The following is a 51645-nucleotide window of genomic DNA, read 5'->3' as shown; positions in this document are numbered from 1 at the left end:
CATTCCAGCAGTACCTCGACACCCGCGGCCTGACCTGGGAATGCTGGTGGCGACAGGGGAAATGAGGTCACGCCCAAGATCCCCGACAGAGTCGCACACTTTGGAGAATACGAAGATTCGATACCTCAACGACAAACGCATCTCGGCTCTCGCGCAGGAGTGGGATTCGGTCAACAGCGACTGGGCGAACAAGCCGGAGCACGAAGGTGAGGGGTGGGACGGAGAATACGGGTGCAGGGAAAAGTTCTACTCCGCCGCCGACCATGGAAAGCTCGACCACAAGGCGCGGGTGGGCGACTGATGCGCCGATGCGCTCGGGCGGTCCCGCACGCTCTGGTCGTCGCTGCTCTCGGCACGGGGCTCGTGGCCTGCGGTGAGGGCGAGTCCTATGCCGTGCCCGAGAAGCTCTGCGGAACGCCCGTCAAGAGCAAGCCGCTGGAGAGGCTGCTGCCGGAGGGTAGGAGGCTGAAGGAGAAGAGCAGCCGCGGCACCAACGGGACGAGCTGCGATGTTCTCGTCGACGGAAAGCTCTCCATCGCTGTGGAGGAGAGTCATCCACCCAAGTACGTCAAAGCCATGAAGTTCGGCCTGCCGGAGAACCCCGTCCCCATCCGGAATCTTCCCTACAAGGGTGAGGGTAGGGTCGATGACGACAATTCCGTGGTCATCGTTCCCTGCCGGACGCCCCGCACCCGATATCTGGCGGTCCGAGTCACCTCCATACGCACTCCCGACGACATCGGGGCCAAGGATCTGCGCAAGAGTCTGCGGGAGCTGGTCGTTCCCGCGACAGCAGAGATCAAGAAAGAGAAGAAGTGCGGCAGCTGACCTTCCTGGCCGCGGCTCAGTGAACCTCATTCATGCTGACCTGCAGCTATTTAGGATAAGTTCAGTGAGGTCTTCTCAGCGACTCGTCCCCATGCGGTCGTGAGCGTGAGTGAGGCCTTGGTGATGTCGCCGAGCGGCTCGGACGCAGGGTGATGTGCTGGAGGGCGGCACAGCGTTGTTTGAGGGCAACTGCGGCGCGTTCGCGGAGGGCTCGGATGCCGCGCCGGAGGCGGTTGTGGGTGCGGTTGTCCAGACACAGCGGCGAGGGAATGCCGGGGTGCGGCCGCAGCGGGGTGTGGATGCCGATCCCTGCGCCGGTGTATCCGACGTCGGCGAGCGTGGGCAGTCCATCGCGGGCCGCCGGGGTAGAGGGCCGGCAGCACGTAGGTCGTGGATCGAGCCCGGTTCGACGTCGGAGACCCACAGAGGGTCGCCGTTGGGGGCGGCGAGGAACTGGACATTGTCGGCGAAGTGCCGCTTCTTGCCGGAGAACCAGACATCGTTGCCCTTCTCCGTCCTTTCCGCGACACGGTCGCCGGAGATCAGGGTGCCGTCCAGGATGACGTAGGGCATGGCGTCCTCATGGCACTGCCGCCGGACCTCATGGAGGTCAGGGCTGTCCTGCGCCGAGGCGTCGATGCCCTCGTGCAGGTAGCGGTAGCCGGTGGCCTGGGAGGCGCCGGCGTCACGGGCAAGGCAGGAGACGCGGCCGACCTCCCGGAACCAGCGGACCACGCCGCAGAGAGTGGGGACGAACGACGTTCCCGACCTCCCCGAGGAGGACGGCGAGCACGGCTTCAGTGCGTCGGCAGCCCGCGGTCGAGGCGCCGCCGGGTCCGCGGACGGTGGGGACGCTCCTGGTACGCGCCATCGGGTAGCCGCTCGGCCCATGGGGTAGCCGTGTGGGGCGGCCCCGGTCGCCGGTGCGTCCCCCGTCGCGGGCGGCTGGGGCCCCTCCCGCGCCTCCGGGGGCAGAGAGGCCGGTCCGGCGGTGCCGGGTGGCTGCGTTCTCTGTCAGGCGTGCGTTGTTGCAGGTCAGGCAGGCGTTGACGAAACATACGGCGGAGTGCATACTTATACCAGTCAGCGCATGCACGTAAGGAGAAGCCAGTGACCGAGCGCGTCGTACTCGCCTACTCAGGCGGCCTGGACACCTCAGTCTGCATCGGCTGGATCGCCGAGGAGACCGGTGCCGAGGTCGTCGCCGTCGCCGTCGATGTCGGTCAGGGCGGCGAGGACCTGGATGTCATCCGCAAGCGCGCGCTGGCCTGCGGTGCCGTCGAGGCCGAGGTCGCCGACGCCAAGGACGAGTTCGCCGAGGACTACTGCCTTCCGGCGATCAAGGCCAACGCGCTCTACATGGACCGCTACCCGCTGGTCTCCGCCCTCTCCCGGCCCACCATCGTCAAGCACCTGGTGAGCGCCGCCCGGAAGCACGGCGCCGGCACGGTCGCCCACGGCTGCACCGGCAAGGGCAACGACCAGGTGCGGTTCGAGGCCGGCATCTCCTCCCTCGCACCCGACCTCAAGTGCATCGCGCCGGTCCGCGACTACGCCATGACCCGGGACAAGGCCATCGCCTTCTGCGAGGAGAAGGGCCTGCCCATCGCGACGTCCAAGAAGTCGCCCTACTCCATCGACCAGAACGTCTTCGGCCGTGCGGTGGAGACCGGCTTCCTCGAGGACATCTGGAACGCTCCGATCGAGGACGTGTACGAGTACACCTCCAACCCCGCCACCCCGCGGGAGGCCGACGAGGTCGTCATCACGTTCGAGAAGGGTGTGCCCGTCGCCCTGGACGGCAAGCCCGTCACCGTCCTGCAGGCCGTCCAGCAGCTCAACGAGCGGGCCGGGGCCCAGGGCATCGGCCGGATCGACATGGTCGAGGACCGGCTGGTGGGCATCAAGTCCCGCGAGGTCTACGAGTCCCCGGGCGGCATCGCGCTGATCACCGCCCACCAGGAGCTGGAGAACGTCACCGTCGAGCGCGAGCTGGCCCGCTACAAGCGGCAGGTCGAGCAGCGGTGGACCGAGCTGGTCTACGACGGTATGTGGTTCTCCCCGCTCAAGCGGGCCCTGGACGGCTTCATCGACGAGGCCAACGAGCACGTCTCGGGCGACATCCGGATGACGCTGCACGGCGGGCGCGCGGTGGTGACCGGCCGCCGGTCCGACCAGTCGCTGTACGACTTCAATCTGGCCACCTACGACACCGGTGACACCTTCGACCAGTCGATGTCGAAGGGGTTCATCGAGATCTTCGGCCTCAGCAGCAAGATGGCCGCCAAGCGCGACCAGCAGGCGTAAGCTCGTCGGCCCTGCCCCGCCCTTCCGTTCGTCGGGAAGGGCGGGGCAGGGTCACTCTCCACCACCACACGGACAGGCACCCACCAGTGAGCAGCGAGAACAGCGACAGCGCCGACAACGGGGACGTCCGCCTCTGGGGCGGGCGCTTCGCGGACGGCCCGGCGGAGGCCCTCGAGAAGCTCTCCGCATCGGTCCACTTCGACTGGCGCCTGGCGCCGTACGACATCGCGGGCTCCCGCGCCCACGCCCGCGTCCTGCACACGGCCGGACTGCTCACCGGCGACGAGCTGAGCCGGATGCTCGACGGCCTGGACGCGCTGGAACGGGATGTCGCCTCCGGCGACTTCCAGGGCACGATCGCCGACGAGGACGTGCACACGGCGCTGGAGCGCGGCCTCCTGGAGCGGCTGGGCAAGGACCTCGGCGGCAAGCTGCGTGCCGGTCGGTCCCGCAACGACCAGGTCGCCACCCTCTTCCGGATGTACCTGCGGGACCACGCCCGGGTCCTCGGCGGCCTGCTGGCCGATCTGCAGGGCGCGCTCGTCGGCCTCGCCGAGGCGCATCCGGACGTGGCGATGCCGGGCCGCACCCACCTCCAGCACGCCCAGCCCGTTCTCTTCGCGCACCACGTCCTGGCGCACGCCCAGGCGCTCGCCCGGGACGCGGAGCGGCTGCGGCAGTGGGACACCCGCACCGCGGTCTCCCCCTACGGCTCGGGCGCGCTGGCGGGGTCGTCGCTCGGCCTCGACCCGGAGGCCGTCGCCGCGGATCTCGGCTTCGAGGGCGGCAGCGCGGCGAACTCGATCGACGGTACGGCCTCCCGCGACTTCGTCGCGGAGTTCGCGTTCGTCACCGCGATGATCGGCGTGGACGTCTCCAAGATCGCCGAGGAGGTCATCCTCTGGAACACGAAGGAGTTCTCCTTCGTGACGCTGCACGATGCCTTCTCGACCGGCTCCTCGATCATGCCGCAGAAGAAGAACCCGGACATCGCCGAGCTGGCGCGCGGCAAGTCCGGCCGGCTGATCGGGAATCTGACCGGGCTGATGGCGACGCTCAAGGCGCTGCCGCTGGCCTACAACCGGGACCTGCAGGAGGACAAGGAGCCGGTCTTCGACTCCATCGACCAACTGGAGCTGCTGCTGCCCGCGTTCACCGGCATGATGGGGACGCTGACGGTGCACGGCGACCGGATGGCCGAGCTGGCCCCCGCCGGGTTCTCGCTGGCCACGGACATCGCCGAGTGGCTGGTCAAACGGGGTGTCCCGTTCCGGGTCGCGCACGAGGTGGCGGGTGCCTGCGTGCAGGAGTGCGAGCGTACGGGCATCGAGCTGGACGAGCTGACCGACGCGCAGTTCGCCGCGCTCTCGCCGCATCTCACTCCCCAGGTGCGCGAGGTGCTGAACGTGCCGGGCGCGCTGGCGGCACGGGACGGCAAGGGCGGCACCGCGCCCTCCGCGGTGGCCGCGCAGCTCGCCGACTTCCGCGCCGACCTGGACGAGCAGCGCGCCTGGGCGGACGCCAAGCGCTGATCGGCCGTCCGCCGTCCGCCGTCCGCCGTCCGCCGTCCGCCGCTCCTCCGGGCCCCGGCCCGCGGGCGGCGCGCGGGTGGGCGCGTCCGGCCGGGTGCCGGAGCGCGCCCGGCGACACTTCCGGGCCCCGCACCGGGTGCGGGGCCCGGAGGCGTGTGCCGGGTACGGTGGAGCGACCGGAGCCGCCACCGTCGAAACCGCCCGGCCGGGAGCAGCCGATGTCCTTCGCCCGTCTCGCCTCTGCCACCACACCGACGGCCCACCTCGGCCTCGGGCTGGCCGCCGTCGGCCGTCCCGCCTACCTCACGCTCGGCCGGGAGGCGGACCTGCCCGCGGAGCGCACCCCCGAGGCGATGCGGGCCCGGACGTACGAACTCCTGGACGCCGCCTACGCGCAGGGCGTGCGCTACCTCGACGTGGCCCGTTCCTACGGGCGTGCCGAGGAGTTCCTGGCGGACTGGCTGCGCGAGCACCCGGAGGCCGACGTCGTCGTCGGCAGCAAGTGGGGCTACACCTATGTGGGCGAGTGGCGTACGGACGCCGAGGTGCACGAGGTCAAGGACCACTCCCTGGCGGCGTTCGAGCGGCAGCTCGCGGAGACCCGGGAGCTGCTGGGGGACCGGCTCGACCTCTACCAGATCCACTCGGTGACCCCGGACAGCCCCGCGCTGACGGACACCGCGCTGCATCAGCGGCTGGCCGAACTGGCGGCCGAGGGTGTCACGGTCGGCTTCAGCACCAGCGGCCCGGCGCAGGCCGACGCCATCCGCGCGGCACTGGCGGTCACCGTGGACGGCGAGCCGCTCTTCCGTACCGTCCAGAGCACCTACAATCTGCTGGAGACCTCCGCCGCCGACGCGCTGGCCGAGGCGCACGAAGCGGGGCTGACGGTACTGGTCAAGGAAGCCCTGGCCAACGGTCGGCTGGCAGGCGGTCAGGAGCCCCGGGACCTGCACCTGGCGGCCGAGGCGGCGGACACCACTCCGGATGCCGTCGCGCTGGCAGCCGTTCTGCGGCAGCCGTGGGCCGGGGTCGTCCTCTCCGGTGCCGCCACCGTGGGCGCGCTGCACTCCAATCTGCTGGCCACCGCGGTCGACCTGGACGAGACCCAACTGGCCCTGCCGGGCGACCTGGTGGAGGAGCCGGAGGTCTACTGGCGGCGCCGCGCCGAGCTGCCCTGGGAGTGACGCCGCAGGTCACCCCGGTGGCGGAGCGGCAGAGCTGCGGATTTCGTTGCATGTTCAACCGACTCCGGGGCAGGTGGTCTCCCGCACATTGAGACACTGGGAGACCGAGAAATGAAAAAGGCATCGAGAGCCGCGCTGGCGCTCACCCTCTCCGTGGCCGCGGTGGCCGGCGGGATCGGCTTCACCGCCGGAGCCTCGCAGGCCGAAGCCTCCAGGAAGCCCGAGCCCGCGGTCCAGGACCGGTTCGACCCGCTCGGCCCGCCGATGCACCAGCTGCGCCACGAGGGCCGCACCGTGCACTACGCGGACACCGGCGAGAGCGAGGGCACCCCCGTGCTCTTCGTGGGCGGTACCGGCACCACGGCCCGCGCCTCGGGCATGACGGAGTTCCTGCGCACCACCCGGCAGAAGCTGGGCCTGCGGATGATCTCCGTGGAGCGGAACGGCCTCGGCGACACGGAGTTCGACCCGGAGCTGGGCTTCGCGGACTACACCTCCGACGTGCGCGCCGTCCTCGACAAGCTCGGCATCCGCAAGGCGCCCGTGGTCGCGATCTCCGGGGGCGGCCCCTACGCGGCGCACTTCGCCGCGGCCGCGCCCGGGCGGGTCTCCTCCCTGCACCTGGCGGCTGCACTCCCGCCCTACGGCGAGAAGCCCGGATACTGCGGCAGGAGCGACGAAGAACTGGCGTCGGCCGTCCGCGAGCAGATCCGCGACCCGCGCGCGTGGTGGGCCTTCCCCGAGGACAGCCCCGTGCGGAAGATCCCCGGGTTCACCGACCGGGCCGAGGAGGACGGCGCCCGTTCCTACTACCTGCGCGGCCAGCTGGGCGACCCCGAGGCGCAGGTCCACGAGCAGCGGCTGTACTGCGAACGCCCCGGCCCCGACCTGTCCGGACTCAGGGCGCCGGCCTTCGTGTACACGGGCGCGAAGGACACCACCGTCCCGCCCGCGACGCAGGCACGCTGGGCCGACGCGCTGCCCCGCGAGCCGGTCACCCGCCGCTACGACGACAGCGGCCACGACGTGCAGTACCGGCACTGGGACCAGATCCTGCTGGACGTCGCCGGCTACGCGGACCGCACCGCCGTGTGCACCGGCAGGGGGAGCGGTGCCAAGACCCGGGTGCTGCCGGAGAAGGCCGCCGAGCGGGCCCTGAAGAAGGGCGCCACCCTGGGGAGCTGCGCCTGGCGCTGACCCGTGGCAGCCGGGCCCGTGCGGGCGGCCCCCGCGGGCGGCCCTCCGCGCAGACGGCGCGCCCGCCGCCGGGGACGGGTGCGCCGCCGCCGGCGGGCAGCCCGGTGAGCCGTGCGGGCCTCCACGCCCCGCCGCACTGCGGCGGGGCGCTTTCCGTGCCTCACATGCGACATTCATGTCTCACATGGAGTACTGTTGTCTCATGAGTCTGGATCGGGAAGAGCTGCTGAGCACCGCCGCCGACGTCCTGACCCGACGGCCGACCTCCTCCATGGACGACATCGCCAAGGCGGCCGGGATCAGCCGCGCGACGCTGCACCGGCACTTCGCCGGGCGGGAGGCGCTCATCCGCGCGCTCGAACAACTCGGCCTCCGCCGTCTCGACGCGGCACTGGACGCCGCCCGGACGGAAGAGGGGGACGCGGCCGACGCGGTGCGCCGGGTCATCGCCGAGACCGAGCCGCTGGCCGGCTTCCTCGGCTTCCTCGTCACCGAGAACCAGCTCTTCGAACCCGGCGAGCAGCACGCGGGCTGGACCAGGATCGACGAGCGCATCAGCGCCCTCTTCCAACGCGGACAGCGCCAAGGGGCCTTCCGGATCGATCTGTCCCCGGCCTGGCTGACCGAAGCGCTCTACGCGCTGATCACCGCCTCGGCCTGGGCGGTCCAGGACGGCAGGGTCGCGGCCCGCGACTCGGTACGGATGACCGCGGAGCTGCTGCTCGGCGGCGTACGGCGGAGCGTGGAGGAATGAGCGGCAGCACCACCGCCACCGGTCCCGGCAGCACCCCGGCGGACACCGGCCCCTCCCGGCTGCGGTGGGTGGCGCTGGCCGTGCTGGTCCTCGCCGTGCTGCTGGTCGGCATCGACGTCACCGTGCTCGGCCTGGCCGCGCCCTTCCTCAGCGAGGACCTGCGGCCCTCCAGCACCCAACTGCTGTGGATCGGCGACGTCTACTCGTTCGTCATCGCCGGAATGCTGGTCTCCATGGGCAGCCTCGGCGACCGGATCGGCCGCAAGAAGCTGCTGCTGACCGGGTCCGTGGCGTTCGGCGCGCTGTCGGTGCTCACCGCCTACGCGCACAGCCCCGAGGCGATGATCCTGTGGCGGGCGCTGATGGGCGTGGCGGGCGCCACCCTGATGCCCGCCACCCTCGCGCTGATCCGCAACATCTTCCCCGACCCGCGGGAGCGCAGCCTGGCCGTGGGCATCTGGGGCGCGATGACGGCCGCGGGCACCGCCGTCGGCCCGGTCGTCGGCGGGTTCCTGCTGGAGCACTACTGGTGGGGCTCGGTCTTCCTGATCAACCTGCCGGTGATGGTGGTGCTGGTACTGGTCGGCGCCAAGCTGCTGCCGGAGTCCAGGAACCCGGCCCCGGGCCCCTGGGACCTGCCCAGCGTCGGACTGTCGATGGTGGGCCTCATCGCGCTCGTCTACGCCGTCAAGGAGACCGCCACCCACGGCTTCAGCTGGGACGCCGTGGCCGCGGCTGTGGTCGGAGCGGGCGCGCTGTACGCGTTCGTGCGGCGCCAGTTGCGGCTGCCCGCGCCGCTGCTGGACATGCGGCTGTTCGCCCACCGCGGCTTCAGCGGCGCCGTCCTCGCCGATCTGCTGACCATCCTCGGGCTGTCGGGACTGGTCTTCTTCCTCTCCCAGTTCCTCCAGATGGTGCAGGGCCGCTCCCCGTTCCAGGCCGGTCTGGCCGAACTGCCCGCCGCCATCGGCTCCGTCGTCGCGGGCCTGTTCGCGGGCCGGGTCGCCCGCCGTACGTCCGTGCGTGGGGCCGTCTCCGGCGGGCTGGCCGCGGTGGGAGCCGCCCTCGGCGCCTGCCTGTGGCTCCAGCCGACGACGAGCTATCTGCTGCTGGGCGGTGTGCTGCTGGTGGTGGGGGTGGGCGCGGGCCTGGCGTTCACCGTGACCGCGGACGTCATCCTCTCGACCGTTCCCAAGGAGCAGGCCGGCGCGGCCTCGGCGGTCTCCGAGACCGCCTACGAGTTGGGCGCCGCGCTCGGCATCGCCCTGCTGGGTTCGGTGGTGACCGGCGTCTACCGCTCCTTCGGCACCCCGCAGGGCGTTCCCCCGGACGCGGCCGAGCACGCCCGGCAGTCGCTGGGGGAGGCGGTGCGGACCGCGGACGCGCTGCCGGCCGCCGCAGGGACCGGACTGCTGGACGCCGCCCGCGACAGCTTCACCGAAGGACTGCGGTACGGGGCCGGTGCCGGGGCCGTCGTCCTGCTCGCCGCCGCGTTCCTGGCCTGGCGGCTGCTGCGCGGGCAGCGGCTGGAGGAGGGCTGAGCGGCGGCGCACCGCACGCCTGCCGCGGAGTCCGGCTGCCGGAGCCGGTCCGGACCCGGCCGGTGCCGACGGACCCTGCGGGCCGCGGACGAAGCGCCCCGGCCCGGGCGCTCCCTCAGGCCGCCTTCGCCTTCGTGGCGTAGACGTCCACGTACTCCTGGCCCGACAGGTCCATCACGTCGCTCATCACCTCGTCGGTCACCGCGCGGAGCACATAGCGGTCCCGGTCCATGCCCTCGTACCGGGAGAAGTCCAGCGGCTCGCCGAACCGCACGGTGATCCGGCCGCCGCCGATCCGGGGGAGGCCGTTGCCGCCCGGCTGCACCTCGTCCGTGCCGATCATGGCGAACGGCACCACCGGCGCGCCGGTCATCAGGGCCAGCCGGGCGATGCCCGTACGGCCGCGGTAGAGCCTGCCGTCGGGGGAGCGGGTGCCCTCGGGGTAGATGGCGAAGACGTTCCCCTCCTCCAGCACCCGGCGGCCGGTCATCAGCGCGGCCACGCCGCCGCGTCCGCCGTCCCGGTCGACGGGGATCATGCCGACGCCGGTGAAGAACCACGCCATCAGCCGGCCCTTGAGGCTCCTGCCGGTGACGTACTCGTCCTTGCCGATGAAGAAGACCTGCCGCGAGGTCACCAGGGGGAGGATCATCGAGTCGAGGAACGTGAGGTGGTTGCCGGCCAGGATCACCGGACCCGAGCCGGGGATGCGGTCGGCCCCTTCGACCCGCGGCCGGAACAGCACGCGCAGGAGCGGGCCGAGCACTGCCTTGATCAGCCGGAAACGGGACAACGGACCCTCCGCCCAGTCGGTATGGCCGTGCGCGTGGTCGATGCGCACGGAAGCGCAGATGAGGACGATACTCGCCGCTCCGGGTACCCGGCACACCGGGTTTCTTGCACCGTTACGAGGAATTGACGTGGATTGCGTCCGTATTGCTCAGGTGCTCGCGCGTCGCCCGGCCGGTGTTTCGGCCGTGTTCGCACGGACGTCTCCCCGCCGCCGCCCGGCCGGTCCTACGATCAGCCCGACATGTGGCAGGGCCGGACATCGGTGCCACCGGGACTGAGGAGAGCGCATGGGACAGGAGCAGCAGCCGGGCCGCAGAACAGTGCTCGGCGCCGCGGCGGTGCTGAGCGCGGCGGGTACGGGCGCGGTCGCCCTCGGCGGTGGCACCGCGCAGGCCGCGGCGGCCCGCACCGACGGGCACGGACACGGCCACCGGCGGCTGCCGACCCCGGCCGTCATCGGGCACCGGGGCACCAGCGGCTACCGCCCCGAGCACACTTTCGGCTCCTACCAACTCGCCCTCGACATGGGCGCCGACGTCATCGAACAGGACCTCGTCCCCACCAAGGACGGGCACCTGGTGTGCCGGCACGAGAACGACATCACCGCCACCACCGACGTCTCCGACCACCCCGAGTTCGCCTCCCGCCGGACCACCAAGACGGTCGACGGGAAGGAGCTCACCGGCTGGTTCACCGAGGACTTCACCCTCCGGGAGCTGAAGACGCTGCGCGCTGAGGAGCGGATCCCGCAGCAGCGGCAGCGCAACACCCTCTACGACGGCCGCTGGGAGGTGCCCAGCTTCGCCGAGGTCCTGGAATGGGCCGAAAAGCAGGGCAGGCGGCGCGGACGCCCGGTGTGGCTGCACATCGAGACCAAGCACCCCACCTACTTCCGCAAGCTGGGCCTCGGCCTGGAGGAACGGCTGGTCACCCTGCTGCGGCGGTACGGGCGGCACAAGGCGCACGCCCCCAACTTCCTGCAGTCCTTCGAGCCGAGCAGCATCCAGCGGCTGGACAAGCTGGTGGACTGCCCCCGCGTCGTACTGCTCTCCGGCCCCACCTCGCGCCCCTGGGACTTCGTGGAGTCGGGCGACCCGCGCACCGTCGCCGACCTGGTGAAGCCCGAGGGTCTGAAGTGGATCGCCGGCTTCGCCCAGGGCATCGGCCCCACCCTCGACCTGATCATCCCCCGTAGGGAGGACGGCTCGCTCGGCGAGGAGACGACGCTGGTGCGCGACGCGCACGCCCGGAAGCTGGTGCTGCACCCGTACACGATGCGCAACGAGAACACCTTCCTGCCCGCCGACTTCCGCAAGGGGGACGACCCGAACGCGTACGGCGACGCGTTCGGCGCCTTCAAGCGCTGGTTCGAGACGGGGATCGACGGCATCTTCACGGACAACTGCGACACCGCGCTGCTGGCCGCCGCGGACTTCCGCGACCGCCGCTGACCGCTCCGGGCCGCCTCGCACGCTGCCCGCCGGCCCGTGCCTCCGAGCCAGGCGGCCGACCGGTCCGATCTCACTCGCACGAGTGATGCGCCGCCCGTTCCGCAACCGCGGACGGGCGGCGTGCGTGCAGCCGCGTATGAGCGAACCCCACGTGCCGCGGCCCGCCTCGCGGGAGCCGGAGCTGCGGGCACTGCTGTGGGCCGAGTGCACCGCCGAGGCCGCGGCGCTGCCCGGCACCGATGCCGAGGACCTGCTCCAGGGCGTCCGGTTGCGCTGGCTGGAGCGACTGCGCGCGTCCGGCCCGCCCGCCGACCCCGCCGCCTGGCTGGCCGCCGCGGTGCGCGCCGAGGCCCGCGGGGGCTCCCGCGGACCGTGCGGGCTGCCGGGGGCCGCCGGACCGCCACCGCCCCGCGCGGCCTGGCCGCAGCGGATCACCGCGGCCGACGGAACCGCCGATCCGGCCAGCGACACCGAGGCGCCGCTGCTGGCCGCCGAGCGCCGCCGCGAACTGGCCGCGGCCGTCGCCCGGCTGCCGGGGCGCTGCCCCGCCCTGCTGGGCGCTCTGCTGTCCCGGGAAGACCCCACATACCCGCAAATCGCCCGTGAGTTGGGAATGTCACAGGGTGCGCTGGGGCCGCTGCGTTCCCGCTGCCTGGAATGCCTGCGCAGAATGCTCGCGGCACAGGTTCCACCACCTGGACTCAGGGGAAGGGTGCGAGAGGCAACCGGCGTCACCAGGGCAGACAGCACGGACACGGCACCCTCACTCTCCCGTGCCCGTGCGCACACAACTTGGGGAGGCATGCGCACATGGGCATGAGCGTGACCATCTCTGCGGCGGACGAACACGACGCCGAACAGATACTGAAGCTCCAGTACCTCTGCTTCCAGAGCGAGGCGGAGCTCTACGGCGACTACCGCATCGAGCCGCTGGTCCAGACGCTGGAGGAACTGCGGGCCGAGCTCGCCGCGGGCTGCGTGCTGGTGGCCCGGCTGGGCGAGGAGGTCGTGGGTACCGTACGCGGCAGCGTCGACGCCGAGGGCACGGCGCGGATCGGCAGGCTGTGCGTGCACCCCCGCCTCCAGGGGCACGGACTGGGCGGCCGGCTGCTCGCCGCCGTCGAGTCCCACCTGGCCGACGCGTTCGGGCCCAAGCGCTACCACCTGGTGACCGGCAGCCGCAGCGAGAGCAATCTGCGCCTGTACCGGCGGCTGGGCTACACCCCGGTCGGTACCGAGCGCGACCGCCGCGTGACGCTGGTGGCGCTCGCCAAGGACGCCGCGGAGTACGCCGCCAGCGCCTAGGCTCCGGCAGCCGCCGGGCTGTGGTGGCCGCGCCGCAGCCACCACAGCCCCGTCACCGGCAGCAGCACCGGGATGAACAGGTACCCCATGCCGTAGTCCGACCACACCGTGGCATCCGGGAACGCGGACGGCTCCACCAGCGTCCAGGTGCCCACCGCCAGCACGCCGAACAGCTCCAGCGCACAGCAGGCGAGGGCGGCCCTCCTGGCCCCCTCGCCGCCGCGCACCAGGGACAGCGTGATGAACGCGTACACCAGCGCGGCCGCCGCCGAGAGCAGATAGGCCAGCGGCGCCTCGTGGAAGCGGGTGGAGAGCTGGACGGCCGAGCGCGAGGCCGCGCCCACCGTGAAGATCCCGTACAGCGTGACCAGGAGCTTGCCCGGTCCGGTGCTGATCCCCGCGCGCCCGCTCGCGGCCGCCGCGCCGTCCGCCGGGGTGCCGGCCGCCTCGTCCCTCGTGTCCTCAGCCACCGGTACCGCCTCCCCAGATGTCGTACAGCCGCACCTGGAGCACCGCCAGCACGACGGCGCCTGCGACCACCGTCAGCGAGCCCCACTTGGTGCGCTCCGTCAGTGAGAGCAGCCCCACCACCGGCACGCAGGCCACCACGCCGACCAGGTAGGAGAAGAAGATCACCGAGCCGTCGGCAGCCGTGTGTCCCCGCGCGGCCTGCACGATGCCGACCACGAGCTGGGCCAGCGCGAGCAGGGTCACCACGGCCATGCCGAGGAAGTGCCAGTCCTTGGTGGGCTGGTCGCGGTAGGCCGCCCAGCCGCACCACGCGGCCAGCACGAGCGCGGCCACGGCGAGCGCGACGGTGAGCGGGGTGAGCATGTGAAGGAGTCTAGAAGGGCGTCCGGGCCCGCCGACGTGCGCCCCCGGACGCCCGCGTACGCTGCCCGGCATGAAGTTCGAAGCCCCCGTGACCTTGCTGTTCGACAACGACGGCACCCTGCTCTCCTCGATGGACTCGGTGCTCCGCTGCTGGACGGCCTGGGCGCGGGAGTACGGGATCAGCCCGGAGGACTTCGCCGCCGTCGAGCTGCACGGGCGCCCGGCCGCGGACATCGTGGGCGATCTGCTGCCCGCCGAGCGGGTCCCCGAGGCCGTGGCCCGGATCGGCCGGATGGAGATCGAGGACGTGGCGCGGGGCGGCGCCGTCGCACTGCCGGGCACGGCCGAACTGCTGGCCGCGCTGCCGGAGGGCAGCTGGGCCGTGGTCACCTCGGCCACCCGCGAACTGGCGGAGGCCCGGCTGCGTGCGGTGGGCGTCGAGGCGCCGTTCCTCGTGGCCGCCGACGACATCACCCGCGGCAAGCCCGATCCGGAGCCCTTCCTGCTGGCGGCGCGGAAGCTGGGCGCCGACCCCGCGCGGTGCGTGGTCTTCGAGGACGCGCCCGCCGGATTGGAGGCGGGCCGCAGGGCGGGCATGGGCACCGTGGGGTTGGCCACAACGCACCCTCGCGAGGAGCTGCGCGCCGACGTCGTCGTCGAGCACCTCGGTTCGGTGACGGCCCAGGTCACGGCCTCGGGCGTGACCGTCGTCGCGGAGGACTGAACGCGGCGGGGACGGCGGTGCGGTGTCCCGCGGTGTCCATTCGACCGTCCGCGATGCGGACAGAGTGCGCCGTGCCGTCGGCCCTGTCTGATTTACTTTGCCCCATGAACACGACGAGCTGCCGCACCCTGGCGACCGAGGCGACGATGGCGCCCGGTGCTCGTTGTATGCCTGTGCGCGCCTGGCCGTCGCCCACCGGGCGAATGTGTGCCCGCTGAGGGCCCCCGCCTGAGCTGACCGAGGCGACTCGCGCCCCGAAGCGAGTCACACGCCCGCGTGCCGAGCACCGCGGGCAGAGCCGCTCCCGCCGTTCCCGCCCACCGGGCCGGAGGCCGGGGAGCACACCGTCCGCGCCCTGTGCGACGCAGCTGTGGATCCGCTCTGCCCGTACCGCTGCCGCACGCCTGCCCGGACGGCACCGCAAGCGCTCATCCCACCGACACCACGGACGATTCTGTGATCACCACAACGGACCTCACAAAGGTCTACCGCACGCGGGACCGCGAGGTCACCGCGCTGGACGGCGTCGACCTCCACGTCGAAGAAGGCGAGGTGTTCGGCGTCGTCGGCCGCAGCGGGGCCGGGAAGTCCTCGCTCATCCGCTGCGTCAACCTGCTCGAACGCCCCACCTCCGGCACCGTCACCGTCGACGGCCAGGACCTCACGGCCCTGGCCGCCCGCACCGGCAGCGGCAACCGCGCGGGCAGGGAGCTCCGCGCGGCCCGCGCCCGGATCGGCATGGTCTTCCAGCACTTCAACCTGCTGTCCTCGCGCACCGTGCTCGGCAACGTCGAACTGCCGCTGGAGATCCTCGGCCACTCCGGACAGCAGCGCACCCGCAAGGCGCACGAGTTGCTCGACCTGGTCGGACTCGCCGACCGGGCGGGGTCCTACCCCGGCCAGCTCTCCGGCGGCCAGAAGCAGCGGGTCGGCATCGCGCGCGCCCTCGCGGGCGACCCCAAGGTGCTGCTCTCCGACGAGGCGACCTCCGCGCTCGACCCGGAGACCACCCGCTCCGTGCTCCGGCTGCTGCGCGATCTCAAGGAGCAGCTCGGCCTCACGGTGCTGCTGATCACGCACGAGATGGACGTCGTCAAGGCGGTCTGCGACTCGGCCGCGCTGATGCGGAACGGGCGCGTCACCGAGTCCGGCACGGTCGCCGAGCTGCTGGCCACGCCCGGCTCCGAGCTGGCCGGCGAACTCTTCCCGGTCGGCGGGGAGCCCTCGGCGCCCGGCCGCACGGTCGTCGACGTCACCTTCCACGGCGAGACGGCGACCGAGCCGGTGATCTCCAAGCTGTCGCGGACCTACAACGTCGACATCTCCATCCTGGGCGCCGCGATGGACACCGTCGCCGGAAAGCAGGTGGGCCGGATGCGGATCGAGCTGCCCGGCGGATTCGAGGAGAACGTGGTGCCGATCGGATTCCTGCGCGAGCAGGGCCTGACCGTCGACGTCGCCGCGGTCGCCGGCGGTGCCGCGGACATCGCCGGCGACCCGTCCGGCGACCGGAGCGCGGAAGCGGTGGCGGCCCCGGCCGGGCAGTCCGCCGCACGCACCGAGGGAGGTGCCGAGTGAGCTGGTCACAGATGCAGCCGCTGCTGTTCCAGGGCTTCTGGGACACGCTCTACATGGTCGGCTGCTCCGCGCTCGTCGCGCTGGTCGGCGGTCTGCCCCTGGGGCTGCTGCTCGTCCTCACCGACAAGGGCGGCATGCTGCGGAACACGCCCGTGAACCGCGTGCTCGGCGCGCTGGTGAACGTGGGCAGATCGCTGCCGTTCATCATCCTGCTGATCGCGCTGATCCCCTTCACCCGCTTCGTCGTGGGCCAGTCGGTCGGCTCCACGGCCGCCGTGGTGCCGCTCGCCATCGGCGCGATCCCGTTCTTCGCGCGGCTGGTGGAGACCGCCGTCCGGGAGGTCGACCGGGGCCTGGTCGAGGCGGTGCAGGCGATGGGCGGCGGCACTCCCACCGTCGTCTTCAAGGCGCTGCTCCCGCAGGCGCTGCCGTCCCTGGTGGCCGGACTGACCACCACCGTGATCGTGCTGATCGGGTACTCGGCGATGGCGGGCACCGTCGGCGGCGGCGGACTCGGCTCGGTGGCCGTGCAGTACGGGTACCAGCGCTTCGAGACCGGCGTCATGGTCGCCACGGTCGTCGCGCTGATCGTCGTCGTCACCGCCGTGCAGCTGGTCGGCGACGCCGTCGTGCGGCTGCTGACGGCCCGCGGCGGCGGAGGGGGCGCCGACGGGGGCGCCGGGCGGCGGCTCGCCAGGCTGGGGCGCGGCCGTACCGCCGCGGTGGCCGCCGCCGTCGTCGTCCCGCTGGCCCTGATCGGCTACGGCGTCGGCCGGGGCGGTGAGGACGAGCAGACTCTCACAATCGCCGCCTCGCCCACCCCGCACGCCGAGATCCTGGAGTACGTCGACAAGCACCTCGCCGAGAAGGAGGGGCTGAAGCTCGACATCCGCAGGTTCAACGACTACGTGGTGCCCAACACCGCCACCGAGAGCGGCGAGGTCGACGCCAACTTCTTCCAGCACAAGCCCTACCTCGACGACTTCAACGAGAAGCAGCACACCCACATCCGGCCGGTCGTCGACGTCGAGCTGGAGCCGCTGGGCCTCTACTCCAGGAAGGAGAAGAGCCTCGAGGGCATCGGGTCCGGCGACACCGTGGCCGTCCCCAACGACAGCACCAACGAGGGCCGCTCCCTGCACCTGCTGGACGAACACGGGCTCATCGAGCTGAAGCCCGGTGCGGGGCCGGAGGCCACCCTCGGCGACATCGCCGACGCCAAGGGCCTCAAGTTCAAGGAACTGGAGGCCGCGGCGGTCCCCCGCGCTCTCGACGATGTGGACGCCGCCGTCGTCAACGGCAACTACGCCGTCGACGCCGGGCTCAACCCCGCTTCGGACGCGCTGGTGGCGGAGAAGGCCGAGGGCAACCCGTACGCCAACTTCCTGGCGGTCAAGGACGGGAAGCAGGACGACCCGCGGATCCGGAAGCTGGCAGAGCTGCTGAACTCCCCCCAGGTGAAGAAGTTCATCGAGGACAAGTACCAGGGGGCGATCGAACCGGTCTTCGGGCCTGTGGGATCGTGAGCCCACGGCCTGAACCGGGGAAAGTCCCCGTGTCGACAAGTCTCTGATCAGCGCCGGGTCCCCCTGTCGGGGCGGGCCCGGCGCTGCGCATCCCGGTGCCGATGCTGCATGCTGTGCACCCCGACGTGTAGGAGCGGCGCATGACCTCGACCTTCCCGGACATCTCGATCAGCACGGACCGGCTCGTGCTGCGCCCGTTCGAGGAAGCGGACGTCCCCGCGCTGACCGCGATGATGGCCGACGACCAGATCACCGCCTGGCTGGCGTCGCCCGTGCCCTACGACGAGGGCCGGGCCCGGGACTTCGTCACCCGCAGCGCCCCCGCCCGGCGCACCTCCGGCGACGGCATCGTCTTCGCCGTGACCGAACTGCTCACCCAGCGGCTCGTCGGTCTGGTCGAGTTGCACGGCGCGGACTGGCGGGTACTCTCCGCCCACGCGCTCTACGCCACCGCCTCCTGGGCCCGTGGCGAGGGGTACGCCTCCGAGTCGCTGGCGGCCGTCGCCCACTGGCTCTTCCAGGACCAGAAGTTCGAACGCCTGGAGCTGCGCACGGCGGCCGACAACACCGCAGCCCAGCAGGTGGCCCAGAAGCTGGGCTGCATCAGCGAGGGGGTGCTGCGCAACGCGTGGATAGCCCGCACCCGCACCGAGAACTTCGGGGCCTCGCGGACCGGGGCCCAGGGCGGCTGGGCGGAGATCCGCACCGACCTCATCGTCTGGAGCCTGCTGCCCGAGGACCTGGACGGCAGCTTCGACCAGTTCGCCGGAACCGGCGGCTACGCGCCCCACCCCGGCTGGCCCCGGCGGCACTGACACCGCCTGCCGGGCCCGGGGGCGCGGACCGCCGGAAGCGGCGGGGTGCGCGGACGCTGCCCCGCCGCGACAGGGGGTACGCTCTGTGGGCCCGACCTGCGATGTGCCCAGACCAGCCAGGAGACACCCACCATGGCCGACCGCGTCACCGTGATCGGGTGGGACGGTTCGCCGCTGACCGACGCAGCCCGCTCGGCGCTCGCGGCGGCCACCCTCGTCGCCGGAGCGGCGCACCATCTCGCCCTGCCCGAGGTCCCGCCACGCGCCGAGCGCATCCGGCTCGGCAGCACCTCCCTCGCGGCGCGGCGCATCGCACGCCACCGCGGCACGGCCGTCGTCCTGGCCGACGGCGACCCCGGCTTCTTCGGCGTCGTGCGCACCCTGCGCGCCCCCGAGCACGGCCTGGAGGTCGAGGTCGTGCCCGCCGTCTCCGCGGTCGCCGCGGCTTTCGCCCGCGCCGGGATGCCCTGGGACGACGCCCAGCTCGTGGTCGCCACCAGCCGAACGCTGCGCCGCGCGGTCAACGTCTGCCGCGCACACAACAAGGTCGCCGTGCTCACCTCGCCCGGCGCCGGGCCGGCCGAACTCGCCCTGCTGCTGAACGGGGTCCACCGCACCTTCGTCATCTGCGAGGCGCTGGGCACCGAGCGCGAGCAGGTCACCGTCCTCACCTCGGACAAGGTCGCCGACCACACCTGGCGCGACCCGAACGTGGTGATCGTCGTCGGGGGCAGCGGGGCGGGCGCCGACAGCGGCGCCACCCAGGGCACCGGATGGCTCGCGGGCCACGAGGTCGGCTACCCGCCCGCGGTCCGCGGCTGGGCCCTGCCGACGGCCGAGTACGCCGGAGAGCCCGCGGAGGGGAGCGGCGGCGGGCCGGCGGCGGGCGAGCCGGCGCAGTTGCGTGCCGCCCAACTGGCCTGGCTGGGGCCCCGCACGGGAGACCTCGTCTGGGACATCGGCGCGGGCAGCGGCGCGTTCGCGGTGGAGGCCGCACGGTTCGGGGCCGCGGTCATCGCCGTCGACAGCGACGCCGACGCCTGCGGCCGCGGCTACGCCGCCGCGCGGCGCTTCGGCGTCCAGTTGGAGATCGTGCACGGCGTCGCGCCGCACATCCTGGAGGACTTGCCCGAGCCCGATGTGGTGCGGATCGGCGCCGGGGGCACGGCCACCGTCACCGCCGTCGCGGACCGCCGCCCCGCCCGCATCGTCACGCACGCCGGCACCCGGGACGAGGCCGAGGCGGCCGGACGGGCCCTCGGGGAGCGGGGATACGCCGTCGAGTGCGCCCTTCTCCAGTCGGTGCGGCTGGAGACGGCCGGGTGGACGGAGACCGAACGCTCCGTCGTCTTCCTGCTGTCCGCCGTCCGGAACTGAACCTCTGTGACGTCGTGCGTGACGAACCGCGACGAAGTGCGCTTTCCCTCCCACCCCTGGCGGGCGGGGTCGGCCGTGCCGGGTAGGCTGATGGACTGTTGTGCCACCGTTCGGGGTTGACGCTTCGTCCGCCGTTGTCCGAATGGTGTAGCCGAAGGCACGTGCCGCACAGAGTGCGTGCTCGTTCTTCATCTGCGGGGCGCGGCGGTCCGTCCGCCGGTTGGAAGGAGCACTAGCGATGGGCGAGGGGAACGCATGACTGACACCGGTCAGATCCCGGGCGAGGGGCTGCCGGAGAACGCAGGCGGGCAGCAGCCGGAGGGACAGCCGGACATCCCGGGCTCCGGCGGCTACTCCTTCGCCGACGGCAGCGGCGATGTCCCGGACGCGGCCCCGGCGCACTCCGCTCACGCCGCGCACGTTCACCACGATCCTCATGCGAACCCCGAGAACCACGAGCCCCACGAGGAAGAGGACCTGCTGCTGATGCCCTCCGCGCAGGGTGCCTGGAACGAGCAGCCGACGCCCGGGCAGCCGGCAGGCCAGCCCCTGCAGGAGGGCGGATACGGATACGGGTACGACCCGTACGGACAGCCGCAGCAGGACGCCGCCCCCCCGCCGCAGGACGGCGGATACCCCTCCGGAACGGAGTACGGACCGGACGGTGCACCGGCACCGCACGACGCGGCCGGTGCAGACGCGTACGCGCAGCACGGGTACGGGCCGCAGGACGCCGCGTACCAGCAGGAGGCTCAGGCCGCCGTGCAGCCCGTCCCGGCCGAGGAGCAGGCCGGGGTGGCTGGAGCGGATCAGGGAGCGCACGAGGCCGACGGCCGGGACTCCGGCGCGTACGACATGAGCGCCGTGCGCGCCCCCCAGCAGCCGCAGCCCGCGCACCCCACGACGCAGGGCACTTCCGGCCCCGGCCCGCGCCGCCCGCTGCACCTCGGGCCGCCGGTGCCCGAGCAGTCCGGCACCGTGCGCCCGCTCTCCGAGCGCGCCGCCGCGCAGCCCGCAGCCTCGGCCCCGCAGGCCGCACCGGTGCAGGGCGCGCCGCAGCCGTCCGCCGGGGAGGGCCACCCCGCGGCCGAGCAGCAGCCCGCGCCCGCTCAGCAGGACTCCGTCCCCTCCGCCGCGGAGGAGACGCAGGCCGCGGAGGCGGCGGGTGCTGCTCCGACCGAGCAGCAGGCCGGCGACCTCCCGGCGACAGCACCTGCTGTCATGGACCCGCAGAGCGCCGCTCCGGCAGCACCCGACCAGTCCGGCGCCCCGCAGCCGGGTCCGCCCGCGCCGGCAGCCGAGCAGCCCGGAGCGCAGGCTTCACCGGAGCCTCAGCAGCCCCAGCAGCCCGTACCGGAGACCGGTGCGCAGGCCGCCCCGGCCGCCGCAGCGGCCCCGGCGCCGCAGCCCGACCAGGCCGCACCGTCCGCCGAGGAGCCGCTGCCGGGACCGCAGCTGGGCCAGCTCCCGTCCCAGCAGGACGTCCGGGCCCCGCAGCCCGTCCCCGCCGAGGCCCCCGCCCCCGCCGACGAATCCCCTGCCGACGCCCCCGCGGCGCCGCCAGCGGCCGACGCCGCCGCGGCGCCGCCAGCGGCCGACGCCCCCGCGGCGCCGCCAGCGGCCGACGCCGCCGCGGCTCCCGCGCCGCCCGAAGAGCAGACGGACGACGTGGCGCAGCACCCCGCCCAGCCTCATGGAGCGCCCGCCGGGAACGGTCCGGCCCCCGCTGCCGCGGTACCCCCGGAACCGGAAGGGGAGGCACCCGGGCAGGACGGCCCCGTCAACGACACCGTGCCCGGACCGCGCCGGGAGGCGCAGCCCGGCGAGGCGCCCACCGTTCCCGCGCAGGGCGGTGAACCGGTACGCCAGCAGGAGGCGGCCGTACCGCCCTCGACCGCTCCTCCGATAAACCAGGACCCGGAGCACCCCGCCGGCCACCGGTCGGACAGCCCCGTGATCCCCGAGCAGGCAACAGCACCAGACTCCCCGGGCACCACCGCGTCCGAGGCGCAGCCCGTTGAGGAGCCCGAGCCCATGCCAGTCCCCGAAGCCGCTGCTCCCGGGACGGCGGCGGACGCGCCCCCCGGCACCCCCGAGAACGCCACCGCGGCCCCCGAAGCCGCCGTCCCCGCCCCGGCAGCCGAAGCCGCAGCGCACGGTGCGGGCCCGGCACCGGCCGCGGCGGCGCCGGAGGCCGCAGCCGGGGGAGAGGCGCCGCAGACCCCGGCCGAGCCCACCGCCGAGGTACCGGACGCAGCGGCGGACGACACCGCCGCTGCTGCGGAGCCCGCCGCGGAGCCCGCTCCGTCCGCCGCACCCGAGCAGCCCGCCGGGGACGCCGGCCCCTCCGGCGGAGAGCCCGCGGAGCCGCTGCCCGCGGACGGCACCCCGGCGACCGGCCCGGCCGCCGCCGAGCAGCACGCCGCCGACACCTCGCCGGGAGGGCCCGGCACGGAGTCCCCGGACCCCGCCGACAGCGCTGCCGTGCCCACCGACGGCGCGGCCGCCGAGGCGCAGGCCGCCGACGGCCCGTCCGCCGAGGCCGCCGAATCCGGTGCGGCGTCCGGCCCCGCGCCGTCCGCGGAAACCGCTGCCGCCGCCGAGACCACGGATGCGGCGGCCCCGGCCCCCGAGGCCGCTCCCGCCGGGCCCTCGCCGACGGCCGCAGCCGCCCCCGAAGCCCAGCCCGAGGCTTCCGCCGGACCCCCGGACGGGGCGCTCGCCGCAGACGCGGGCACCGACCCCGACCTCACCGGCGTGCCGGAGCCCGCCGGGGAACCGGTCCGCGACGCGGCCACCGTCGACCCGGCCACCGACGGTGAATCCACCGTCGGCCGGCCTGCCGAGAACGAAGGCCCCGGGAGCGGGACTCCCGGCGACCAGGCTCACGAGAGCGAGGCTCCCGACGAGCAGGCCCCCGCGGGCGAGGCTCCCGAGGGCGGGGCCGCACAGGACGAGCCCGCAGCCGCCGCCCCCACGGGCGAGCCCGCGCCCGGGTTCGCCGAGGCCGAGCGGGAAGCCGTACACCGGCTGATGCGCGAGCGGCGCGACATCCGCAACGGCTTCCGGTCCGACCCGATCCCGCACGAGGTGCTGCTCCGCGTCCTGGAGGCGGCGCACACCGCGCCCAGCGTGGGGCACTCCCAGCCCTGGGACTTCGTGGTCATCCGCTCCGAGGAGACCCGGCGCGCCATGCACGAGCTGGCCGAGCGGCAGCGCCAGGCGTACGCCAAGTCGCTGCCCAAGGCCCGCGCGAAGCAGTTCAAGCAGATGAAGATCGAGGCGATCCTCGACACCCCCGTCAACATCGTCGTCACCGCGGACCCGACGCGCGGCGGACGCCACACACTGGGGCGGCACACACAGCCGCAGATGGCCCCCTACTCCTCGGCGCTGGCCGTGGAGAACCTGTGGCTCGCCGCGCGGGCCGAGGGCCTGGGCGTGGGCTGGGTCAGCTTCTTCGACGAGCGCGAGATGGTCCGCGCGCTGGAACTGCCCGAACACCTGGAGGTCGTCGCCTACCTGTGCGTGGGCTACGTCGACGAGTTCCCGGGCGAGCCGGAGCTGATGCAGGCCGGCTGGTCCAAGCGGCGCCCGCTGTCGTGGGTGGTCCACGAGGAGTCCTACGGGCGCCGGGCGCTGCCCGGCGCCGAGCCCACCGGCATGCTGGCCGAGACGCTCAGCACCATCCGCCCGCTGGACGCCAAGGCGCTCGGCGAGGCGTGGGAGCGGCAGAAGCGGATGACGAAGCCGTCCGGGGCGCTCGGCATGCTGGAGATCATCTCGGCCCAGCTGTGCGGCCTCTCCCGCAAGTGCCCGCCCCCGGTGCCCGAACCGGCCGCCGTCGCGGTCTTCGCGGGGGACCACGGGGTGCACCAGCAGGGCGTGACCCCCTGGCCCCAGGAGGTGACCGCGCAGATGGTGGCCAACTTCCTCGGCGGCGGCGCCGTCTGCAACGCGTTCGCCAACCAGGTGGGTGCCGAGGTGTGCGTCGTGGACGTCGGCGTCGCCGCCGAACTGCCCACCACCCCCGGTCTGCTGCCGCGCAAGGTACGGGCCGGCACGGCGGACATGACCGCGGGCCCCGCGCTGACCCAGGAGGAGGTCGAGCGGGCCCTGGAGGTGGGCATCGAGACCGCCCGCGACCTGGTCGCGGCGGGCAACAAGGCGCTGCTCACCGGCGAGATGGGCATCGCCAACACGACGGCCTCCGCGGCGCTGATCGCCGCCTGCACCGGCGCGGACCCCGCCGAGGTCACCGGGCGCGGTACGGGCATCAACGACGAGACGCATGCCCGCAAGGTCGAGGTCGTGCGCCGCGCGCTGGAGCTGCACCAGCCCGACCCGGCCGACCCCCTGGGCATGCTCTCGGCGTTCGGCGGACTGGAGCACGCCGCGATGGTCGGGCTGATCCTCGGCGGTGCCTCGCTGCGCACTCCGGTCATCCTCGACGGCGTCAGCGCGGGGGCCGCCGCGCTGGTCGCGCGAGCCGTGGCCCCCGAGGCGCTCGCCGCCTGCATCGCGGGGCACCGCAGTGCCGAACCCGGTCATGTCGCCGCGCTCACCAAGCTGGGGCTGCGTCCGCTGCTCGACCTCGACCTGCGGCTCGGCGAGGGGACGGGTGCCCTGCTGGCCCTGCCCATGGTGCAGAGCGCGGCCCGCGCGATGCACGAGGTCGCCACGTTCGACGCGGCGGGCGTCACCGAGAAGAGCTGAACGGTTCCGCGCCACGCGGCGGGCACCTCCGGCAGCCACCGGAGCGTTCCCGCCGCGCGGCCCGTCCAGCGCGTCGGCGGCACCCCGGTACCACGGGGGACGCCGACCTGCCCCGTGACCTGCGAGACAGCGCCGCTCGGCGGTCCCGCACTAGGCTGTTCCTCACCGTCCCCGCCGCTCCACCGCCGCAGCGGCGTCGTCCTCGGCCCGGTGGACGAGCCGGCCCGCCCTCTCGAGAAGGATGCCGTCCCAGATGTCGGAAACCTCCGCCACTCCCGCCTACCCTGTAGGACTCCGTCTGGACGGCCGCCGCGTCGTACTGGTCGGCGGCGGCACCGTGGCGCAGCGCCGCCTCCCGGCGCTGCTGGCGGCGGGTGCGCAGGTCACCCTCGTCGCGCCCGAAGCCACGCCCTCCGTCGAAGCCATGGCGACTGCCGGGGAGATCGCCTGGGAGCGCCGCGCCTGGCGGGACGGCGACCTCGCGGACGCCTGGTACGCGATCGCGGCCACCGACGACGCCGCCGTCAACGCCGCCATCGTCGCGGAGGCCGAGGCCCGACGTGTGTGGTGCGTCCGTGCGGACGACGCGGACCGGGGCACCGCCTGGACCCCGGCAACCGGCCGCAGCGACGGCATCACCGTCGCCGTCCTCACCAGCGGGGAGCACGGCGCGGCCGGACGCGACCCGCGCCGCGCTGCCGCCATCCGGGACGCCGTCGTGGCCCGGCTCGGGGACGGCACGCTCGGCGCGGAACAGCGCGGGCCCCGCACCCCCGGCGTCGCCCTCGTCGGCGGCGGACCCGGCGACCCGGATCTGATCACCGTGCGGGGCCGCCGGCTGCTGGCCCAGGCCGACGTGGTCGTCGCCGACCGGCTGGGCCCCCGCGACCTGCTGGACGAACTCCCGCCGCACGTCGAGGTGATCGACGCGGCCAAGATCCCCTACGGCCGGGCGATGGCGCAGGAGGCCATCAACGCGGTCCTGGTCGAGCACGCCAAGGCCGGGCGGTCCGTGGTGCGGCTCAAGGGCGGCGACCCGTTCGTCTTCGGCCGCGGCATGGAGGAGGCCGAGCAACTCGCCGCCGAGGGGGTGCAGGTGACCGTCGTCCCGGGCATCTCCAGCGCGATCAGTGTGCCCGGCGCGGTCGGCATCCCCGTCACCCACCGGGGCGTGGCCCACGAGTTCACCGTCGTCAGCGGCCATGTCGCGCCCGACGACCCGCGTTCGCTGGTCGACTGGACCGCGCTCGCCCGGCTGCGGGGCACGCTCGTGCTGCTGATGGGGGTGGAGAACCTCGGCGCCATCGCCGCGGCGCTCCGCGCGCACGGCCGCCCCGACGACACCCCGGTCGCCATCGTCCAGGAGGGCACCATGGCCACCGAGCGGCGGGTCGACGCCACCCTGGCGACGGCGGCCGACCGCGCGGCGGCGCAGGACATACGGCCACCGGCCGTCATCGTGATCGGCGACGTGGTGGCGGTGGGCCCGACCGCACCGTGATCCGCCGGGCACGCCCCGGACAACCAGCCCGTACGCGGCGGTATCGACGCATTGGCACTTCGAGCGGGACAGGGCAGTATCGGCCTGTGGCTACCTCATCCTCCCCCGGCACCCCCGGCGGCCGGCCGGCCGCCGGGCTCGTCACCGTCGACGAGCCCGACGATCCCCGGCTGGGCGACTACACGGGACTGACCGACGTCGAACTGCGGCGCAGGCGCGAGCCCGCCGAAGGGCTGTTCATCGCCGAGGGCGAGAAGGTGATCCGCCGGGCCCGGCAGGCGGGGTACACGATGCGCTCGATGCTGCTGTCCGCGAAGTGGATCGATGTCATGCGCGACGTCATCGACGAGGTGCCCGCCCCCGTCTACGCCGTCAGCCCGGAGCTGGCCGAGCGCGTCACCGGCTACCACGTGCACCGCGGCGCCCTGGCCTCCATGCAGCGCAAGCCGCTGCCGAAGCCGGAGGACCTGCTGGCCACAGCGCGCCGCGTCGTGATCATGGAGTCGGTCAACGACCACACCAACATCGGCGCCATCTTCCGCAGCGCCGCCGCACTGGGCATGGACGCCGTGCTGCTCTCCCCCGACTGCGCCGACCCGCTCTACCGCCGCTCGGTCAAGGTCTCCATGGGCGCCGTGTTCGCCGTGCCCTACGCCCGGCTGGAGAGCTGGCCGCAGGGCCTGGAGACGGTACGCGACGCGGGGCTCCCGCTGCTCGCCCTCACGCCGGACGAGAAAGCCGTCCCCCTCGACACCGCCACCCGGGACTGCGGGGACCGCACGGCCCTGCTGCTGGGCGCCGAGGGCAGCGGACTGACCACCCGCGCGCTGCGCGCCGCCGACGAGTGGGTCCGCATCCCGATGGCCCACGGAGTCGACTCGCTGAACGTGGGCGCCGCCGCGGCCGTCGCCTTCTATGCGGTCGCGCGGCGGGCCGGCTGAGATGACATTCGGAACGCGTCGGCGGGCCGGCTGAGACGACATTCGGAAACGCGTCGGCGGGCCGCGCGCAGCCCGCCGCCAGAGCGGCGGACCGGCCCGCGGACGCGCGCCGGTCCGCCGGGACCCGCGCGTGCGGGACCGGCTGCCGGGTCACGGCACCCGCGGCCTCCCGGTCACGGCACCTGCACCGAGGTGCTGCCGAGTCCGCGGGCGGGGCCCTCGCATCCCTGGGCCACCGCGATGCCCAGGGCGACCAGCAGGGTCACCGTCACGAAGACGATGAGCCGCTGCCGCAGCAGTCTCCTCTTGCGGGCCGCCGGACCGAGCCCGCCGGGGCGCCCGCGCCGGGCGGCGGGCCGCGGCCCGGTCGGCCTGCCGTTCGCCGTCCGCTCGCCGCCCCGCTGAGCCGGCGGCGCCGCCGGGCGGCGGGGCGGACGCGCGTCCCTGCGCGAGCCGTTGCCCGTCGGATGCGCGCCGTCCCGCGAGGCCCGCGAAGCCCGCGAGGTGCCGGACGCGGTCGAACGTGCCGAGCGGGGAGTCGAGGCCCGGGGGGCGCTTGCCGCCCGCTCGCGCTCCCAGCCGACGGTGTCCCGCTGGGTCCGCTGCTGCATCGGGTCCCGGGGGCGGCGCTCCCCGGCGGGCCGCGCGCCGGATACGGACCGCCCGCCCGTCCCCGGCCGCTCACCGTGCCATGCGGCCCGGGCGCCCGGGGCGGGATCCCCGCCGTCGGACAGGCCGCGGGCCTCCCGCGCCGCGATCTCCTTGAGCCGCAGCGAGAGCTGCAGCGTGCTGGGCCGGTCCTCCGGCGACTTGACGAGACAGGCGTGGACGAGCGGGGCCAGCGCCGCGTGCACGGTGTCCAGCAGCGGCTCCTCGTGCACCACGCGGTAGAGCATGACCTCGGAACTGCCCTGCCCGAACGGGGAGTCCGCCGTGGCCGCGTACGCCAGCGTGGCACCCAGCGCGAACACGTCCGTCGCCGGGGTGACCGCCGCGCCCCGCACCTGCTCGGGCGCCAGGAATCCGGGGGAGCCGACCGCCGTGCCCACATGCGTCAGCGTGCTCGCGCCGGTCGCCCAGGCGATACCGAAATCGATGATGCGCGGGCCCTTGGGGGACAGCAGGATGTTCGACGGCTTCAGATCGCGGTGCACGACACCCGCCTCGTGCACCGCCACCAGGCCCTCGGCGAGTGCGGCGCCGATCGAGGCGACCTGCGCGGCGGGCAGCGGGCCGCTCTCGTTCACCTTGTCGTGCAGCGAGGGGCCCGGCACGTACTGGGTGGCGAACCAGGGACGGTCGGCCTCCAGGTCCGCGGCCACCAGCCGGGCGGTGCACCCGCCGCGGATCCGCCGCGCGGCGGACACCTCGCGTGCGAAGCGGGAGCGGAATTCCTGGTCCTCGGCCAGGTCCGGCCGGATCACCTTCAGCGCGACCCGCTGGCCGCGCCGGTCGGAACCCAGGTAGACCACGCCCATACCGCCGGCTCCCAGGCGCCGGTGGAGCCTGAACGAGCCGACGACTCGCGGGTCCTCGCGCCGGAGCCGCATCATCGCCATGTCCGTTCCTACCTCCGGTGTCCGGTGGGCGGTGGCCCACCTCCGGCATCCGGTGGGGCAGCAGCCCACCGGTGTCCGGTCCGTCTGACGACCACAGCTTACGGACTGCCGCGGCGAGCCGACGATAGGCCGCGCACGCGGCGCCAGACGGGATGTCAGAGCCCGGTCGTCGAAGGGGACTCCACCGGGCGCGCCGGTTCCGCACGCCTGCGCGCCCCCGGTCCCGCGCCGTCAAACCCGCCCCGCGGCAGGGTGTTTGACGCGGTGACGGATCCGGTGGGCGCCGCGGCCGACAGCGGTGCCGGACAGCCTGCGCCGTCCGCCCCGCCCGGCCGGAAGGACCGGCTCGACCAGGGCCGGGAGGCGGCGGGGGAGTGAGAGAACTCACCCCCTCGGGCCGTGCGGGGGACCGGGCGGCGGTACCCCCTGGGGGAAGACCCTGGGAGGGCCGGGGACGCCCTCCACCCTGGGGAGTAGGCGGCCCCGCCGCGCGTCATCCTGCGGGAGGCCCCGAGTCGGTACGCGCGCATGACGCCGCCGCAGGCAGCCCTGCCTAATGTGGTTGTCGAGCGGCGGGCGCAGCACTCGTCCCCCGAGGTCGGACGTCCGCCGCTCCAGACAACGATCAGGAGCGGATCATGGCGTACACGGCCGGGCGCGCGGCGCCCGCGGGGAAGGGGCGGCTCGCGGCACTCGCGGATCTCGGCGCCCGCCCCGGCGGCCGTCGTCATCCGCTGGTGGCCGCCGCCATGGTGCTGCCACTCGCCCTCCTCCTCGGCCTCGTCTCGGGCTGGGGCCGGATGGTGCTGACACAGGCGTCGTCCGTGGTCGGAATGCTGGGGTCCTGAGCGGCCCCGGGCCCGGTGGAGCGGACCGGGTCGGGGACTTCCGGCTCTACAGCCCCGTGGGGACGGGGGTGCGGCGGACGGCACGAGGCCCGGGCAGCTGGGGAGCTGCCCGGGCTCTCGCGTATCCGGCGGCCGGTCCGGTGCTCCGGACGCCGCCCTCGGAACAGCGGTGCGCCCTGCGGTGCCCGCGTCGAACCCGTGGAGTACTCGTGGCCGATCCTGAGAGTCCCGGCGGCAGCCGCGCGCTGCACCAGTCCCTCGCCGTACTCGCCGGCGACCCCCGGGGGCAGGGCGACGTGCTCGCCGACCGTTCCGATGCCGCCGTCGTGCGGGTCGGCGACCGGGTCGCCAAGGCGCACGCGCCCGACGCGGAAGTACCCGCGCTGGAGGTGCGGATCCGGGTCGCCGCGGCCCCGGAGTACCGCGGGGTGCTGCTGCCCCCCGCCTCCGGCGGCGCCACCTCCCCGCTGCCCGGCGGTCGTCTCGGCAGCGTCTGGCCCCTCGGCGCCCCGGTCGACCCGGACGACGCGGCGGCAGCGCCCTGGGGAGCGGCGGGTGTGCTGCTGGCCCGGCTGCACACGGCGCCGCTCCCGGCGCCCGCACGGCTCCCCGGTCCGCTGCCGCCGATGCGCGGCCCGGCCAAGGCGGCCCGGGCCCTGGAGCGGATGCGGCGGGCACCCCGGGGTGCGCATGGCGCGTCGGCGGAGGCCGTCGAGCGCGCATGGGCCGGGCTGCCGCCCTGGTGCCGGGACGAGGAGCCGGGCCCGGCCCCCCGCACCCTGTGCCACGGCGACTTCCACCTCGGCCAACTCGTCCGCCATCCGCGGCCCGACGGGCCCTGGCAGCTCATCGACATCGACGACCTCGGGCTGGGCGATCCGGCCTGGGATCTGGCGCGGCCCGCCGCCTGGTTCGCGGCCGGCCTCCTCCCGGCGGCGGTGTGGGAGTGCTTCCTCGGCGCCTACACCCGGACCGTCGAGATCGCAGCGGCGGCCGGTGCCGTCCGCGCCGAGCTCGTCCCGCACGGCTTGGCCGGTGCCGACCCGTGGCCGTATCTCGACGCGCCGGCCCGGGCGTTGACGGTGCAGGGCGCGGCGCTCGGCGTCGCGAAGGCCGGCACCGAGGGCCGTTCCCTGGACGAGGCGGAGGAGGCGTGCGTGGCCGCGTGCGCCCGGATCGCGGCTCTTTCGCAGGCCCCGAACTCCTCGCGGCCCGGGGGCCGTAGGCTGGAGCAGTGCCGACCGGGACCGGGGGTGTCCGGTCACCGGTGAGGGATCCGGTGGGCAACCGGTAGGGAGAGGAATCCGACGAATGATGCAGTGTCCCAAGTGCGGTGCGCCGATGCACACGTACAACCGCAGCGGTGTGCAGATCGAGCAGTGCGGCAGCTGCCGGGGAATCTTCCTCGACTACGGCGAGCTGGAGGCTCTCACCAGGCTGGAGGCGCAGTGGGGGCAGTCGGCGCCTCCGCCGCCGCCCGGACCGCAGGGCTACTCCGCCGGACCGGCCTGGGGCGCGCCGCAGCACGGCTCGTACGGCCACGGCCATCACGGTCACCATGGGCACCACGGCCATCACGGTCGCCGTGGCTTCGGGCGGATGCTCTTCTCCTCCTGAGCGCGGATCCGCCCCACGGCGCGGGAGCCCGTGACGGATGAGTCCGCGGCACGGGAGCCCGGAACAGCACGAGGGCCCCGGCGAAACCGCCGGGGCCCTCGATCAGGTGTGGACGATACTGGGATTGAACCAGTGACCTCTTCCGTGTCAGGGAAGCGCTCTCCCGCTGAGCTAATCGTCCGTGCGCGGTACTGGGATTGAACCAGTGACCTCTTCCGTGTCAGGGAAGCGCTCTCCCGCTGAGCTAACCGCGCGGAAGGTCCGGAGGTGACCGGACCCGGTGGACGATACTGGGATTGAACCAGTGACCTCTTCCGTGTCAGGGAAGCGCTCTCCCGCTGAGCTAATCGTCCTTGGAGGTGGAGACGGGATTTGAACCCGTGTAGACGGCTTTGCAGGCCGTTGCCTCGCCTCTCGGCCACTCCACCAGGTGCGGGGTCCGGGAGGTCCCCACATCGAGCGGACGACGAGATTCGAACTCGCGACCCTCACCTTGGCAAGGTGATGCTCTACCAACTGAGCCACGTCCGCAGTGCCTTTTCCGGGACGCACCCGGGAGGCCGTCCCCGGGGCGCTTGCGCCTCGGCGACGTGTTGAACTTTAGCGGATTCCCGTGCCAGCTCAAATTCCGTTTCCGCAGCGTGGTCGCCCCCGCCGTCCTCATAGACTCGAAACCGTGTCCGATCTGACCCCGCTCGCCCGCTTGGGCGGCCACCTCGCCACCGATCTCCGCGACGTGACCAGCGACCCCGAGGCGCTCGACTCCTCGGGGTGGTGGGCCGTCGTCGCCGACTACGAGGGCGGGCTGTGCTGCGCCCGCTTCGGCGACGTACGCCCGGCGCCGCTCCCCGCGCCGGTGCCCGGCCGCTGGCGCGGCCCGGCAGCCGGTGACTGGGTCAGCTCGCTGGACCGCGCCGCCTACACCGAGGGCGTGCGGCGGATCCGTGCCGCCATCGGCACCGGAGACGTCTACCAGGTCAACCTCTGCCGGGTGCTGTCCGCGCCGCTGCCGGACCCCGCCGCCGGGGCCGCCGACATCGACCAGCTCACCGCCCGGCTCGCCGTCGGCACCCCGGCGGCCTACGCGGGCACCGTGCGTCTGCCGGCGCACGGCGTGGAGATCGCCACGGCCTCCCCGGAGCTGTACCTGCGGCGCGCGGACCGCACCGTCGAGTCCGGCCCCATCAAGGGCACCGGCCGCTCCGCGGCCGACCTGGGGGAGAAGGAGCGGGCCGAGAACGTGATGATCACCGACCTGGTCCGCAACGACCTCGGCCGGGTGTGCGTGCCCGGCTCCATCACCGTTCCCGCCCTGTGCGCGCCCGAGCCCTACCGGAACCTGGTCCACCTCGTCTCCACCGTCCGCGGCGAGCTGCCGGAGGCCGCCGGGCCCGCCGCCCGCGGAGCCGGCGGATGGGCGCAGCTGCTGGCGGGCACCTTCCCGCCCGGCTCGATCACCGGCGCGCCCAAGTCCTCCGCGCTGCGGCTGATCGACACGCTGGAGACGGCGCCGCGCGGCCCGTACACCGGCGGCATCGGCTGGGTCGACGCCGACCGTGGAACGGGCGCGCTGGCCGTCGGCATACGCACGTTCTGGATCGAGCGGGACCACCCGCGCCCGCTGCTGCGCTTCGGCACGGGTGCGGGGATCATCTGGGACTCCGATCCGGAGCAGGAATGGCGGGAGACGGAACTGAAGGCTTCCCGGCTGCTCGCGGTAGCGTCGGGGGAGTACGACGAGAATTCCAAGAACGCCGGGACCGACACGAACGCCGAGGCCACCGCAGCGCGCGGGTCGGCCACACCCGGTGCCCGTCCGGTGACACAGCGGCCCCCAGCGGCTCCCCGAGGTGAACAGCAGTGAAGATCTGGCTCGACGGCGGACTCCAGGACGCACACAGCGCGAACGTCTCCGTGTTCGATCACGGACTGACAGTCGGGGACGGGGTCTTCGAGACGCTCAGGACCGTGGAGGGCACCCCGTTCGCGCTCACCCGGCATCTGCGGCGGCTCGCCTCCTCGGCGCGCGGCCTCGGCCTGCCCGAGCCCGACGCGGCCGAGGTGCGGCGGGCCTGCGACGCGGTCACCGCCGCCAACCCGATGCCCTACGGCAGGCTGCGGATCACCTACACCGGGGGCGTCTCGCCGCTCGGTTCGGACCGCGGCGAGGCGGGCCCCACCCTCGTGGTCGCCCTCGGCGAGGCGACCCGTCGCCCGGACACCACCTCGGTTGTCAGCGTCCCCTGGACCCGGAACGAGCGCGGCGCGGTCACCGGGCTGAAGACCACCTCGTACGCGGAGAACGTCGTCGCGCTCGCCCGCGCGCGGCAACAGGCGGCCACCGAGGCCCTGTTCGCCAACACCCACGGCCGGCTGTGCGAGGGCACCGGGTCCAACGTCTTCGTCGTCCTCGACGGCGAGCTGCACACACCGCCGCTCGCCTCGGGCTGCCTGGCGGGGATCACCCGGGCCCTGGTCCTGGAGTGGGCGGGTGCGCACGAGACGGATCTGCCGATGGCGGCGCTGGAGCGGGCCGAGGAGGTCTTCGTGACCTCCAGCCTGCGTGACGTGCAGGCCGTGGCGCGGCTGGACGGACGTGTTCTGCCCGGCGCGCCGGGCCCGGTCACCGCCAAGGCCATGCGGACCTTCGAGGAGCGTTCGGCGGCCGACATCGACCCGTAGCGGCGCCGCGGGCCGCCGCGGGGACGCGTGCTGGTCCGCGCGATCCGCGGCGCAGCAGGTGGGCACCGGGCGGCCGCCCGGGTAGAACGGCACCGTGACGACCACATTGCGCCCCACCGGTCCGGAAATCCGCCCACCCGAGGGCGGACGCGCGCGCGCCTATGAGATCCGGGTCAACTCCCGCCCCGTGGGCACCGTGCACCTCAGCCGAGCGCCGGAGGACGGCCCGGCGCCCGGGCGGCTGCGGCTGTACGTCGAGCCGGGGGAGCGGCGGCGGGGCCGCGGCGCCGTGGCGGCACTCGCCGCAGAGGAGGTGCTGCGCGGCTGGGGCTGCACCCGTGTCGAGGCGAGTGTCCCGCTGACCCCAGACGCCGAGTCGTCCGCCGAGCCCGACGGGAGCCGTGAGCGGACTCCCGCGGGAGTCCGCCTGCTGGCCGCGCTCGGTTACGCGGAGAGCAGCAGCCATCTGATCAAGTCGCTGCCGTCGCCGCACACCCGCCCCGGGCTGCCCCCGGGCCGCGCGCTGCGCCCGCTGGCCGACGCCGAGTTCGACGCCTGGTGGGAGGAGCAGGCCGCGACCTTCGTCGCCGGGCTGATCGAGAACGGCCACTCCCGGGAGCAGGCCCTCGCCCGGTCCGCGGCCGGGCGGCGCACGCACCTGCCGGAAGGAGCCGCCACGGCGGGGGCCGCGCTGCGCGTCCTCAGCAGCGAGGGCACCGCCGTCGGCACGTTCTGGCTGGGCTTCACCGGGCTGCCCCGCGACGATGTCCACGCCTGGGTCTACGACGTCCGCGTGCGGCCCGGAAGGCGGGGCGAGGGCCACGGACGCGCCCTGATGCTGGCCGCGGAGACGGTCTGCCTGGAGGCCGGGGCGCACCGTCTCGGCCTCAACGTCTTCGCCGGCAACACACCGGCCCGGCGGCTCTACGGTTCGCTGGGCTACCGGACAGTGGAGCGCCACTACCTCAAGCCGCTGCTGTGACGCTCAGGACGCCGCTGCGACAGCCGCCGCTCAGCGCCCCAGCAGCCGGTCGGCGATCTCCTCGATGCGCTCGCGCAGCCCCTCCTGGCTCTTGCCGCCGTCCAGCCGCTGCCCGTCGATGACGTACGTCGGGGTGCCCGTCACCCCGATCGCCTTGCCCTCGGCCTGGTCGGCGTCGACCATCAGCAGATGCCGTCCGTCGATCAGGGCCGTCGCGAACTCGTCCGCGTCCAGGTCCAGGTCGCGGGCCACCTCGACCAGCAGCGTCTCGCCCCGCTCGGTCAGCTCCCCGGTGCGCGCCAGCACCGCCGCGGCGTACTCCTCGCCCCTGCCCTGCTCGTACGCCTCCTCGAACGCCTGGGCGGCCGCATAGGCGTGCTTGTTCTTCTCCAGGGGAAAGTGCCGCAGCCGGATCTCCAGCGCGTCGCCGTACCGCTCCCGCAGGGCCCGCAGATCGGTCTGGGCGCGGTGGCAGTCCGGGCACTGCAGCTCGCACCACACCTCCAGGGTGGCGCGCGGCTGGGGGAGGGTGGTGCCGGAGTCGGTGGGGTTGTCCATGGCGCCAGTCTCTCAGCCCCCAGGAGGGGGCCTACCCGGAGATCTCCCTGAACCGCGGCCCCGGCCATGGCCGCCACCGCCCGGCCGGTGCGACCATGGAGACATGCTCACCACCACCGTCTGCGCCGCGCTCTCCGCGGCCGGCCTGGCCATCGCCTTCCTCACGGCGTGGCGGCGTCGCTTCGCCGCCGCGACGCGGCTGGCCGCCGTCGCGCTGGTGCCGGTCGGGCTGGCGATGTCCGGCCTGGTCGGGCTCGGCGGCAAGATCGGCAGGGCGGTCGGCAGCTGGGCGGCCGATCTGGTGCTCAAGCCCACCGTCTGGGCTGGGTTCGCCGTGCTGGCCTGCGCCGTCGTGCTGTGGATCATCGGCCGCGCGGCCGGGGCCCGTAGTGGATCGGCAGCGTCCCGCCGGGAGACGCGGGCCGCGGAGCCCGCCGCGGGAGCGCCCGCGCTCGGCGCGTCCGGGCCGCCCGCCACCCGGCAGCAGCCCGCGCCCGGCGCGTCCGCGGCAGGCAGACCCGCGGCGGGCAAGGGCAAGGGCAAGGGCGCCGAGCCGGGCGAGGACTTCTCCGACATCGAGGCCATCCTCAAGAAGCACGGCATCTAGCTCCTCCGCCCGGCCGGTCCGGGCCGAGCGACTGCCGTCCCCGTGTGCCGGACCGCCTTAGCACGCGAGACCACGGCACAGCGGGCTTTCCGGCGGAAACCACCGGGAAAGGGGTGGAGCACTCGTCCGGTGCCGCCGGGGCTGCGCCATGATCGCGGCGAGATGGACACGACGCCGAACTCCGCGATCGAGCTCGACGAGCTGCCGCCCTCCGAGCCCAAGGGATGCCTGTACGCACTCTCCCAACCGCCGCTGATGCTGTTCCTCGCCGTGATCGCGGTGCTGCTCGGCGCCGCCGGGGCGCACGACCTGCTGCTGCTCTGACAGGCCGCCGCGGGCCGGGCAGCGGCGGCCACAGCGGGCGGCGCCGGGCGCTCAGCGCGGGACGCTGCTCCCGGTCGACTCCCGCCGGCGCGCCCGGTAGGCGGCGACATGAAGGCGGTTGCCGCAGGTGCGGCTGTCGCAGTAGCGGCGGGAGCGGTTGCGGGACAGGTCCACGAAGACCCGTCGGCAGTCGGGTGCCGAGCAGCGCCGCAGCCGGTCGCGCTCGCCCGCGACGAGGACGAACGCCAGCGCCATGCCGCAGTCGGCCGCCAGATGCTGGGCGACGGAGGCGCCGGGCGCGAAGTAGTGCACGTGCCAGTCGTAGTCGTCGTGATCGGTGAGCTGGGGCGTCGTGCCCGCCTCGGCGACCAGTGCGTTGAGCAGTCCGGCCGCGGTGCGGGTGTCCTCGGCGGCGAACACCTGCGCGAAGCGCTCCCGCACCGCGCGGACGGCACGCACGTCCTCCTCGGACAGCGCGCCGACCCCGCTGACGTTGGTGCGCTCCGCGTAGGAGCGCAGGTCTGCCACGGACACCAGCGTGTCGGGGGTCTCGCCGTCCGCCATGGTGTTCAGCAGCTCGACCGCCTGGTCGAGCGCGCACCGGGTGTCGTGGTTGATCTGCACGGGCCGCTCCTGCCGTGTCCGGGAAATCCTCCGGCCTGAGGGGAAGCCTAGTCGCTGGGCTCCGGCCCGAGGGCGGGTGTTTCCGGACGGTGGCCGCGCCGTCGCCGTACGCAGCGACGCCGCCGCCGCGTACGAGTACGCGGCGGCGGCGTCGCAGTGTGCCGTTACACGAAGCGGTGCCGTGGCACACGGCTGCCGGACCGTCGGCCGTCGCCCCGAGTCGGACGGCCGCGGTGACCGGCGGTCTCAGCTCTCCGCGAGGATGTGCGAGAGCTCGGTGTCGAGGTCGAAGTGGCGGTGCTCGGTACCGGGCGGTACGGCCGCGTCGGTCCGCTTGAGGAAGGATTCCAGTGCCCGCGCCGGGGCCTCGAGCAGGGCCTCGCCCTCCGGGGAACTGAGGGCGATGCAGGCCACGGACTGTCCGTGGCTGCGGGACGGCCAGACTCGGACGTCCCCGGTGCCCGTGGGCCTGTGCAGCCCCTCGGCGAGGAGGTCGCGGGCGAAGACCCACTCCACGGTCTCCTCGGCACCGGTGTGGAAGGTGGCGTGCACGGCGTAGGGGTCCGCCGTGTCGTACCGCAGGCCCGCTGGTACAGGCAGTGAGGACTCGCTCGAAACAACGAGGCGCAGGTGCAGCTCACAGCTCACCGTTGTGTTCATAAGCGCCAGGGCCTTTCGCTCAGTGTGCGCTCGGGGATTCGCACGTCGGCGAAATCGACATGCCACCTACGCGCCGGTTGTAAACCCCTCTGACTGTTTTGTACGGAATCGATTCCTTCGTACGGCTCTTGTAGGTTTGGGAGGTGCCGCCATTCCAGTGAACCGGCCCTGGCCGAAAAGAGTCAGGTACCTTGTCTGTCATGACTGCGGAGAGTGACGCGATGCCGTCTGAGGTCCGGGAGGAGAAACCCCTCGGCTCCCGCGCGCCGAGGTTCGTCCAGGCGTCCCGGCCGCTGCACCTGAGCTGGCGCGTGGTGATCTTCATCGTCGGTCTGGCGATCGTGGCCGGCGGCGTGATCATGCTTCTGCTGCCCGGTCCCGGCTGGCTCGTGATCTTCGGAGGGATGGCGGTCTGGGCGACCGAGTTCGTCTGGGCGCAGCACGTGCTGCGATGGACCAAGCGCAAGTACCGGGAAGGCACCCGGTGGCTCAAGGGCCGCCGCGCGGCCCGCAAGGAGCGCAAAGCGGCCCGGCAGGCGGCCCGGCAGCCTTCCTGATGGTCATGACCACCCGCTGACATGCGGTAATGTTGTGCCCGCCGGCGGGCGATTAGCTCAGTGGGAGAGCGCTTCGTTCACACCGAAGAGGTCACTGGTTCGAACCCAGTATCGCCCACGCCATACGCAGGGCCCGGAAGCGACCAGCTTCCGGGCCCTGCGTCGTAGAGTCCCCGCTCCCGGGAGGGTCGGCCCGTGGATCCGAACCACTACCGCTTCCGCGCCGTCTGGCCGGTCGCGGCTCCGCCGAACCGGGTCTACGCCGCGCTGGAGCGGCTCGACGCGTACCCCGCGTGGTGGCCCCAGGTGCGCGGGTTCGCCCGCACCGGCGAGGACAGCGGTCTCCTGCACATCCGGGCCTCGCTGCCCTACCGGCTCTCGATCGGCCTTCACGCACGGCGCCGCGACCCGGCGGCCGGGATCCTGGAGGTCGGGATGAGCGGCGACCTGGACGGCTGGGCCCGCTGGAGCGTACGCGCCGCCGACGGCGGCAGCGTCGCGCTCTTCACCCAGGACGTGGAGGTCGAGAGGCGCCTGCTGCGCCTGCTGGCCGTCCCCGCCCGGCCCCTCTTCGTCGCCAACCACCGGCTGATGATGCGCGGCGGTCTGCGCGGTCTGCGGACCCTGCTGGAAAGGGGTTTGGATGAAGAGTGAGACGCACTGTATTGTTCTGCACGTGCCGCCGGGCCAACGGCGGAACACCCGGGGCGATTAGCTCAGTGGGAGAGCGCTTCGTTCACACCGAAGAGGTCACTGGTTCGAACCCAGTATCGCCCACCCGGTACCCGCATGGGAGCATCCGAGGCCGCAGTGTCAGCAGACGCTGCGGCCTTTCGCATATCCGTCCCACGCTCCCCGATCTGCCGCTGTTCGCTCCGTTTTGCGGCCCCGCCCCGCGGTCAGGAGAGGGAGGGGAGTGGCCGGGGACACGGAGAGCGTGATGCGAGGCGCCGCCGACGACGACGAGATCCACTGGAGACGTGAACTGCCCGCCGGCAACACGGCAGCCGCCTGGCGGGCACGCCGGACGCTGGGCACCGCAGCCCGTGCGATGCTCCGCGCCGGAGCCCTGGCAACACAGCGGAGCGCCGGATTCCACGGGGCCCGCGGTGACCGCCGGGCGGACGCCTTCACCCGGCGGGCGCGGTACGCGGAGGGCCCTGAGGAGAGCGCGGCGGGACGGACGCTGACCGCCTCGGCCGCCCCCGGGTCGCCGGACGGCGGCGGCCGGGAGCTGGCCGTGCTGTGCCGCGCGCTGCGGGCGACAGCCCAGGCCGTGTGCCGCTACCGCACCACCGGTGCCACCGAGCACTTCGACACCGCCGTCTCCGACGGCTGCTGCGCCGAACTCACCGAAGCCCTGTGCCAGTTGGTACGCGGCACCGAAGGGGTGCGGATCACCCTCGCCTGGTCGCGTTCGGCCGGAGCGCCCCGGGACTGCCCGCGACGGCCCCCGGCCCTCGTCTTCACCCCGGCCGACCTGCCCGCACTCGAACTCGCCGGGCGACACTACGTGCGGGTCGAGCCCCCGGTCCCGGTGCGGGTCACCGGAACCGTCGTACGGCTGCGCCGCGCCCGGCCGGGCGAGCCCGGTTCGGTGCGGCTGGACGTGCTGGCCGGTGCCGAGGTGACCCAGGTGCGGGCCCGGCTGGACGACGAGGGCTACCTCCGCGCCGTGCACTCCCACCTGGCGGGGCTGCCACTGCGGATCGCCGGGCTGCTGGAGAGCAGGGGAGGCTTCCGGCGGCTGAGCGGCGCGCACGACATCACCCCCGTCCCGGTGCCCGAGGAAGCCCGGGAACGCCTGCTGAAGCGGCTGCGCAAGGCCCTCGACGACTTCGAGCGCGGCATGGGCGGCTGACCGGCCCGATCCGCGCGGCTGACCGGCAGCCGAACCGCCCGCCGGGTGCCTCGGCCGCAGGGCGGGCCGCGGCGGCATCCGCCGGGGCCGCTTCCCGCCGCGGAGGGCTTCGCGGCCGATTCCCGTCGCGGGCCATGACCGTTTCGCGGTCGGGCGCCGTGGCTCGGTACGATTCGACGGCGCGGCGCGGGCCGCGTATCCCAGGTGAGAGTCAGGAGAGACCGGTGTCAGATGTCCGTGTGACCATCCAACGCGATTCCGAGCGGGAAGAGCGCGTGGTGACCACGGGCACTACGGCCGCCGCGCTCTTCGAGGGGGAGCGTTCCGTCGTCGCCGCGCGCATCGGCGGCGAGCTGCGGGATCTCGCCCGTCCGCTGGCCGACGGCGACGAGGTCCAGCCCGTCGAGATCACCAGCGACGACGGTCTGGCCGTGCTGCGCCACTCCACCGCGCACGTGCTGGCCCAGGCCGTCCAGGAGCTCTTCCCGGACGCCAAACTCGGCATCGGCCCGCCCGTCAAGGACGGCTTCTACTACGACTTCGACGTGGCCGAGCCCTTCACCCCCGACGATCTCAAGCGCATCGAGAAGAAGATGCAGCAGATCCAGAAGCAGGGCCAGCGCTTCTCCCGCCGCGTCACCACCGACGAGGACGCCCGCGAGGAGCTGGCGGACGAGCCGTACAAGCTGGAGCTGATCGGTCTCAAGGGCAACGCGGCCGACGCCGCCGAGGGTGCCTCGGCCGAGGTCGGGTCCGGCGAGCTGACCATCTACGACAACCTCGACGCCAAGAGCGGCGAGCTGTGCTGGAAGGACCTGTGCCGGGGCCCGCACCTGCCCTCCACCCGGCAGATCCCCGCCTTCAAGCTGATGCGGTCCGCGGCCGCCTACTGGCGCGGCAGTGAGAAGAACCCGCAGCTCCAGCGGATCTACGGCACCGCATGGCCCACCAAGGACGAGCTCAAGCAGTACCTGGAGTTCCTCGCCGAGGCCGAGAAGCGCGACCACCGCAAGCTCGGCACCGAATTGGACCTCTTCTCCATTCCCGAGGAGCTCGGTTCGGGGCTCGCCGTCTTCCACCCCAAGGGCGGTGTCGTCCGCAAGGTGATGGAGGACTACTCGCGCCGGCGACACGAGGAGTCCGGCTACGACTTCGTCAACACGCCGCACATCACCAAGGAGCGGCTCTTCGAGATCTCCGGGCACCTGCCGCACTACGCGGACGGCATGTTCCCGCCGCTGGAGTTCGACGAGCAGAACTACCGCCTCAAGGCGATGAACTGCCCGATGCACAACCTCATCTTCCGCGCCCGCGGCCGCTCCTACCGGGAGCTGCCGCTGCGGCTGTTCGAGTTCGGCACCGTCTACCGGTACGAGAAGTCCGGCGTCGTCCACGGGCTCACCCGCGCCCGAGGCTTCACCCAGGACGACTCGCACATCTACTGCACCAAGGAGCAGATGCCGGACGAGCTGGACAACCTGCTCACCTTCGTCCTGAACCTGCTGCGTGACTACGGCCTCAGCGACTTCTATCTGGAACTGTCCACCCGCGACCCCGAGTCGGACAAGTTCATGGGCACCGACGAGGAGTGGGAGGAGGCCACCGAGGCGCTGCGGCAGGCCGCGGGCAAGCAGGGCCTCGACCTGGTCATGGACCCGGGCGGCGCCGCTTTCTACGGGCCCAAGATCTCCGTCCAGGCCCGGGACGCCATCGGCCGCACCTGGCAGATGTCCACCATCCAGGTCGACTTCCAGCAGCCCGCCAGGTTCGGCCTCGAGTACACCGCCGCCGACGGCTCCCGCCGGCAGCCCGTGATGATCCACCGTGCGCTGTTCGGCTCCATCGAGCGGTTCTTCGCCGTGCTCCTGGAGCACTACGCGGGCGCCTTCCCGGCGTGGCTCGCACCGGTGCAGGCGGTCGGCATCCCGATCGGTGACGACCATGTGCCGTACCTGGCGGAGTTCGCCGCCGCCGGCAAGGCCAAGGGCCTGCGGATGGAAGTGGACTCCTCCTCCGACCGGATGCAGAAGAAGATCCGCAACGCCCAGAAGTCCAAGGTGCCGTTCATGGTGATCGCCGGTGACGAGGACGTCGCCAACGGAGCGGTGTCCTTCCGCTACCGCGACGGCTCGCAGAAGAACGGCATTCCCCAGGACGAGGCGATCGCGGAGATCCTCCACGCCGTGGAGCGCCGTATCCAGGTGTGACCCCTTGTGAGTTCGCAGTGACGCGGAGAGGGGGGCGGCCGTGCGGCGGGTCCGCCCCCTCCTCGTGTCCCGCGCCGCCCGGCGCATAAGCTGGCGGGCATGACGAGTGAGCCGGAGCAGCAGATCGGAGTGGGGGCACCGGACCAGTTCCAGCGCCTGTGGACACCTCACCGGATGGCCTACATCCAGGGTGAGAACAAGCCGAGCGGCCCCGGCGCCGAGGACGGCTGCCCCTTCTGCACCATCCCGGAGAAGTCCGACGCGGACGGCCTGATCATCGCCCGCGGCGAGAAGGTCTACGCGGTGCTCAACCTCTACCCGTACAACGGCGGCCATCTGATGACCGTGCCGTTCCGGCACCTGGCGGACTACACCGAGCTGGACGAGGCCGAGACCCTGGAGCTGGCGGAGTTCACCAAGCGTGCGATGACCGTGCTGCGGCGGGTCTCCGGAGCGCACGGCTTCAACATCGGCATGAACCAGGGCGCGGTCGCGGGCGCCGGTATCGCCGCCCATCTGCACCAGCACGTGGTGCCGCGCTGGGGCGGCGACACCAACTTCATGCCGGTCGTCGGCCATACCCGGGTCCTGCCGCAGCTCCTGGCGGACACCCGCGCGATGCTGGCCGAGGCATGGTGATCCCGCGGGCGTCCCTCCAGTCGCCGTAGGGCTCGGCCGTCGGCTTCAGGCGTCGTAGACGTCGGCCTTGAACGGCTTGGCGTCCTGCACGGCGGCGCTGAGGTTGAGCGAACGGGAGCCGAACCGCTCGACGTTGCAGCCGTTCTCCTCCAGCACCTTGATGGCGGCCGTGTGCACGACCCGCAGGACCGGCGTCGCGGCGCGCATCGCGTCGTCGGCCATGAAGCGGTGCCGCCACGGCTTCTTCGCCCAGGTGTGCCGCAGGCCGAACGGTTCGGGCAGCGAGAGCTTGCCGCCGAGGAAGTCCAGCACGGGCGGGAACCAGGTCAGCGGGGCCCGAGCGGCCAGGCGCACCACCTCCTTGGTCTCGACCAGGGGCAGGTTGACCGTGCGGGTCTCCCAGAACTTGACGCTCTTGGCGACCTCCTTGGTCTTGGCCTGCGGGCCGCTGGTGAACAGCCCGTCGACGGGGCCCAGCGCGTGGCCGGTGACCTCGATGCGCAGGGTGTGGTGCAGCACCGTGACGCTGATCAGCAGGGTGATCACCAACTGGCCGTCCCACAGCACGAACTGGACGCCGAGATAGTGCCGGTTGCCGGCGCCGAACTGCTGCTCGTTGCAGATGCGCTGTATCTCGAATTCCTTGATGCGGTACCCCTCGACCTCCTGGCCCTCGGGGCGCTTGACCGCCTTGGCGCCCTCGGCGATGGGGGAGACCACCCAGTGCCGTATCGAGGGGGTCGGGAAGCCGCCGGTGTGCAGCGGGCCGCGCTCCAGGAGGCGGAGCTGGTCGTGGATGGCGCGGATGACGTCCCAGCTGCGGAACGGGTTGATCTCCTCGCCCTCCCGCGCGGGTGTCAGCTCCTCGGCGAGCTGCCAACTGCCCCACCGGGTCCCCATGCCCAGTATCCCCTTGGGGCCCGCGTAGTAGATCAGGTTGCTGGCCTGCTCGGCGGCGACCTTGGCCAGGCCCAGCCGGATGCGCTCGGCGCCCGCGTCGCCCGGGTCCTGGGGCACCGCTTCGGGGATCTTGGCGCCGACCCCGGTGCCGCCCAGCAGGCTCTGCCACCGGGCGCGCAGATCCTTGGCGTACCGCTCGCAGATCTGCTTGGCCCACATCCCGCCGACCACCGGCGCGATCAGCATCGCCCGCAGATAGATCCCCCAGAAGCCGCTGACCGGGAGCTTGATCGCGAAGAGCACGGCCAGCGCCCCGACGGCGACCAGCACCACCATGCCGACAGCCCCGGCGCGCTTGTCCTTGGACCCGGCGATCATGCGGCGCAGCTGGAACGCCAGCAGCCACAGCAGCACCCCGGGCAGGAACAGCAGCCCGAAGAGCACCATCACACCCGTCAGCCGTGCGTCGCGCTGCTTGCGCACCCGGGTGGCGGCCAGGCAGTGCTCCACGATGGTCTGCGGTTCGATACCGAAGGACTGGATGAGCGGGGCGCGGGCGCCGCCGAGCAGCCGGGTCTGCACCGCGCGGGAGTACGCCTCACCGAGGTTGGGCTCGAACAGGGAGAGCCGAGGCTTCTTGAAACCGGCGTCGGGGTTGGCCGCGACCAGCTTCTCGACCTCGTCGTCGCGGTAGGCCGCCGAGGCCAGCGCCTGGGACGCCGCCGTCTGCCCGCCCGACCCGGAGATGGGCACCTGGGCACCCGGGGTGAACTCCGCTGCCACGTCGGGCTGGCTGCTGAGATCGTCGAATCCGGCCACTGGGCCCCCACTCCGCTCGGATCAGGCTCGCGGCACCCGGTGCCGACCCGGCGCAGGTCCGGAGGTGCCGCCGACCACGCCAGACGGCTTCCCAACTGCCGCGGTCGGCACACATCTTGCCTCAGGGAAGGGGTCGGCAGCGACCGCCCGCACGAGTGGTTCCCGGTTGCGGCCACCGGCGGCGCCTCCGCGTCTCACCGCGTTGCGGGGCCGCCCTCCGCGTCGAGCACGCGTGCCGCGTGCTGCTGCGGCATCGGCTCGTGCCGTGCGTACGCGCGCGAGAACCGGCCGGTGCCGTGCGACATCGACCGCAGGTCGACCGCGTACCTGCCGATCTCGATCTCGGGGACCGAGGCGCGCACCACCGTGCTGCCCGCACCGGCCTGTTCGGTACCGAGCACCCTGCCGCGCCGGGAGGAGAGGTCGCTCATCACGGCGCCCACATAGTCGTCGGGGACCACGACCTCCACCTCGGCCACCGGCTCCAGCAGAGCGATCCGTGCCCCGGCCGCGCACTCGCGCAGCGCGAGCGCGCCCGCCGTCTGGAAGGCCGCGTCCGAGGAGTCGACGGAGTGCGCCTTGCCGTCGACGAGGGTGATCCGCACGTCGACGAGCGGATAGTCGGCGACCACTCCCTTGGCCGCCTGGGCGCGGACGCCCTTCTCCACCGAAGGGATGAACTGGCGTGGTACCGCGCCTCCCACCACCTTGTCGACGAACTCGATGCCGGAACCCGCGGGCAGCGGCTCGACGGAGATGTCGCAGATGGCGTACTGGCCGTGTCCGCCGGACTGCTTGACATGCCGCCCGCGCCCCCGGGCGGCCGAGGCGAACGTCTCGCGCAGCGCCACCCGGTGCTCGACGGTGTCCACCCGCACCCCGAAGCGGGACCGCAGGCGCTCCAGCGCGACGTCCCGGTGCGCCTCGCCCATGCACCACAGCACCAACTGATGGGTGTCCGGGCTCTGCTCCAGCCGCATCGTCGGATCCTCGGCCACCAGCCGGGCCAGCCCGTGGGAGAGCTTGTCCTCATCCGCCTTGCTGTGGGCCTGGACGGCGACGGGCAGCAGCGGGTCGGGCATCTGCCAGGGAGCCATCAACAGCGGGCGGTCCTTGGCGGAGAGGGTGTCGCCGGTCTCGGCGCGGCTGAGCTTGGCCACGCAGGCGAGGTCGCCCGCGATGGCTGCGTCCAGCGTGCGCTGCTGCTTGCCGAACGGCGCGGACAGCGTGCCGATGCGCTCGTCCTCCTCGTGCGGCGGACGGCCCTGCCGGTCCGGGGCCGTGGCGCCGTGCCCGGCGACGTGCACGGTGTCGTCGGGGCGCAGGGTGCCGGAGAAGACGCGCACCAGGGAGACCCGGCCCACGTAGGGGTCGGAGGAGGTCTTGACGACCTCGGCGGCCAGCGGACCCTCCGGATCGCAGCCGAGTGGCGGGAGCGGCGTGCCGTCGGCCGCCGTGACGGCGGGGATCCCGTGCTCCTCCGGTGTGGGGAAACCGCCGGTGATCAGCTCCAGCAGCTCGACGGTGCCCAGTCCCTGCCGGGCGCTCCCGGCGGCGGGGGCGGCGGCCAGCACGGGGTGGAACGTACCCCGGGCCACGGCCTTCTCCAGGTCCTCGACGAGCGTCTTGGTGTCGCAGTCCTCGCCGGCCAGGTAGCGGTCCATCAGGGACTCGTCCTCGCTCTGCGCGATGATCCCCTCGATCAGCCGGTTCCTGGCCTCCGCGACGAGCTGCCGATGTCCCTCGTCCGGGTCACGCTCGGTGCGCTTCCCGTCCGTGTAGTCGAACAGCCGCCCGGTGAGCAGTCCGATCAGACCGGTGACCGGGGCCGTGCCGTCGGAGCGCCGAGCGCCCGGCGCCGGCAGGTAGAGCGGGACGACGGTGTCCGGGTCGTCGCCGCCCAGCTCCCGCCGGCAGCTCGCGGTCATCTCCTCGAAGTCGGCGCGGGCGGCGTCCAGATGGGTCACGACGATGGCCCGGGGCATGCCGACGGCCGCGCACTCCTGCCACACCAGCCGGGTGGCTCCGTCCACCCCGTCGGCGGCCGAGACCACGAAGAGGGCGGCGTCCGCGGCGCGCAGCCCGGCCCGCAGCTCCCCGACGAAATCCGCGTACCCCGGGGTGTCCAGGATGTTGACCCGAATGCCGTCCCACCGCAGCGGTACCAGCGAGAGCTGCACGGAACGCTGCCGCCGCTGCTCGATCTCGTCGTGGTCGGAGAGCGAGGTGCCCTCCTCCACCCGGCCGGCCCGGTCGATCGCGCCCGAGGCCAGGGCGAGGGCTTCCACCAGCGTCGTCTTGCCCGCTCCGCTGTGGCCGACCAGCACCACGTTCCGAATCGAACCGGGGTGGTCGGCCGCCGTCGCCCTGCCGGCGGCTCCGGGGTGCGCGTGCGCTTTCTCGGCCATGTGTCCCGCCTTCCGGTCGTCACCTGCTGGAGCACGCTGGGGGGACCGAGCGGTCGCGAAGGACCGCGGTCCTTCGAGCTTTGCACCGCCGCCTGCGGGCGTCCATACGTGGAACACGGCACTACCCGACCGTGTGCGCCGGGCGCCGCCGCCGCGTGACTACGATGGGCCACCCGGTGGCCACACCGTCATCCGGCTCACTCTCGACGCACCAGGGACGGTCATGCTGAACAAGTACGCGCGTGCATTCTTCACGCGTGTTCTCACCCCGTTCGCCGCGATGCTGCTGCGCCGGGGTGTGAGCCCCGACGCCGTCACCCTGGTCGGCACCCTGGGAGTGATGGCGGGAGCCCTGGTCTTCTACCCGCAGGGCGAGTTCTTCTGGGGCACCGTCGTCATCACGCTGTTCGTCTTCTCGGACATGGTGGACGGCAACATGGCGCGGCAGCTGGGCCGCTCCAGCCGCTGGGGCGCCTTCCTCGACTCCACGCTCGACCGGGTGGCGGACGCGGCCGTCTTCGGCGGGATCGCGCTGTGGTACGCGGGCCGCGGCGACGACCTGATGCTGTGCGCCGTGACACTCTTCTGCCTGGCCAGCGGGCAGGTGGTCTCCTACACCAAGGCCCGCGGCGAGAGCATCGGACTGCCGGTGGACGTGAACGGCCTGGTGGAGCGCGCCGAGCGGCTGGTGATCACGCTGGTACTCGCGGGGCTGTCCGGCTTCGAGGCCACCTTCGGCGTCCCCTACATCGGTGTGCTGCTGCCGATCGCGCTGTGGGTGGTCGCCGTCGGCAGCGCCGTCACGCTCGGCCAGCGGGTGGTGACGGTGCGCCGGGAGGCCGCCGAGGTCGCCGAGGCCGAGGAGCGGAAGGCGGCCCCGGGGAACGCCGCCGAGGGCACCGCGCAGGACGAGGCGGAGGAACCCGGGAGGACCGCTTGAGCGCGCTGCGCGGTCGGCTGACCGACACGCTGTACGGACTGGGCTGGGCAGGCGTCCGGAAGCTGCCCGGGCCCGCGGCCGCCGGACTCGGCCGCAGCCTGGCCGACGCGGCGTGGCGGCGCCGCGGCAAGGGCGTGGCCCGGCTGGAGGCGAACCTCGCCCGGGTGGTCCCGGACGCCTCCCCGGCACAACTGCGGCAGCTCTCCCGCGCCGGGATGCGTTCGTATCTGCGCTACTGGATGGAGTCCTTCCGGCTGCCCGACTACAGCGAGCGGCACATCCTCGACAGCGTCGACGTCCAGGACGCGCACCTGCTCCACGACGGGCTCGCCGCCGGGCGCGGGGTCGTGCTCGCGCTGCCCCACATGGGAAACTGGGACCTGGCCGGCGCCTGGGCCGTGACCGCGACCCGCACCCCCTTCACCACCGTCGCCGAGCGCCTCGAGCCCGCGACCCTCTACGACCGGTTCGTCGCCTACCGCGAGAGCCTGGGCATGGAGGTGCTGCCGCACGGCGGCGCCTCCGCGTTCGGCACGCTGGCCCGCAGGCTGCGCGCGGGCGGCTTCGTCTGCCTGGTCGCCGACCGCGATCTATCCGCCGCCGGGATCGAGGTCGACTTCTTCGGCGAGGCCACCCGGATGCCCGCGGGCCCCGCGCTGCTCGCCCAGCAGACCGGCGCACTGCTGATGCCGGTGACGCTCTGGTACGAGGCGCCGCCCCGGATGCGGGCCAGGGTCCACGAGCCGATCCCGGTACCGCCGGTCGAGGGACGCCGGGAGCGGGTCGCGGCCATGACACAGACCCTGGCCGACACCTTCGCGGCGGGGATCGCCGCACATCCGCAGGACTGGCACATGCTCCAGCGCTTCTGGCTCGCCGACCTCGCACCGGCCGCGGAACGGGGGCGCGGATGAGGATCGGAGTCGTCTGCCCCTACTCGTGGGACGTGCCCGGCGGCGTCCAGTTCCACGTCCGCGACCTGGCAGAGCACCTGATCCGGCTGGGGCACGAGGTGTCCGTGCTGGCACCCTCGGACGACGAGACGCCGCTGCCCTCCTACGTCGTCTCGGCCGGACGTGCGGTGCCCGTGCCGTACAACGGTTCGGTGGCGCGGCTGAACTTCGGCTTCCTGTCGGCCGCGCGGGTCCGCCGCTGGCTGCACGAGGGCCGCTTCGACGTGCTGCACATCCACGAGCCGGCCACGCCCTCGCTCTCCCTGCTGGCGTGCTGGGCGGCGCAGGGGCCCATCGTCGCCACCTTCCACACCTCCAACCCGCGCTCCCGGGCGATGATCGCCGCGTATCCCATCCTCCAGCCGGCGCTGGAGAAGATCAGCGCCCGGATCGCGGTGAGCGAGTACGCGCGCCGCACCCTGGTCGAACACCTGGGCGGCGACGCGGTCACCATCCCCAACGGGGTGGACGTCGGCTTCTTCTCCCGCGCCGAACCCGAGCCCGCGTGGCAGGGCGGCCCCGAGGGCCGCACGATCGGGTTCATCGGCCGGATCGACGAGCCGCGCAAGGGCCTGCCGGTGCTGATGAAGGCGCTGCCCGCCATCCTGGAGGCGGCCCCCGGCACCCGGCTGCTGGTCGCCGGACGGGGGGACGAGCAGGAGGCGGTGGCGCAGCTCCCGGCCGCCATGCGCGGGAACGTGGAGTTCCTCGGCATGGTCAGTGACGAGGACAAGGCCCGGCTGCTGCGCAGCGTGGACCTCTACGCGGCGCCCAACACGGGGGGCGAGTCCTTCGGGATCATCCTGGTGGAGGCCATGTCGGCCGGTGCCCCGGTGCTCGCCGGCGACCTGGACGCCTTCGAGCAGGTGCTCGACGGGGGAGCTGCCGGAGAGCTGTTCCCGGTCGGCCGCGCCGACGCGCTGGCCGACTCCGCCGTACGCCTCCTGGCCGACCCCGCACGCCGTGCCGACCTGCGCGAGCGCGGCTCGCGGCACGTGCGGCGGTTCGACTGGTCCGCCGTCGGCGCCGACATCCTCGCCGTCTACGAGACGGTCGCGGACGGCGCCGCCTCCGTCGCCCCCGACGAGCGCACCGGGCTGCGGGCCCGGTTCGGCCTCGCGCGGGACTGAGCCCCGGAACCGAGATGCCCACCCTCACCACCGTCATCTGGATCGTCGTCGCGCTGCTGCTCGTGGGCGTCTATCTGAGCTGGACCGCCGGGCGGCTGGACCGGCTGCACGCGCGGATCGACGCGGCCAGGGCCGCGTTGGACGCCGCGCTGCTGCGCCGCGCCTCCATCGCTCAGGAACTCGCCACCGCGGGCGTCCTGGATCCGGCGGCCTCCATGGTGCTGCACCAGGCCGCGCACGGTGCCCGGCAGGCCGCCGAGGACCAGCGCGAGGTCGCGGAGAGCGAGCTGAGCCAGGCGCTGCGCGCCGTCTTCGCCGAGAGCGCCCAGTTCGAGGCCGTCCGGGCGGCTCCGGGCGGCCGGGAGACGGCCGCCGAGCTGAGCGCGGCGGTGCGCAGGGTGCCGATGGCGCGCCGGTTCCACAACGACGCGGTGCGTGCGGCCCGGGCGCTGCGGCGGCACCGTACGGTCCGCTGGTTCCGGCTGGCCGGGCACGCGCCCTTCCCGCTGGCGTTCGAGATGGACGACGAGCCCCCGCTGCTGCCCGCCGACCCCGGCCGGGAGCCATCCGCGGAGTGACCGGTCCGGCCGGGGTGCCGCCGCAGCCCCGGGTGCGCCCGCAGTCCGTCGACGGGCTGCGTCAGCCGTGCAGGCCACAGCCCGGCGATTGGCCCTTTTCGCAGGCCGCCCTGTTCGAGAGTGTGGTTCTTCGGACCTGAGCGGTCCCTCGAACATCACTCCTTCAGCGAGGTCGAACGTGTCAACTCCGTCCACCGCCACCGACTCCGCCGCGGCACAGCGTCCCGAGACCGGCACCGCCCGCGTCAAGCGGGGCATGGCCGAGCAGCTCAAGGGCGGCGTGATCATGGACGTCGTCACGCCGGAGCAGGCGAAGATCGCCGAGGACTCCGGCGCCGTCGCCGTGATGGCCCTGGAGCGCGTGCCCGCCGACATCCGCAAGGACGGCGGCGTGGCCCGGATGTCCGACCCGGACATGATCGAGGGCATCATCGAGGCCGTCTCGATCCCGGTGATGGCCAAGTCCCGCATCGGCCACCTCGTCGAGGCACAGGTCCTCCAGGCGCTCGGGGTCGACTACATCGACGAGTCGGAGGTCCTGACCCCGGCCGACGAGGTCAACCACAGCGACAAGTTCGCCTTCACCACGCCGTTCGTCTGCGGCGCCACCAACCTGGGCGAGGCCCTGCGCCGGATCGCCGAGGGCGCGGCCATGATCCGCTCCAAGGGTGAGGCGGGCACCGGCAACGTCGTCGAGGCCGTCCGGCACATGCGGCAGATCAAGAACGAGATCGGCAAGCTGACGGTGCTGGACCACAACGAGCTCTACGCGGCGGCCAAGGAACTGCGTGCGCCGTTCGAGCTGGTCAAGGAGGTCTCGGCGGCGGGCAAGCTGCCGGTCGTGCTCTTCTCGGCGGGCGGTGTGGCCACCCCGGCGGACGCGGCGCTGATGCGGCAGCTCGGTGCCGAGGGCGTCTTCGTCGGCTCCGGGATCTTCAAGTCCGGTGACCCGGCCAAGCGCGCAGCGGCCATCGTGAAGGCCACCACGTTCTACGACGACCCCAAGATCGTCGCCGATGCCTCCCGGGGCCTGGGCGAGGCCATGGTCGGCATCAACTGCGACACCCTGCCGGAGACGGAGCGCTACGCCAGCCGCGGCTGGTGACCCGTCCGGCGCCGCGCCGGGCGCTGTAGTGCCCACCGGCGCGGGGGCCGGCCGGCCGCCCGCGGCCCAGTCCGCCCGAGGGGCGGGCTGGGCCCGAGGAGCGGGGGCCGCCCGGGGGGCGGGCGCGCCCCGGGGTCCGGGGCGGTCCTGCTGGGGGGGGCCGGGGTGGGGGGCGTCGGGG

46 protein-coding genes, 7 tRNA genes and 1 pseudogene are annotated in these 51645 nt (G+C 73.4%); 39 read left to right on the top strand and 15 right to left on the bottom strand.

Translation table 11 applies throughout. The features are described 5' to 3' along the window. Positions 1-100 precede the first annotated feature (100 nt). Both ACFYNS_RS30030 and ACFYNS_RS30025 read left to right on the top strand, forming a co-directional pair. Positions 101-301, top strand: a complete 201-nt coding sequence (locus ACFYNS_RS30030) for a hypothetical protein (RefSeq protein ID WP_388605946.1) — start codon at positions 101-103, stop codon at positions 299-301. Between the two features lie 92 nt (positions 302-393). Continuing rightward, positions 394-828 carry a hypothetical protein gene (locus tag ACFYNS_RS30025; RefSeq protein WP_388605944.1) on the top strand — a complete coding sequence of 145 codons (435 nt, stop codon included), beginning with the start codon at positions 394-396 and terminating at the stop codon, positions 826-828. Positions 829-903: 75 nt separating this feature from the next. Here ACFYNS_RS30025 and ACFYNS_RS30020 read toward each other — a convergent pair whose 3' ends face one another. Next, on the bottom strand, positions 904-1563 hold the full coding sequence (locus tag ACFYNS_RS30020; RefSeq protein ID WP_388605942.1) for a transposase family protein: 660 nt from the start codon (positions 1561-1563) through the stop codon (positions 904-906). A gap of 375 nt (positions 1564-1938) precedes the next feature. Between ACFYNS_RS30020 and ACFYNS_RS30015 the strand changes: the two genes are divergently transcribed. The 6 genes from ACFYNS_RS30015 to ACFYNS_RS29990 all read left to right on the top strand — a co-directional run bounded on the left by ACFYNS_RS30015 (position 1939) and on the right by ACFYNS_RS29990 (position 9346). Further along, positions 1939-3135, top strand: a complete 1197-nt coding sequence (locus ACFYNS_RS30015) for an argininosuccinate synthase (RefSeq protein WP_388605940.1) — start codon at positions 1939-1941, stop codon at positions 3133-3135. An 86-nt stretch (positions 3136-3221) separates the two neighbouring features. After that, entirely contained in the window at positions 3222-4667 is a 1446-nt protein-coding gene (argH, locus tag ACFYNS_RS30010) for an argininosuccinate lyase (RefSeq protein WP_388605938.1), read from the top strand. Positions 4668-4885: 218 nt separating this feature from the next. Next, on the top strand, positions 4886-5854 hold the full coding sequence (locus tag ACFYNS_RS30005; RefSeq protein WP_388605936.1) for an aldo/keto reductase: 969 nt from the start codon (positions 4886-4888) through the stop codon (positions 5852-5854). Positions 5855-5965: 111 nt separating this feature from the next. Beyond that, the gene (locus tag ACFYNS_RS30000) at positions 5966-7051 is read left to right on the top strand and encodes an alpha/beta fold hydrolase (protein WP_388605934.1); all 1086 of its coding nucleotides are present in this window, start codon (positions 5966-5968) and stop codon (positions 7049-7051) included. A 202-nt stretch (positions 7052-7253) separates the two neighbouring features. Next, positions 7254-7805 (top strand): TetR/AcrR family transcriptional regulator, encoded by a 552-nt coding sequence (locus tag ACFYNS_RS29995; protein WP_388605932.1) that lies wholly within the window; start codon positions 7254-7256, stop codon positions 7803-7805. Next, positions 7802-9346: an MFS transporter gene (locus ACFYNS_RS29990; protein ID WP_360298299.1), complete on the top strand. Its 1545-nt coding sequence runs from the start codon at positions 7802-7804 to the stop codon at positions 9344-9346. Before ACFYNS_RS29995 ends, ACFYNS_RS29990 begins: the two co-directional genes overlap by 4 nt. A gap of 115 nt (positions 9347-9461) precedes the next feature. On the opposite strand, the gene ACFYNS_RS29985 is transcribed toward ACFYNS_RS29990, so the two are convergent. Then, positions 9462-10139, bottom strand: coding sequence for a lysophospholipid acyltransferase family protein (locus ACFYNS_RS29985; RefSeq protein WP_360298338.1), 678 nt, complete (start codon positions 10137-10139; stop codon positions 9462-9464). A 286-nt stretch (positions 10140-10425) separates the two neighbouring features. Here ACFYNS_RS29985 and ACFYNS_RS29980 point away from each other — a divergent pair, with 286 nt between their 5' ends. The 3 genes from ACFYNS_RS29980 (at position 10426) to ACFYNS_RS29970 (ending at position 12894) form a co-directional block, all read left to right on the top strand. Continuing rightward, complete coding sequence (locus tag ACFYNS_RS29980) at positions 10426-11589, top strand: glycerophosphodiester phosphodiesterase (protein ID WP_388605930.1); 1164 nt, start codon at positions 10426-10428, stop codon at positions 11587-11589. A 136-nt stretch (positions 11590-11725) separates the two neighbouring features. Then, entirely contained in the window at positions 11726-12409 is a 684-nt protein-coding gene (locus tag ACFYNS_RS29975) for a sigma-70 family RNA polymerase sigma factor (RefSeq protein WP_388605929.1), read from the top strand. Further along, positions 12400-12894, top strand: a complete 495-nt coding sequence (locus tag ACFYNS_RS29970) for a GNAT family N-acetyltransferase (protein WP_360303615.1) — start codon at positions 12400-12402, stop codon at positions 12892-12894. The genes ACFYNS_RS29975 and ACFYNS_RS29970 overlap by 10 nt, the downstream gene beginning before the upstream one ends. On the opposite strand, the gene ACFYNS_RS29965 is transcribed toward ACFYNS_RS29970, so the two are convergent. Both ACFYNS_RS29965 and ACFYNS_RS29960 read right to left on the bottom strand, forming a co-directional pair. Further along, positions 12891-13364 carry a hypothetical protein gene (locus tag ACFYNS_RS29965; protein ID WP_388605927.1) on the bottom strand — a complete coding sequence of 158 codons (474 nt, stop codon included), beginning with the start codon at positions 13362-13364 and terminating at the stop codon, positions 12891-12893. The genes ACFYNS_RS29970 and ACFYNS_RS29965 overlap by 4 nt on opposite strands. Continuing rightward, entirely contained in the window at positions 13357-13728 is a 372-nt protein-coding gene (locus ACFYNS_RS29960) for a hypothetical protein (protein WP_360303613.1), read from the bottom strand. The genes ACFYNS_RS29965 and ACFYNS_RS29960 overlap by 8 nt, the downstream gene beginning before the upstream one ends. A 70-nt stretch (positions 13729-13798) precedes the next feature. Here ACFYNS_RS29960 and ACFYNS_RS29955 point away from each other — a divergent pair, with 70 nt between their 5' ends. From ACFYNS_RS29955 to ACFYNS_RS29920, 8 genes are all read left to right on the top strand, one after another. After that, complete coding sequence (locus tag ACFYNS_RS29955) at positions 13799-14452, top strand: HAD-IA family hydrolase (RefSeq protein WP_388605925.1); 654 nt, start codon at positions 13799-13801, stop codon at positions 14450-14452. A gap of 456 nt (positions 14453-14908) precedes the next feature. Further along, a complete protein-coding gene (locus ACFYNS_RS29950; RefSeq protein WP_388605923.1) occupies positions 14909-16030 on the top strand; it encodes a methionine ABC transporter ATP-binding protein in 1122 nt (373 codons plus the stop codon). Beyond that, positions 16027-17556 carry a MetQ/NlpA family ABC transporter substrate-binding protein gene (locus ACFYNS_RS29945; RefSeq protein ID WP_388605921.1) on the top strand — a complete coding sequence of 510 codons (1530 nt, stop codon included), beginning with the start codon at positions 16027-16029 and terminating at the stop codon, positions 17554-17556. The genes ACFYNS_RS29950 and ACFYNS_RS29945 overlap by 4 nt, the downstream gene beginning before the upstream one ends. Before the next feature lie 140 nt (positions 17557-17696). Beyond that, positions 17697-18371: a GNAT family N-acetyltransferase gene (locus ACFYNS_RS29940; protein WP_360300882.1), complete on the top strand. Its 675-nt coding sequence runs from the start codon at positions 17697-17699 to the stop codon at positions 18369-18371. Between the two features lie 132 nt (positions 18372-18503). Then, positions 18504-19748, top strand: coding sequence for a precorrin-6y C5,15-methyltransferase (decarboxylating) subunit CbiE (gene cbiE / locus ACFYNS_RS29935; RefSeq protein WP_388605919.1), 1245 nt, complete (start codon positions 18504-18506; stop codon positions 19746-19748). A gap of 255 nt (positions 19749-20003) precedes the next feature. Beyond that, positions 20004-24464: a nicotinate-nucleotide--dimethylbenzimidazole phosphoribosyltransferase gene (cobT, locus tag ACFYNS_RS29930; protein WP_388605917.1), complete on the top strand. Its 4461-nt coding sequence runs from the start codon at positions 20004-20006 to the stop codon at positions 24462-24464. A 253-nt stretch (positions 24465-24717) separates the two neighbouring features. After that, complete coding sequence (gene cobA, locus ACFYNS_RS29925; protein ID WP_360300873.1) at positions 24718-25965, top strand: uroporphyrinogen-III C-methyltransferase; 1248 nt, start codon at positions 24718-24720, stop codon at positions 25963-25965. An 86-nt stretch (positions 25966-26051) separates the two neighbouring features. Next, a complete protein-coding gene (locus ACFYNS_RS29920; protein ID WP_360300870.1) occupies positions 26052-26906 on the top strand; it encodes an RNA methyltransferase in 855 nt (284 codons plus the stop codon). Between the two features lie 173 nt (positions 26907-27079). On the opposite strand, the gene ACFYNS_RS29915 is transcribed toward ACFYNS_RS29920, so the two are convergent. Further along, entirely contained in the window at positions 27080-28465 is a 1386-nt protein-coding gene (locus tag ACFYNS_RS29915) for a protein kinase (protein WP_388605914.1), read from the bottom strand. A gap of 638 nt (positions 28466-29103) precedes the next feature. Between ACFYNS_RS29915 and ACFYNS_RS29910 the strand changes: the two genes are divergently transcribed. The 3 genes from ACFYNS_RS29910 to ACFYNS_RS29900 all read left to right on the top strand — a co-directional run bounded on the left by ACFYNS_RS29910 (position 29104) and on the right by ACFYNS_RS29900 (position 30930). Then, positions 29104-29313, top strand: coding sequence for a hypothetical protein (locus tag ACFYNS_RS29910; RefSeq protein WP_360300533.1), 210 nt, complete (start codon positions 29104-29106; stop codon positions 29311-29313). Between the two features lie 209 nt (positions 29314-29522). Beyond that, the gene (locus ACFYNS_RS29905) at positions 29523-30584 is read left to right on the top strand and encodes a phosphotransferase family protein (RefSeq protein WP_388605912.1); all 1062 of its coding nucleotides are present in this window, start codon (positions 29523-29525) and stop codon (positions 30582-30584) included. Positions 30585-30624: 40 nt separating this feature from the next. Next, the gene (locus ACFYNS_RS29900; protein ID WP_360300536.1) at positions 30625-30930 is read left to right on the top strand and encodes a zf-TFIIB domain-containing protein; all 306 of its coding nucleotides are present in this window, start codon (positions 30625-30627) and stop codon (positions 30928-30930) included. 109 nt (positions 30931-31039) lie between these two features. Here the strand turns inward: ACFYNS_RS29900 and ACFYNS_RS29895 are convergent. The 5 genes from ACFYNS_RS29895 to ACFYNS_RS29875 all read right to left on the bottom strand — a co-directional run bounded on the left by ACFYNS_RS29895 (position 31040) and on the right by ACFYNS_RS29875 (position 31461). Continuing rightward, positions 31040-31111 (bottom strand) — tRNA-Val (locus ACFYNS_RS29895). A 1-nt stretch (position 31112) separates the two neighbouring features. Next, positions 31113-31184 (bottom strand) — tRNA-Val (locus tag ACFYNS_RS29890). A 27-nt stretch (positions 31185-31211) separates the two neighbouring features. After that, positions 31212-31283, bottom strand: a tRNA-Val gene (locus ACFYNS_RS29885). A 1-nt stretch (position 31284) separates the two neighbouring features. Then, positions 31285-31358: transfer RNA gene (locus ACFYNS_RS29880), tRNA-Cys, on the bottom strand. 30 nt (positions 31359-31388) lie between these two features. Then, a tRNA-Gly gene (locus ACFYNS_RS29875) sits at positions 31389-31461 on the bottom strand. Positions 31462-31606: 145 nt separating this feature from the next. Between ACFYNS_RS29875 and ACFYNS_RS29870 the strand changes: the two genes are divergently transcribed. The 3 genes from ACFYNS_RS29870 (at position 31607) to ACFYNS_RS29860 (ending at position 34594) form a co-directional block, all read left to right on the top strand. Beyond that, positions 31607-32794: a chorismate-binding protein gene (locus ACFYNS_RS29870; protein WP_360300539.1), complete on the top strand. Its 1188-nt coding sequence runs from the start codon at positions 31607-31609 to the stop codon at positions 32792-32794. Continuing rightward, positions 32791-33612 carry an aminotransferase class IV gene (locus tag ACFYNS_RS29865; protein ID WP_388605911.1) on the top strand — a complete coding sequence of 274 codons (822 nt, stop codon included), beginning with the start codon at positions 32791-32793 and terminating at the stop codon, positions 33610-33612. Before ACFYNS_RS29870 ends, ACFYNS_RS29865 begins: the two co-directional genes overlap by 4 nt. Positions 33613-33706: 94 nt before the next feature. Continuing rightward, positions 33707-34594 carry a GNAT family N-acetyltransferase gene (locus ACFYNS_RS29860; RefSeq protein ID WP_388605910.1) on the top strand — a complete coding sequence of 296 codons (888 nt, stop codon included), beginning with the start codon at positions 33707-33709 and terminating at the stop codon, positions 34592-34594. A gap of 30 nt (positions 34595-34624) precedes the next feature. On the opposite strand, the gene ACFYNS_RS29855 is transcribed toward ACFYNS_RS29860, so the two are convergent. Next, positions 34625-35152 carry a DsbA family protein gene (locus ACFYNS_RS29855; RefSeq protein WP_360300546.1) on the bottom strand — a complete coding sequence of 176 codons (528 nt, stop codon included), beginning with the start codon at positions 35150-35152 and terminating at the stop codon, positions 34625-34627. 103 nt (positions 35153-35255) lie between these two features. On the opposite strand from ACFYNS_RS29855, the gene ACFYNS_RS29850 reads away from it, so the two are divergent. Next, positions 35256-35759 carry a hypothetical protein gene (locus tag ACFYNS_RS29850; RefSeq protein ID WP_388605907.1) on the top strand — a complete coding sequence of 168 codons (504 nt, stop codon included), beginning with the start codon at positions 35256-35258 and terminating at the stop codon, positions 35757-35759. A gap of 162 nt (positions 35760-35921) precedes the next feature. Next, positions 35922-36083, top strand: coding sequence for a hypothetical protein (locus ACFYNS_RS29845; RefSeq protein ID WP_276474314.1), 162 nt, complete (start codon positions 35922-35924; stop codon positions 36081-36083). A 51-nt stretch (positions 36084-36134) separates the two neighbouring features. Here the strand turns inward: ACFYNS_RS29845 and ACFYNS_RS29840 are convergent, their stop codons facing one another. Beyond that, positions 36135-36707, bottom strand: a complete 573-nt coding sequence (locus ACFYNS_RS29840; RefSeq protein WP_360300551.1) for a CGNR zinc finger domain-containing protein — start codon at positions 36705-36707, stop codon at positions 36135-36137. A 246-nt stretch (positions 36708-36953) separates the two neighbouring features. Further along, complete coding sequence (locus ACFYNS_RS29835) at positions 36954-37367, bottom strand: SsgA family sporulation/cell division regulator (RefSeq protein ID WP_026005227.1); 414 nt, start codon at positions 37365-37367, stop codon at positions 36954-36956. Positions 37368-37567: 200 nt separating this feature from the next. On the opposite strand from ACFYNS_RS29835, the pseudogene ACFYNS_RS29830 reads away from it, so the two are divergent. The 7 genes and pseudogenes from ACFYNS_RS29830 to ACFYNS_RS29800 all read left to right on the top strand — a co-directional run. Next, positions 37568-37882: pseudogene (locus ACFYNS_RS29830) on the top strand (TIGR02611 family protein); the annotation flags it as partial. An 88-nt stretch (positions 37883-37970) separates the two neighbouring features. Beyond that, positions 37971-38042: transfer RNA gene (locus ACFYNS_RS29825), tRNA-Val, on the top strand. A 77-nt stretch (positions 38043-38119) separates the two neighbouring features. Further along, positions 38120-38578: an SRPBCC family protein gene (locus ACFYNS_RS29820; RefSeq protein ID WP_388605905.1), complete on the top strand. Its 459-nt coding sequence runs from the start codon at positions 38120-38122 to the stop codon at positions 38576-38578. Positions 38579-38629: 51 nt separating this feature from the next. After that, positions 38630-38701 (top strand) — tRNA-Val (locus ACFYNS_RS29815). Positions 38702-38840: 139 nt separating this feature from the next. Continuing rightward, complete coding sequence (locus ACFYNS_RS29810) at positions 38841-39785, top strand: hypothetical protein (protein ID WP_388605903.1); 945 nt, start codon at positions 38841-38843, stop codon at positions 39783-39785. A gap of 224 nt (positions 39786-40009) precedes the next feature. Continuing rightward, positions 40010-41992: a threonine--tRNA ligase gene (gene thrS / locus ACFYNS_RS29805; RefSeq protein ID WP_388605901.1), complete on the top strand. Its 1983-nt coding sequence runs from the start codon at positions 40010-40012 to the stop codon at positions 41990-41992. Positions 41993-42091: 99 nt separating this feature from the next. Continuing rightward, positions 42092-42631 carry an HIT domain-containing protein gene (locus ACFYNS_RS29800; protein WP_026005225.1) on the top strand — a complete coding sequence of 180 codons (540 nt, stop codon included), beginning with the start codon at positions 42092-42094 and terminating at the stop codon, positions 42629-42631. Positions 42632-42676: 45 nt separating this feature from the next. Here ACFYNS_RS29800 and ACFYNS_RS29795 read toward each other — a convergent pair whose 3' ends face one another. Both ACFYNS_RS29795 and ACFYNS_RS29790 read right to left on the bottom strand, forming a co-directional pair. Beyond that, positions 42677-44350, bottom strand: a complete 1674-nt coding sequence (locus ACFYNS_RS29795; RefSeq protein ID WP_360298451.1) for a hypothetical protein — start codon at positions 44348-44350, stop codon at positions 42677-42679. A gap of 194 nt (positions 44351-44544) precedes the next feature. Further along, positions 44545-46758 (bottom strand): elongation factor G-like protein EF-G2, encoded by a 2214-nt coding sequence (locus ACFYNS_RS29790; protein ID WP_360298454.1) that lies wholly within the window; start codon positions 46756-46758, stop codon positions 44545-44547. A 223-nt stretch (positions 46759-46981) separates the two neighbouring features. Between ACFYNS_RS29790 and pgsA the strand changes: the two genes are divergently transcribed. The 5 genes from pgsA to pdxS all read left to right on the top strand — a co-directional run bounded on the left by pgsA (position 46982) and on the right by pdxS (position 51464). Then, complete coding sequence (gene pgsA / locus ACFYNS_RS29785) at positions 46982-47698, top strand: phosphatidylinositol phosphate synthase (protein WP_360298457.1); 717 nt, start codon at positions 46982-46984, stop codon at positions 47696-47698. Next, a complete protein-coding gene (locus ACFYNS_RS29780) occupies positions 47695-48612 on the top strand; it encodes a phosphatidylinositol mannoside acyltransferase (protein ID WP_360298460.1) in 918 nt (305 codons plus the stop codon). Before pgsA ends, ACFYNS_RS29780 begins: the two co-directional genes overlap by 4 nt. After that, positions 48609-49781, top strand: a complete 1173-nt coding sequence (locus ACFYNS_RS29775) for a glycosyltransferase family 4 protein (protein WP_360298463.1) — start codon at positions 48609-48611, stop codon at positions 49779-49781. The genes ACFYNS_RS29780 and ACFYNS_RS29775 overlap by 4 nt, the downstream gene beginning before the upstream one ends. A 14-nt stretch (positions 49782-49795) precedes the next feature. Further along, a complete protein-coding gene (locus tag ACFYNS_RS29770) occupies positions 49796-50359 on the top strand; it encodes a hypothetical protein (protein ID WP_360298466.1) in 564 nt (187 codons plus the stop codon). A gap of 178 nt (positions 50360-50537) precedes the next feature. Continuing rightward, positions 50538-51464 (top strand): pyridoxal 5'-phosphate synthase lyase subunit PdxS, encoded by a 927-nt coding sequence (pdxS, locus tag ACFYNS_RS29765; protein WP_360298468.1) that lies wholly within the window; start codon positions 50538-50540, stop codon positions 51462-51464. Positions 51465-51645 lie beyond the last annotated feature (181 nt).

The organism is Streptomyces sp. NPDC006925, assembly GCF_042869575.1.
Taxonomy (GTDB): Bacteria; Actinomycetota; Actinomycetes; order Streptomycetales; family Streptomycetaceae; genus Streptomyces.
This window is presented reverse-complemented; position numbering and strand designations above follow the sequence as displayed.

Bases quoted from the DNA above. Each gene is read 5' to 3' on its own strand.
- ACFYNS_RS29790 (WP_360298454.1), bottom strand. From the start codon at position 46,758: ATGGCCGAGAAAGCGCACGCGCACCCCGGAGCCGCCGGCAGGGCGACG.
- ACFYNS_RS29845 (WP_276474314.1), top strand. From the start codon at position 35,922: ATGGACACGACGCCGAACTCCGCGATCGAGCTCGACGAGCTGCCGCCC.
- ACFYNS_RS29835 (WP_026005227.1), bottom strand. From the start codon at position 37,367: ATGAACACAACGGTGAGCTGTGAGCTGCACCTGCGCCTCGTTGTTTCG.
- ACFYNS_RS29995 (WP_388605932.1), top strand. From the start codon at position 7,254: ATGAGTCTGGATCGGGAAGAGCTGCTGAGCACCGCCGCCGACGTCCTG.
- cobT (WP_388605917.1), top strand. From the start codon at position 20,004: ATGACTGACACCGGTCAGATCCCGGGCGAGGGGCTGCCGGAGAACGCA.
- ACFYNS_RS29940 (WP_360300882.1), top strand. From the start codon at position 17,697: ATGACCTCGACCTTCCCGGACATCTCGATCAGCACGGACCGGCTCGTG.
- ACFYNS_RS30000 (WP_388605934.1), top strand. From the start codon at position 5,966: ATGAAAAAGGCATCGAGAGCCGCGCTGGCGCTCACCCTCTCCGTGGCC.
- cobA (WP_360300873.1), top strand. From the start codon at position 24,718: ATGTCGGAAACCTCCGCCACTCCCGCCTACCCTGTAGGACTCCGTCTG.
- ACFYNS_RS29990 (WP_360298299.1), top strand. From the start codon at position 7,802: ATGAGCGGCAGCACCACCGCCACCGGTCCCGGCAGCACCCCGGCGGAC.
- ACFYNS_RS29915 (WP_388605914.1), bottom strand. From the start codon at position 28,465: ATGGCGATGATGCGGCTCCGGCGCGAGGACCCGCGAGTCGTCGGCTCG.
- ACFYNS_RS29910 (WP_360300533.1), top strand. From the start codon at position 29,104: ATGGCGTACACGGCCGGGCGCGCGGCGCCCGCGGGGAAGGGGCGGCTC.
- ACFYNS_RS29975 (WP_388605929.1), top strand. From the start codon at position 11,726: ATGAGCGAACCCCACGTGCCGCGGCCCGCCTCGCGGGAGCCGGAGCTG.
- ACFYNS_RS30005 (WP_388605936.1), top strand. From the start codon at position 4,886: ATGTCCTTCGCCCGTCTCGCCTCTGCCACCACACCGACGGCCCACCTC.
- cbiE (WP_388605919.1), top strand. From the start codon at position 18,504: ATGGCCGACCGCGTCACCGTGATCGGGTGGGACGGTTCGCCGCTGACC.
- ACFYNS_RS29855 (WP_360300546.1), bottom strand. From the start codon at position 35,152: ATGGACAACCCCACCGACTCCGGCACCACCCTCCCCCAGCCGCGCGCC.
- ACFYNS_RS29970 (WP_360303615.1), top strand. From the start codon at position 12,400: ATGGGCATGAGCGTGACCATCTCTGCGGCGGACGAACACGACGCCGAA.
- ACFYNS_RS29960 (WP_360303613.1), bottom strand. From the start codon at position 13,728: ATGCTCACCCCGCTCACCGTCGCGCTCGCCGTGGCCGCGCTCGTGCTG.
- ACFYNS_RS29955 (WP_388605925.1), top strand. From the start codon at position 13,799: ATGAAGTTCGAAGCCCCCGTGACCTTGCTGTTCGACAACGACGGCACC.
- ACFYNS_RS29800 (WP_026005225.1), top strand. From the start codon at position 42,092: ATGACGAGTGAGCCGGAGCAGCAGATCGGAGTGGGGGCACCGGACCAG.
- ACFYNS_RS29900 (WP_360300536.1), top strand. From the start codon at position 30,625: ATGATGCAGTGTCCCAAGTGCGGTGCGCCGATGCACACGTACAACCGC.
- ACFYNS_RS29980 (WP_388605930.1), top strand. From the start codon at position 10,426: ATGGGACAGGAGCAGCAGCCGGGCCGCAGAACAGTGCTCGGCGCCGCG.
- ACFYNS_RS29775 (WP_360298463.1), top strand. From the start codon at position 48,609: ATGAGGATCGGAGTCGTCTGCCCCTACTCGTGGGACGTGCCCGGCGGC.
- ACFYNS_RS29770 (WP_360298466.1), top strand. From the start codon at position 49,796: ATGCCCACCCTCACCACCGTCATCTGGATCGTCGTCGCGCTGCTGCTC.
- pgsA (WP_360298457.1), top strand. From the start codon at position 46,982: ATGCTGAACAAGTACGCGCGTGCATTCTTCACGCGTGTTCTCACCCCG.
- ACFYNS_RS29850 (WP_388605907.1), top strand. From the start codon at position 35,256: ATGCTCACCACCACCGTCTGCGCCGCGCTCTCCGCGGCCGGCCTGGCC.